This window comes from Streptomyces sp. NPDC046335, from assembly GCF_055587985.1.
The window spans coordinates 461374-517896 of sequence record NZ_JBVJFF010000003.1 but is presented as its reverse complement, the minus strand read 5'-3'; the positions used below and the strand labels follow the sequence as shown (position 1 = coordinate 517896).

At 72.2% G+C, this 56523-nt stretch carries 48 protein-coding genes and 1 riboswitch (1 of these 49 only partly in view); of the genes, 36 read left to right on the top strand and 12 right to left on the bottom strand.

Translation table 11 applies throughout. The features are described from left to right. Positions 1-152 precede the first annotated feature (152 nt). The 3 genes from ACZ6JY_RS08940 (at position 153) to ACZ6JY_RS08930 (ending at position 3799) form a co-directional block, all read left to right on the top strand. Positions 153-1391 carry a CobW family GTP-binding protein gene (locus tag ACZ6JY_RS08940; protein ID WP_469193722.1) on the top strand — a complete coding sequence of 413 codons (1239 nt, stop codon included), beginning with the start codon at positions 153-155 and terminating at the stop codon, positions 1389-1391. 176 nt (positions 1392-1567) lie between these two features. Then, the gene (locus tag ACZ6JY_RS08935) at positions 1568-2827 is read left to right on the top strand and encodes an NAD(P)/FAD-dependent oxidoreductase (protein WP_469193720.1); all 1260 of its coding nucleotides are present in this window, start codon (positions 1568-1570) and stop codon (positions 2825-2827) included. A 9-nt stretch (positions 2828-2836) separates the two neighbouring features. Continuing rightward, a complete protein-coding gene (locus ACZ6JY_RS08930; protein ID WP_469193718.1) occupies positions 2837-3799 on the top strand; it encodes a sigma-70 family RNA polymerase sigma factor in 963 nt (320 codons plus the stop codon). Positions 3800-3922: 123 nt separating this feature from the next. Here the strand turns inward: ACZ6JY_RS08930 and ACZ6JY_RS08925 are convergent, their stop codons facing one another. Then, the gene (locus tag ACZ6JY_RS08925; protein ID WP_469193716.1) at positions 3923-6376 is read right to left on the bottom strand and encodes a DNA gyrase/topoisomerase IV subunit A; all 2454 of its coding nucleotides are present in this window, start codon (positions 6374-6376) and stop codon (positions 3923-3925) included. Positions 6377-6590: 214 nt separating this feature from the next. Between ACZ6JY_RS08925 and ACZ6JY_RS08920 the strand changes: the two genes are divergently transcribed. The 4 genes from ACZ6JY_RS08920 to ACZ6JY_RS08905 all read left to right on the top strand — a co-directional run bounded on the left by ACZ6JY_RS08920 (position 6591) and on the right by ACZ6JY_RS08905 (position 11480). Then, a complete protein-coding gene (locus tag ACZ6JY_RS08920; protein ID WP_469193714.1) occupies positions 6591-7982 on the top strand; it encodes a M16 family metallopeptidase in 1392 nt (463 codons plus the stop codon). Continuing rightward, entirely contained in the window at positions 7979-9364 is a 1386-nt protein-coding gene (locus ACZ6JY_RS08915; RefSeq protein WP_469193712.1) for a M16 family metallopeptidase, read from the top strand. Before ACZ6JY_RS08920 ends, ACZ6JY_RS08915 begins: the two co-directional genes overlap by 4 nt. A 247-nt stretch (positions 9365-9611) precedes the next feature. Beyond that, positions 9612-9774: riboswitch (cyclic di-AMP (ydaO/yuaA leader) on the top strand. Positions 9775-9786: 12 nt separating this feature from the next. Beyond that, positions 9787-10590, top strand: coding sequence for a M23 family metallopeptidase (locus ACZ6JY_RS08910; RefSeq protein ID WP_469193710.1), 804 nt, complete (start codon positions 9787-9789; stop codon positions 10588-10590). 203 nt (positions 10591-10793) lie between these two features. After that, entirely contained in the window at positions 10794-11480 is a 687-nt protein-coding gene (locus ACZ6JY_RS08905) for a GntR family transcriptional regulator (RefSeq protein ID WP_469193708.1), read from the top strand. A gap of 216 nt (positions 11481-11696) precedes the next feature. Here ACZ6JY_RS08905 and ACZ6JY_RS08900 read toward each other — a convergent pair whose 3' ends face one another. Beyond that, a complete protein-coding gene (locus tag ACZ6JY_RS08900) occupies positions 11697-11978 on the bottom strand; it encodes an HPr family phosphocarrier protein (protein ID WP_062780101.1) in 282 nt (93 codons plus the stop codon). 181 nt (positions 11979-12159) lie between these two features. On the opposite strand from ACZ6JY_RS08900, the gene ACZ6JY_RS08895 reads away from it, so the two are divergent. The 9 genes from ACZ6JY_RS08895 to ACZ6JY_RS08855 all read left to right on the top strand — a co-directional run bounded on the left by ACZ6JY_RS08895 (position 12160) and on the right by ACZ6JY_RS08855 (position 23577). Next, complete coding sequence (locus ACZ6JY_RS08895; protein WP_469193705.1) at positions 12160-15015, top strand: bifunctional acetate--CoA ligase family protein/GNAT family N-acetyltransferase; 2856 nt, start codon at positions 12160-12162, stop codon at positions 15013-15015. A 69-nt stretch (positions 15016-15084) separates the two neighbouring features. Next, positions 15085-15672 carry a DUF5998 family protein gene (locus ACZ6JY_RS08890; protein WP_447040439.1) on the top strand — a complete coding sequence of 196 codons (588 nt, stop codon included), beginning with the start codon at positions 15085-15087 and terminating at the stop codon, positions 15670-15672. Then, positions 15672-16859 carry an alkaline phosphatase family protein gene (locus ACZ6JY_RS08885; protein ID WP_469193703.1) on the top strand — a complete coding sequence of 396 codons (1188 nt, stop codon included), beginning with the start codon at positions 15672-15674 and terminating at the stop codon, positions 16857-16859. Before ACZ6JY_RS08890 ends, ACZ6JY_RS08885 begins: the two co-directional genes overlap by 1 nt. Before the next feature lie 50 nt (positions 16860-16909). Beyond that, on the top strand, positions 16910-17560 hold the full coding sequence (locus ACZ6JY_RS08880) for a thymidine kinase (RefSeq protein WP_469193702.1): 651 nt from the start codon (positions 16910-16912) through the stop codon (positions 17558-17560). Between the two features lie 161 nt (positions 17561-17721). Then, positions 17722-18954, top strand: a complete 1233-nt coding sequence (locus ACZ6JY_RS08875; RefSeq protein WP_469193700.1) for a sensor histidine kinase — start codon at positions 17722-17724, stop codon at positions 18952-18954. Beyond that, on the top strand, positions 18954-19628 hold the full coding sequence (locus ACZ6JY_RS08870; RefSeq protein WP_469193698.1) for a response regulator: 675 nt from the start codon (positions 18954-18956) through the stop codon (positions 19626-19628). Before ACZ6JY_RS08875 ends, ACZ6JY_RS08870 begins: the two co-directional genes overlap by 1 nt. Positions 19629-19798: 170 nt before the next feature. Further along, positions 19799-20230 carry a hypothetical protein gene (locus ACZ6JY_RS08865; RefSeq protein WP_469193696.1) on the top strand — a complete coding sequence of 144 codons (432 nt, stop codon included), beginning with the start codon at positions 19799-19801 and terminating at the stop codon, positions 20228-20230. Between the two features lie 24 nt (positions 20231-20254). Next, a complete protein-coding gene (locus ACZ6JY_RS08860) occupies positions 20255-21043 on the top strand; it encodes an ABC transporter ATP-binding protein (RefSeq protein ID WP_469193695.1) in 789 nt (262 codons plus the stop codon). Beyond that, positions 21040-23577 carry an FtsX-like permease family protein gene (locus ACZ6JY_RS08855; RefSeq protein WP_469193693.1) on the top strand — a complete coding sequence of 846 codons (2538 nt, stop codon included), beginning with the start codon at positions 21040-21042 and terminating at the stop codon, positions 23575-23577. The genes ACZ6JY_RS08860 and ACZ6JY_RS08855 overlap by 4 nt, the downstream gene beginning before the upstream one ends. Positions 23578-23697: 120 nt before the next feature. On the opposite strand, the gene ACZ6JY_RS08850 is transcribed toward ACZ6JY_RS08855, so the two are convergent. After that, positions 23698-24510 carry a VOC family protein gene (locus ACZ6JY_RS08850; RefSeq protein ID WP_469193691.1) on the bottom strand — a complete coding sequence of 271 codons (813 nt, stop codon included), beginning with the start codon at positions 24508-24510 and terminating at the stop codon, positions 23698-23700. Between the two features lie 378 nt (positions 24511-24888). On the opposite strand from ACZ6JY_RS08850, the gene ACZ6JY_RS08845 reads away from it, so the two are divergent. Beyond that, a complete protein-coding gene (locus tag ACZ6JY_RS08845; protein WP_469193689.1) occupies positions 24889-25716 on the top strand; it encodes a sulfurtransferase in 828 nt (275 codons plus the stop codon). 71 nt (positions 25717-25787) lie between these two features. Here the strand turns inward: ACZ6JY_RS08845 and sepH are convergent, their stop codons facing one another. Then, the gene (sepH, locus tag ACZ6JY_RS08840) at positions 25788-26891 is read right to left on the bottom strand and encodes a septation protein SepH (protein ID WP_469193687.1); all 1104 of its coding nucleotides are present in this window, start codon (positions 26889-26891) and stop codon (positions 25788-25790) included. A 472-nt stretch (positions 26892-27363) separates the two neighbouring features. On the opposite strand from sepH, the gene ACZ6JY_RS08835 reads away from it, so the two are divergent. Beyond that, a complete protein-coding gene (locus ACZ6JY_RS08835) occupies positions 27364-28545 on the top strand; it encodes a hypothetical protein (RefSeq protein WP_469193685.1) in 1182 nt (393 codons plus the stop codon). 5 nt (positions 28546-28550) lie between these two features. Here the strand turns inward: ACZ6JY_RS08835 and ACZ6JY_RS08830 are convergent, their stop codons facing one another. Both ACZ6JY_RS08830 and ACZ6JY_RS08825 read right to left on the bottom strand, forming a co-directional pair. Continuing rightward, positions 28551-29870, bottom strand: coding sequence for a D-arabinono-1,4-lactone oxidase (locus ACZ6JY_RS08830; protein ID WP_469193683.1), 1320 nt, complete (start codon positions 29868-29870; stop codon positions 28551-28553). After that, positions 29830-31068 (bottom strand): MFS transporter, encoded by a 1239-nt coding sequence (locus tag ACZ6JY_RS08825; protein WP_469193681.1) that lies wholly within the window; start codon positions 31066-31068, stop codon positions 29830-29832. Before ACZ6JY_RS08825 ends, ACZ6JY_RS08830 begins: the two co-directional genes overlap by 41 nt. 223 nt (positions 31069-31291) lie before the next feature. On the opposite strand from ACZ6JY_RS08825, the gene ACZ6JY_RS08820 reads away from it, so the two are divergent. Together ACZ6JY_RS08820 and ACZ6JY_RS08815 are read left to right on the top strand one after the other, a co-directional pair. Continuing rightward, entirely contained in the window at positions 31292-32419 is a 1128-nt protein-coding gene (locus ACZ6JY_RS08820) for a ferrochelatase (RefSeq protein ID WP_469193679.1), read from the top strand. Between the two features lie 20 nt (positions 32420-32439). After that, on the top strand, positions 32440-33249 hold the full coding sequence (locus ACZ6JY_RS08815) for an inositol monophosphatase family protein (RefSeq protein WP_469193677.1): 810 nt from the start codon (positions 32440-32442) through the stop codon (positions 33247-33249). 75 nt (positions 33250-33324) lie between these two features. Here ACZ6JY_RS08815 and ACZ6JY_RS08810 read toward each other — a convergent pair whose 3' ends face one another. Then, the gene (locus ACZ6JY_RS08810) at positions 33325-33495 is read right to left on the bottom strand and encodes a hypothetical protein (RefSeq protein ID WP_469193676.1); all 171 of its coding nucleotides are present in this window, start codon (positions 33493-33495) and stop codon (positions 33325-33327) included. Positions 33496-33797: 302 nt separating this feature from the next. On the opposite strand from ACZ6JY_RS08810, the gene ACZ6JY_RS08805 reads away from it, so the two are divergent. The 4 genes from ACZ6JY_RS08805 (at position 33798) to ACZ6JY_RS08790 (ending at position 37325) form a co-directional block, all read left to right on the top strand. Further along, positions 33798-34451: a response regulator transcription factor gene (locus ACZ6JY_RS08805; RefSeq protein ID WP_030778701.1), complete on the top strand. Its 654-nt coding sequence runs from the start codon at positions 33798-33800 to the stop codon at positions 34449-34451. A 6-nt stretch (positions 34452-34457) separates the two neighbouring features. Next, positions 34458-35690, top strand: a complete 1233-nt coding sequence (locus ACZ6JY_RS08800; RefSeq protein WP_469193673.1) for a sensor histidine kinase — start codon at positions 34458-34460, stop codon at positions 35688-35690. A 394-nt stretch (positions 35691-36084) separates the two neighbouring features. Continuing rightward, a complete protein-coding gene (locus ACZ6JY_RS08795) occupies positions 36085-36381 on the top strand; it encodes a DUF4193 domain-containing protein (RefSeq protein ID WP_055544889.1) in 297 nt (98 codons plus the stop codon). Between the two features lie 14 nt (positions 36382-36395). After that, positions 36396-37325: a hypothetical protein gene (locus tag ACZ6JY_RS08790; protein WP_469193671.1), complete on the top strand. Its 930-nt coding sequence runs from the start codon at positions 36396-36398 to the stop codon at positions 37323-37325. Positions 37326-37331: 6 nt separating this feature from the next. Here the strand turns inward: ACZ6JY_RS08790 and ACZ6JY_RS08785 are convergent, their stop codons facing one another. Continuing rightward, positions 37332-37784, bottom strand: coding sequence for a DUF3093 domain-containing protein (locus ACZ6JY_RS08785; RefSeq protein WP_469193669.1), 453 nt, complete (start codon positions 37782-37784; stop codon positions 37332-37334). Between the two features lie 57 nt (positions 37785-37841). On the opposite strand from ACZ6JY_RS08785, the gene ACZ6JY_RS08780 reads away from it, so the two are divergent. From ACZ6JY_RS08780 to ACZ6JY_RS08730, 11 genes are all read left to right on the top strand, one after another. Then, entirely contained in the window at positions 37842-38426 is a 585-nt protein-coding gene (locus ACZ6JY_RS08780) for a PaaI family thioesterase (protein ID WP_469193667.1), read from the top strand. Further along, positions 38423-39007, top strand: coding sequence for a dUTP diphosphatase (gene dut, locus ACZ6JY_RS08775; protein ID WP_469193665.1), 585 nt, complete (start codon positions 38423-38425; stop codon positions 39005-39007). Before ACZ6JY_RS08780 ends, dut begins: the two co-directional genes overlap by 4 nt. A 1-nt stretch (position 39008) precedes the next feature. Further along, on the top strand, positions 39009-39770 hold the full coding sequence (locus ACZ6JY_RS08770) for a DUF3710 domain-containing protein (protein ID WP_469193663.1): 762 nt from the start codon (positions 39009-39011) through the stop codon (positions 39768-39770). Between the two features lie 187 nt (positions 39771-39957). Beyond that, entirely contained in the window at positions 39958-43251 is a 3294-nt protein-coding gene (locus ACZ6JY_RS08765; protein ID WP_469193661.1) for an ABC transporter permease, read from the top strand. A gap of 138 nt (positions 43252-43389) precedes the next feature. Then, positions 43390-46143, top strand: a complete 2754-nt coding sequence (locus ACZ6JY_RS08760; RefSeq protein ID WP_469193659.1) for a hypothetical protein — start codon at positions 43390-43392, stop codon at positions 46141-46143. After that, the gene (locus ACZ6JY_RS08755; RefSeq protein ID WP_469193657.1) at positions 46136-47074 is read left to right on the top strand and encodes an ABC transporter ATP-binding protein; all 939 of its coding nucleotides are present in this window, start codon (positions 46136-46138) and stop codon (positions 47072-47074) included. The genes ACZ6JY_RS08760 and ACZ6JY_RS08755 overlap by 8 nt, the downstream gene beginning before the upstream one ends. After that, positions 47074-47760 (top strand): ABC transporter ATP-binding protein, encoded by a 687-nt coding sequence (locus ACZ6JY_RS08750; protein ID WP_469193655.1) that lies wholly within the window; start codon positions 47074-47076, stop codon positions 47758-47760. Before ACZ6JY_RS08755 ends, ACZ6JY_RS08750 begins: the two co-directional genes overlap by 1 nt. Positions 47761-47913: 153 nt before the next feature. After that, positions 47914-50460 (top strand): ATP-binding protein, encoded by a 2547-nt coding sequence (locus tag ACZ6JY_RS08745; RefSeq protein WP_469193653.1) that lies wholly within the window; start codon positions 47914-47916, stop codon positions 50458-50460. A gap of 32 nt (positions 50461-50492) precedes the next feature. After that, a complete protein-coding gene (locus tag ACZ6JY_RS08740) occupies positions 50493-51176 on the top strand; it encodes a response regulator (RefSeq protein WP_447040467.1) in 684 nt (227 codons plus the stop codon). An 81-nt stretch (positions 51177-51257) separates the two neighbouring features. After that, complete coding sequence (locus ACZ6JY_RS08735; protein WP_076684150.1) at positions 51258-51656, top strand: OB-fold nucleic acid binding domain-containing protein; 399 nt, start codon at positions 51258-51260, stop codon at positions 51654-51656. A gap of 3 nt (positions 51657-51659) precedes the next feature. Beyond that, entirely contained in the window at positions 51660-52391 is a 732-nt protein-coding gene (locus ACZ6JY_RS08730; RefSeq protein ID WP_469193650.1) for a DUF3159 domain-containing protein, read from the top strand. 75 nt (positions 52392-52466) lie between these two features. Here ACZ6JY_RS08730 and ACZ6JY_RS08725 read toward each other — a convergent pair whose 3' ends face one another. The 4 genes from ACZ6JY_RS08725 to ACZ6JY_RS08710 all read right to left on the bottom strand — a co-directional run bounded on the left by ACZ6JY_RS08725 (position 52467) and on the right by ACZ6JY_RS08710 (position 54573). Beyond that, on the bottom strand, positions 52467-53144 hold the full coding sequence (locus ACZ6JY_RS08725; protein WP_362375804.1) for a potassium channel family protein: 678 nt from the start codon (positions 53142-53144) through the stop codon (positions 52467-52469). Next, positions 53144-53812, bottom strand: coding sequence for a potassium channel family protein (locus ACZ6JY_RS08720; RefSeq protein ID WP_447040471.1), 669 nt, complete (start codon positions 53810-53812; stop codon positions 53144-53146). Before ACZ6JY_RS08720 ends, ACZ6JY_RS08725 begins: the two co-directional genes overlap by 1 nt. Positions 53813-53947: 135 nt before the next feature. Then, positions 53948-54187: a hypothetical protein gene (locus tag ACZ6JY_RS08715; protein WP_447040472.1), complete on the bottom strand. Its 240-nt coding sequence runs from the start codon at positions 54185-54187 to the stop codon at positions 53948-53950. After that, positions 54187-54573, bottom strand: coding sequence for an ArsR/SmtB family transcription factor (locus tag ACZ6JY_RS08710; RefSeq protein WP_469193647.1), 387 nt, complete (start codon positions 54571-54573; stop codon positions 54187-54189). Before ACZ6JY_RS08710 ends, ACZ6JY_RS08715 begins: the two co-directional genes overlap by 1 nt. A 167-nt stretch (positions 54574-54740) precedes the next feature. Between ACZ6JY_RS08710 and ACZ6JY_RS08705 the strand changes: the two genes are divergently transcribed. Further along, positions 54741-56523: the 5' portion of an MMPL family transporter gene (locus ACZ6JY_RS08705; protein ID WP_469193645.1), read on the top strand. The gene runs 632 nt beyond the window's last position; the window shows 1783 of its 2415 coding nt (coding positions 1-1783); the start codon lies at positions 54741-54743; its stop codon lies off the right edge, out of view.

Genomic DNA, 56523 nt, shown 5'->3' with positions numbered 1-56523 from the left:
CGTTCACTTCGAGGCCCCTCCACGCGCACGTGGCGCCGCTTTTCCATGCGCATCCGTGTGGCTCCCGCACCGCGCATATCCTGGCCCAGTCTTATTCGTCGTACGGAATTCACCGACGCCCGTACGAGTGTCGGTGCGAGGGGCCCACGGTTGTGAACAAGCGGCAGATTCCCGTCGTCGTCCTCGCCGGGTTCCTCGGCTCCGGCAAGACCACCCTGCTCAACCATCTGCTGCACCGCAGCGGCGGCACCCGTATCGGGGCGATCGTCAACGACTTCGGGTCGATCGAGATCGACGCCATGTCGGTCGCCGGACAGCTCGGTGACTCCACGGTCTCGCTCGGCAACGGCTGCCTGTGCTGCGCCGTGGACGCCAGTGAGCTCGACGAGTACCTGGAGCGGCTCGCACGGCCCGCCGCCCGGATCGACGTCATCGTCATCGAGGCCAGCGGGCTCGCCGAGCCGCAGGAGCTCGTCAAGATGCTGCTCGCCAGTGAGAACCCGCACGTGGTGTACGGGGGTCTCGTCGAGGTCGTCGACGCCGCCGAGTTCGAAGCGACCCGCGAGCGGCATCCCGAGGTGAACCGGCATCTGGGCATCGCCGATCTCGTCGTCGTCAACAAGACCGACCGGGTGCCCGAGGCGGAGCGTGCGCGCGTACTCGACGTCGTCCGTGGTCTCGCCGGGCGCGCGGCCGTCGTCGCCGCCTCGTACGGGCGCGTCGACGTGGAGCTGTTCTTCGACCGGGCACCCGTGGGAGAGCGGGTCGGGCAGCTCTCCTTCGATGACCTGCGGGACGACGACGATGCGGCGGCCGTCCAGGACGGGGGCACCGAAGACGAGTGGTCCGCTGGGGGTGGCTGTTCCGCTGAAGGCGACTGTTCCGCTGAAGGGGACTGTCCTCACGACGCCCATGCCCACGCCCATGCCCATTGCCGCGCCCATGCCCATTCCTGCGCTCACGCTCATGGCCACGCCCGTCACCTGCACTCCGCCTACGAGAGCCTCTCCTTCACCTCGGAGGCGCCTCTCGGTCCGCGTCCCCTCATGGCTCTGCTCGACAGCAGGCCGGAAGGGCTCTACCGCATCAAGGGCTACGTGGATTTCGGCGCCTCCGATCCGCGGAACCGGTACGCCGTGCACGCGGTCGGCCGGTTCCTGCGGTTCTACCCGGAGCCCTGGGGCCCCGGCGAGCCGCGGCTGACGCAGCTCGTGCTCATCGGATCGGGCATCGACGTGGCAGGCCTGGAGAAGGGCCTCGACGCGTGTCGCGCGGACGCGCCACACGCCGCCGATGAGCAGGGCATGTGGGGCGTGCTGCGTTACGTGCAGGAGGCCGAGGAGGCCGAGGAGGCCGAGGGGGCGGCGGACGCCGATCCTGGGCGCGCATAGGTGCGAGTAGGCCCGGTGGGGTAGTCGCCCTCTTGCCGTGCTGATGCCCTGCTTTGCCCTGTCGGCCTGTTGCCGCGTTTGCCCTGTGGTCCACGTCACATGCGGTTCCTGTCAGCAATCGGGGCGCTGTTTCGCTCAATCCACCGAGGGAGCAAGCGAACAGACAGGAGCGGCACATGAAGCACCGCATCGTAGTCCTCGGAGCCGGCTATGCCGGGGCCCACACGGCCGGGAACCTGGCCCGCCGGCTGTCCCCGGCGGACACCGAGATCACCGTGGTCAACGCTGAGCCCGACTTCGTCCAGCGGCTGCGGCTGCACCAGCTCGCGGCCGGCCAGGAGATCGAGACCCCGAGGCTCGCCGATGTCTTCGCGGGCACGGGGATACGGCTGCGCCTGGCCCGTGTCACCGCCGTCGACCCCGAGCGCCGGGTCGTCACCGTGGCCGACGCCGAGGGCGGCGGCGAGCTCGGCTACGACACGCTGGTCTACGCGCTCGGCAGTCGCGTCGCCGACGGCGGCGTCACCGGGGTGGCCGAGCACGCCTCGGACGTCACCGGCCGACGCTCGGCGCTGCGTCTGCGTGACCGCCTGGACAGCCTCGACGAGCGGGGCGAAGGCGGGAACGTGGTGGTCGTCGGCGAAGGGCTGACCGGCATCGAGACCGCCACGGAGCTCGCCGAATCCCGGCCCGGTCTGTCGGTGACACTGGTGGCCCGTGGAGAGCTCGGCGCTCCGCTCTCCGCCGGAGCCGGCAGCCACCTGCGCCAGGCCTGCGACCGGCTGGGCATCACGGTCCTTGAGCACACTCGCGTCTCTTCCGTCGAAGCGACGCGGGTGCTGTGTGCCGACGGCACCGCTCTGGCGTCCGACGCGACCGTGTGGACGGCCGGGTTCGCGGTCAGTCCCATCGCCGCCGCCGGGGGCCTTGAAGTCACCGAGAACGGCCGGATCGTCGTCGATCGCACCATGCGGTCGGTGTCGCACCCGAACGTCTACGCCGTCGGCGACAGCGTTCACGCCATCGGTGACAACGGCAGGCCGCTGCCGATGTCCTGCGCTTCGGCCGGTTACACCAGCATGCAGGCGGTCGTTGCGATCGTGGCACGCCTGACCGGCCGCAAGGTCCCCCACACCAAGCTGGAGTACGTGGGCAACCACATCAGCCTCGGGCGGCGGGACGGAATTCTTCAGATGGTCGACGACGAAGCGCGGGCCAAGCCGAAGTACATGGGCGGCCGGAAGGCGGCGAGGGTCAAGGCGGGCATTCTCAGGACCTCGCTGTGGGCCACCTCGCATCCGACCTTCGGCCTGCCCAAGCGCAAGCGCCGCCTGGCCGCCGCCGCACCGGATGCGTCCGCGAACACGACTGCGAGTACGTCCACGACGACTGCGAGTACGTCCACGAGTACATCCGCCAAGAAGGCGGCCGCCTAGCCGCCTAGGATGCCGCGCGTGGACAGCACCACCACTGACCGCTTCGACACCAGTCGATTCGAGGCCGGCCGGAACCGGCTGGCCTCCCTGGCGTACCGGCTGCTTGGCTCCGCGGCCGACGCCGAAGACGCCGTACAGGACGCGTTCCTGCACTGGCAGGCCGCCGACCGACAGTTGATCAAGGTGCCGGAGGCGTGGCTGACCAAGGTCGTCACCAACCTGTGCCTGGACCGGCTCCGCTCGGCACAGGCCCGGCGCGAGCGCGCCGTCGGTGCCTGGCTGCCCGAACCGCTCCTCGACGGCGATCCGATGCTCGGCCCGGCCGACACGTTCGAGCAGCGTGAATCGGTCTCCCTGGCCGTGCTGACGGTCATGGAGCGCCTGTCGCCCGTCGAGCGGGCCGTCTACATCCTGCGCGAGGCGTTCTCGCACAGCCACGCCGAGATCGCCGAGATCCTCGACATCACCGAGTCCGCGAGCCAGCAGCACCTCCACCGGGCCCGGCGCCGCGTCACCGCCGCACGCCGCGGCAGCGGCGAAGTCGACCCGGTGGCCGCCCGCAGGATCGTCGAGGAATTCCTCGCCGCCGCTTCCTCGGGCCGCACCGAGCGACTGGTGGCGCTGCTCACCGACGACGCGACCGCGGTCTCCGACGGCGCCGGGCTGACCGAGAAACTGCTGCGGTACGACGCTCCGCAGCGCATCGCCGCCGTCGCACGGGCCGGCTTCAAACCCACCCCCGCGAAACGGCGATTCGCCGGCGGCACGCCCGCCATCCACTACGCGCTCGTCAACGGTGCCCCCGCCATCCTCTTCGTGGTCGATGACCACGTCATCGGCGCCGTGACCTTCGACATCGCCGACGGAAGGATCGCGACCGTGCGCGGCATCGCCGCCCCTGCCCGCCTCGCCCGCCTCATCGAAGTCTGGCGGCAGCACGAACCGGACCCGCCGCTCGTCGCCCAGTGGTGACGCGCCCGCGCACGCCACCGGTGAGCGGCGTTCGTGGAGCAGGAGTGCGACCCGCCAGGGAACCCCGCAGGACCGTGTCCGACTCGTTCACGGTCTCCGCGGGGCCCCCGGCACCTCAGCTGCTCACACCGGCCCCGCCACCGCCGCCACCGGCTTTGCCAGGGAGACGCCCGAGCCATCGCGGCGGGGGTCGATGTCGGGGAGCGTGGCCGGCGTGCCGTTGCGTTGCGCCGCGTGCGGGGGTGTCGGGCCGGCCCAGGCGAAGCTCAGGCAGTCCTCGCCCTTGAGGAACCGCTGGACGCGCACGCCGCCCGTGGCGCGGCCCTTGCGCGGATACTGGTCGAACGGTGTCAGCTTGGCCGTGGTCTGAACGGAGTCGTCGAGCGTGCCGCGCGAGCCCGCCACCGTGAAGACGACCGCGTCCACCGCCGGGTCGATCGCCGTGAAGGAGATGACCTTCGCCCCGGCAGCCAGCTTCACGCCCGTCATGCCGCCCGCGGGACGCCCCTGGGGGCGGACATGGGAGGCCTGGAAGCGCAGGAGCTGGGCGTCGTCCGTGACGAAGACCAGGTCCTCCTCGCCCGTGCGCAGCTCGGCCGCGCCGACGATCCGGTCACCCTCCTTGAGGGTGATGACCTCCAGCTCCTCCTTGTTCGAGGGATAGTCGGGCACCAACCGCTTGACCACGCCCTGCTCGGTGCCCAGGGCCAGGCCCGGCGAGGACTCGTCGAGGGTCATCAGGCAGATGAGCTTCTCGTCCTTCTCCAGGGGGAGCAGCTCCGAGACGGGCGCGCCTCCGGAGAGGTTGGGCGCGCCCATCGTCTCCGGGAGCTGCGGCAGGTCCACCACGGAGAGGCGCAGGAGCCGGCCCTCGGACGTGACGGCGCCGACCTCGCCGCGCGCTGTGGCGGGCACCGCGGAGACGATCACGTCGTGCTTGACGCGTTTGTTGCTGTCCTCGCTGAAGGGATCGCCGTTGGCCGTGCGGGCCAGCAGGCCCGTGGACGACAGGAGCACGCGGCAGGGGTCGTCGGCGACCTGGAGCGAGACCGTGGCGGCGGGGGAGCCCGCCGACTCCAGGAGCACCGTGCGCCGGTCCGTGCCGAACTTCTTGGCGACAGAGGCCAGTTCGGCGGAGACCAGCTTGCGCAGCTCCGCGTCCGAATCCAGGATTCCGGTCAGCTCGTCGATCTCGCCGTTGAGCTTGTCGCGCTCGGACTCCAGCTCGATGCGGTCGAACTTCGTCAGGCGGCGCAGGGGGGTGTCCAGGATGTACTGCGTCTGGATCTCGCTCAGCGAGAAGCGTCCGATCAGGCGCTCCTTGGCCTGCGCGGAGTTGTCGCTGGAACGGATGAGGCGGATGACCTCGTCGATGTCCAGGAGCGCGACGAGGAGGCCCTCGACCAGGTGCAGGCGGTCGCGCTTCTTGCCGCGGCGGAACTCGCTGCGCCGGCGCACCACGTTGAAGCGGTGGTCGAGGTAGACCTCGAGGAGTTCCTTGAGGCCGAGCGTGAGGGGCTGGCCGTCGACCAGCGCCACGTTGTTGATGCCGAAGGACTCCTCCATCGGCGTCAGTTTGTAGAGCTGCTCCAGGACGGCTTCCGGGACGAAGCCGTTCTTGATCTCGATGACCAGGCGCAGACCGTGCGCGCGGTCGGTGAGGTCCTTGACGTCGGCGATGCCCTGGAGCTTCTTCGAGCCGACCAGGTCCTTGATCTTGGCAATGACCTTCTCGGGCCCCACGGAGAAGGGCAGTTCGGTGACGACGAGGCCCTTGCGGCGCGCCGTCACGTTCTCCACGGCGACCGTGGCGCGGATCTTGAAGCTGCCGCGGCCCGCTTCGTACGCGTCCCTGATGCCGGTCAGGCCGACGATCTTGCCGCCCGTGGGCAGGTCGGGTCCAGGCACGTACTTCATCAGCGTCTCGAGGTCGGCCCCCGGGTGCTTGATCAGGTGGCGTGCCGCGGCGATGACCTCGCCGAGGTTGTGCGGCGGCATGTTCGTCGCCATGCCGACTGCGATGCCCGACGCGCCGTTGACCAGGAGGTTCGGGTACGCCGCGGGGAGGGCGGACGGCTCCCTCTCCTGGCCGTCGTAGTTCGGCTCGAAGTCGACCGTGTCCTCGTCGATCGACTCCGTCATCAGGGACGTGGCGTCGGCCATCCGGCACTCGGTGTACCGCATCGCGGCCGGCGGGTCGTCGTTCCCCAGCGAGCCGAAGTTCCCGTGGCCGTCCACCAGGGGCAGGCGCATCGAGAAGGGCTGGGCCATGCGCACCAGGGCGTCATAGATCGACGCGTCGCCATGGGGGTGCAACTTACCCATGACCTCGCCGACGACACGGGCACACTTCACATAGCCGCGGTCGGGGCGCAGGCCCATCTCGTTCATCTGATAGACGATCCTGCGGTGCACCGGCTTCATGCCGTCGCGGGCGTCCGGCAGGGCGCGGGAGTAGATGACCGAATACGCGTACTCGAGGAAGGAGCCCTGCATCTCGTCGACGACGTCGATGTCGAGGATCCTCTCCTCGAACGACTCGTCGGGCGGCGGGGTCTTCGTGCTGCGGCGGGCCATCGCTGCTGCGGCTCCTTCACCAAGCAAGTGCGGGTTCTGACGCCGACCATTGTGGACTGTCCCACTGACAACGCCGACCACGACCCGTGCACCGGGCGTCGTCGGCCGGGACTACGCCGTGAGCGGACCGGGAACTTCGTGAGGTGTCGGCACGCTGCATACAGTGGCGGGACTCGCAGTAATTCTGCAGATTTCAGCGATCGAAGGGACGTACATGCCCATGGGTCACACGGCCACAGCCGAGGCCGGCTCCGGCGGCCTGACAGCGACCGAGCACCGGCTGGCCAATGGCCTGCGCGTGGTGCTCTCCGAGGACCACCTGACCCCGGTCGCCGCGGTGTGCCTCTGGTACGACGTCGGCTCACGCCACGAGGTCAAGGGGCGAACCGGCCTCGCTCACCTTTTCGAGCACCTCATGTTCCAGGGTTCGAAGCAGGTTTCGAACAACGGACACTTCGAGCTGGTCCAGGGCGCCGGCGGCTCGCTCAACGGCACGACGAGCTTCGAGCGCACGAACTACTTCGAGACGATGCCCGCCCACCAGCTGGAGCTGGCCCTGTGGCTCGAGGCCGACCGGATGGGCTCGCTGCTCTCCGCGCTCGACGAGGAGTCGATGGAGAACCAGCGGGACGTCGTCAAGAACGAGCGCCGCCAGCGCTACGACAACGTTCCCTACGGCACCGCCTTCGAGAAGCTGACCGCCCTCTCGTACCCGGAGGGCCACCCGTACCACCACACGCCGATCGGCTCCATGGCCGACCTGGACGCGGCCACCCTGGAGGACGCGCGCCAGTTCTTCCGTACGTACTACGCGCCGAACAACGCGGTGCTCTCGGTCGTCGGCGACATCGACCCGGAGCGGACGCTCGCCTGGGTCGAGAAGTACTTCGGGTCCATCCCCTCGCACGACGGCAAGCAGCCGCCGCGCGACGGCTCCCTCCCCGAGCGCATCGGCAAGGAGCTCCGCGAGGTCGTCGAGGAGGACGTACCGGCCCGCGCCCTGATGGCCGCCTACCGGCTGCCGGAGGACGGCACACGCGCGTGCGACGCGGCCGACCTGGCGCTGACCGTCCTGGGCAGCGGTGAGTCCTCGCGGCTCTACAACCGGCTCGTGCGCCGGGACCGCAGCGCCGTCGCCGCCGGGTTCGGTCTGCTGCGGCTCGCCGGCGCGCCCTCGCTCGGCTGGCTCGACGTGAAGACGTCCGGTGACGTCGAGGTCCCGGTCATCGAGGCCGCCGTCGACGAGGAGCTCGCCCGCTTCGCCGCGGAGGGCCCCACCCCGGAGGAGATGGAACGCGCTCAGGCCCAGTTGGAGCGCGAGTGGCTCGACCGGCTCGGCACGGTCGCGGGACGCGCGGACGAACTGTGCAGGTACGCCGTCCTCTTCGGTGACCCGCAGCTCGCCCTCACCGCCGTCGGGCGTGTCCTCGACGTCACCGCCGAGGAGGTCCAGGAGGTCGCCAAGGCCCGCCTGCGGCCCGACAACCGCGCGGTGCTCGTGTACGAGCCCGTGGCCGCCGCCGAAGGGGCCGAGGAGACGGCCGCCGACGGGACCGAAGAGACCGCCGCCGGCCAGACCGAACAGGAAGAGGAGGCGGCGAAGTGACGGAGGCCGCGACCATGCAGTTCCACCCGCAGCCACAGCCCGGCACGGCCAAGCCGTGGGCCTTCCCCGCGCCCGAGCGCGGCGCCCTGCCCAACGGCCTGACGGTGCTGCGCTGCAACCGCCCCGGCCAGCAGGTCGTCGCGGTGGAGGTCCACCTGGAGGCCCCGCTGGAGGCCGAGCCGAAGGACCTCGACGGCGTCGCCACGATCATGGCGAGGGCCTTCAACGAGGGCACGGACAAGCACTCCGCGGAGGAGTTCGCCGCCGAGCTCGACCGCTGCGGCGCCACCATGGACGCGCACGCCGACCACCCCGGCGTCCGCGTCTCCCTCGAAGTGCCCGTCTCCCGCCTCCCGAAGGCGCTCGGGCTGCTCTCCGACGCCCTGCGCGCGCCCGCCTTCGCGGACAGCGAGATCGAGCGCCTCGTACGCAACCGGCTCGACGAGATCCCGCACGAGGCGGCCAACCCGGCGCGCCGCGCCGCCAAGGAGCTCTCCAAGCAGCTCTTCCCGGCCGGCTCGCGCATGTCGCGGCCGCGCCAGGGCACCGAGGAGACGGTCACCGCCATCGACTCGGCGGCGGTGCGCGCCTTCTACGAGAAGCACGTCCGTCCGGCGGCGGCCACCCTGGTGATCGTCGGCGACCTGGAGGGCACCGACCTGGACGCGATCCTCGCGGACACCGTCGGCACCTGGACGGGCAGCACGGCCGAGCCGCGCCCCGTACCGGCCGTGACCGCCGACGACACCGGCCGCGTGGTCATCGTCGACCGTCCCGGAGCGGTCCAGACGCAGCTCCTGATCGGCCGCATCGGCCCGGACCGGCACGACCGCGTCTGGCCTGCCCAGGTCCTCGGCACGTACTGCCTCGGCGGCACCCTCACCTCCCGCCTGGACCGCGTCCTGCGGGAGGAGAAGGGCTACACCTACGGAGTGCGCGCCTTCGGCCAGGTCCTGCGCTCCGCCCCGGACGGCACGGGCGCCGCGATGCTCGCCATCAGCGGATCGGTCGACACGGAGTCCACGGGCCCCGCGCTCGACGACCTCTGGAAGGTGCTGCGCACGCTCGCCGCGGAGGGCCTGACCGACGCCGAGCGCGACGTGGCGGTGCAGAACCTGGTGGGCGTCGCCCCGCTCAAGTACGAGATGGCGTCCTCCGTGGCGGCCACGCTCGCCGACCAGGTCGAGCAGAACCTCCCGGACGACTTCCAGGCGCGGCTCTACCGGCAGTTGGCCGCCACCGGCACCGTGGAGGCCACCGCGGCCGTCGTCAGCGCCTTCCCGGAGGACCATCTGGTGACGATCCTCGTGGGCGACGCCGCGCGCATCGAGGAGCCCGTCAGGGCCCTCGGCATCGGCGACGTGAGCGTCGTACCCGGCTGAGCGGCGTCCCCGGCTGAGCGACGGGCAGCGACGCGGCCAGCCAGCAGCCAGCAGCAAGTCAGGACATGTCAGGACCCCGGTGGCCGTTTGGGCTGCCGGGTTCCTCATATGTCCGAATTACTATGGAGGTTGCCTGTCTGCCGTGTGGCGTGCGCTACAAAAGAGGCGTTCTGTTTGTCGTTCGAAAGACGTCACGTTTAGCGTCGGTCCGGCTGTTCGTCACGCAGTACGCCGCAGCCGCGGCACCGGACAGTCATCGCCGAGTCCCCGTACGGCGCGAGCCAGGGGAGCCGGGGACCCACATGTCCCCTGGGGTGAATCGGGAACCTTGCCGCGAGGTGAGGGGCCCGTAGGAGACCTTCCTGCTCCGAACCCGTCAGCTAACCCGGTAGGCGAGAGGGAAGGAAAGGACCAGCCGCTTCATGGCGTTCACCCGTGCCACCGGGAAGCACCGTCGTCCGAGCCGCCTCACGCGCACCACGGCGAATGCCGCGGGCGTCGCCGCGCTCACCACCACCGGTGTCATCGGAGGCCTGGCAGCTCCCGCGCTCGCCGCCGCCGATGACGCGGCCATCGAGCACACCGGACTCACCCAGGCGATCTCCGTCGGCGACACGCTCGCCGAGAGCATCGACGCGCAGGCCGCCGCCCAGCACCAGGCCGCCGAGGAAGCCGCCGCCGCCAAGAAGGCCGAAGAGGCCGCCAAGAAGAAGGCCGCGGAGGAGAAGCGCAAGGCCGAGGCCGAGGCCAAGGCGAAGGCCAAGAAGGAGCGCGAGGAGAAGGAGCGCGCCGCCCGCGAGGCCGAGCGCAAGCGCCTGAACACCTACGTCTCCCCGATCTCCGGTTCCTACGTCTCCACGGGCTACCAGACCGGCGGGGCCATGTGGTCCTCCGGCAGCCACACCGGCGTCGACTTCCACGCCGCCTCCGGAACCCCGGTCCACGCGGTCGGCTCCGGCACCGTGGTCGAGGCCGGCTGGGGCGGTGCCTACGGCAACAACGTGGTCATCAAGATGAACGACGGCACGTACACCCAGTACGGCCACATGTCCTCCCTCGGCGTCACCGTCGGCCAGGCGGTCACCCCCGGACAGCAGATAGGCCTCTCCGGCTCCACGGGCAACTCCAGCGGCCCGCACCTGCACTTCGAGGCCCGCTCCGGCGAGGAGTACGGCTCGGACATCGACCCCGTCGCCTACCTCCGCGCGCACGGCGTCAACGTCTGACCGGCGTCGTCCACGTCGTACCCGACCGGCGCCCCGACGCCGTACCGAAAGCCCCGGCTCACGAAGAGCCGGGGCTTTCGGCGTCTGGCCAAAAGATATCCATGAATTCCGTCCCCCGTCGGAAAACGCGTCGTCCTGCAATAGAGTCACGGAAAGAGCGTCAATCGACCGCGTCGCGCGGGGATCAAGGCGGAGGTCCGGTCATGCGCATTCCCGCGCACTCTGTATGCACGGCGATACGGGACGACATCATTTCCGGCGTCCATGAAAGAGGCGGCCGGCTCACCGAAGACCTCCTCGCGCGCCGCTACGGCGTCTCCCGCGTCCCCGTGCGCGAGGCCCTGCGCACCCTGGAGGCCGAGGGGTTCGTCGTGACGCGCAGGCACGCGGGCGCGTGTGTCGCCGAGCCCACGGAGCAGGAGGCCGCCGACCTCCTGGAGCTTCGCCTGCTGCTCGAACCGCTGGCCGCGGCACGCGCGGCCCGGCGCCGCACCGACGCCCACCTCAAGGTCCTGCGCGGCCTCGTCAGGGTGGGCCAGGAGCGCCGCAGGAAGGGCCAGGGGGAGGATCTGGGCTCGCTGGGCGGCTGGTTCCACGAGACGCTCGCCCAGGCGTCCGGCAACCCGGGGCTGATCGCGCTGCTCACCCAGCTCCGGCAGAAGACCGCCTGGATGTACGTCGTCGAGCCCTCCGCCGCGCCGGACGAGGCCTGGGCCGAGCACGCGGCGATCGTCGACGCGGTCTCCCGCGGGGACGCGGAACGGGCCAGGGCGCTCACCGCGGCGCACGTGGAGCGCGCGACGTCCGCGCACAGGCCGCGGCCCGCCGGGCGCGCCCAGCGCGTGAGGGATCCGCAACGTGCCGTAAACACGGCGAGCCTTTTGAATTAACGCGGACGCCGTATACAGAAGTGGACGCGTATACAGAAGTCGTGCGCTTTGCCGAGCGCGCGCATTTCGCATCGCCCAGGGAATTCTGTACCCGGAACCGCGACTGCGAATCCCGGCACCCCGGATACGGCGGGACAAGCGAACGCCCGCCGTATCCGCATACGCCGAAGGGCCCACCCCGCATCAGGGTGGACCCTCCGGTCGGTGCTGCTCGGTTCAGACCGTCTCCGGGAGCTCCTCAAGGCCCTCGGCGACGAGCTTGGCCAGACGGTCGAGGGCGGCGTCCGCACCCTCGGCGTCGGAGGCGAGGGTGATCTCCTCGCCGCCCTGGGCGCCCAGGCCGAGCACCGCGAGCATGGAGCCGGCGTTCACCGGGTTGCCGTCGGCCTTGGCGATCGTCACGGGGACGCCGGCGGCCGTGGCCGCGCGGACGAAGATGGAGGCGGGTCGGGCGTGGAGGCCCTCGGCCCAGCCGACGTTGACGCGGCGCTCAGCCATGTGTTGCTGCCCTTCCAGGTGTTTCACACTTGTCTAGACCAGTGTCTCATGTCGACACGGGTGCTCTGCCGACCGTACGCCCTGGTCATCCGGCCGTGCGTCACCGGCCGCGCGTCACCGGTCGCCCGGGGCCCCCGCTCCGCCACGGTCCATACGGCCCCGCGCCCCGTACCCTGGCCCCATGCAGACCCCGTCGGATCAGCAGGAGCGGCACGACTACCCCGCGCACTGGGAAGCCGATGTGGTGCTGCGCGACGGAGGCACCGCCCGGATCAGGCCCATCACGGCCGAGGACGCGGACCGCCTGGTCAGCTTCTACGAGCAGGTCTCCGACCAGTCGAAGTACTACCGGTTCTTCGCGCCCTACCCCCGCCTCTCCGCCAAGGACGTGCACCGCTTCACCCACCACGACCAGGTGGACCGCGTGGGGCTCGCGGCGACGGTGGGCGGCGAGTTCATCGCCACCGTGCGCTACGACCGCATCGACGAGCGCGGCATGGCCGCCCGCGCGCCCGCCGACGAGGCCGAGGTCGCCTTCCTCGTGCAGGACGCCCACCAGGGCAGGGGAGTGGCCTCCACGCTCCTCGAACACATCGCGGCGGTCGCCAGGGAGCGCGGCATCAGGCGCTTCGCGGCCGAGGTGCTGCCCGACAACACTAAGATGATCAAGGTGTTCACGGACGCGGGCTACCAGCAGAAGCGCAGTTTCGAGGACGGCGTCGTGCGCCTGGAGTTCGACCTGGAGCCGACCGACCGCTCGCTCGCCGTGCAGCGCGCCCGTGAGCAGCGCGCCGAGGGCCGGTCCGTGCAGCGTCTGCTGACGCCGGGCTCGGTCGCGGTCATCGGCGTGGGCCGGGCCCCCGGCGGGGTCGGCCGCAGCGTCCTGAGCAACCTCCGCGACGCCGGGTTCGCCGGGCGCCTGTACGCGGTGAACAGCGCCTTCGAAGAGGGCACGCGGATCGAGGGCGTGCCCGCACACCCCTCCGTGACGTCCGTGGCCGAGCCCGTCGACCTCGCCGTGGTCACCGTGCCCGCCGACCGCGTGCCGCAGGTCGTCGCCGAGTGCGGCGAGCACGGCGTGCGCGGGCTCGTGGTGCTCTCCGCCGGGTACGCGGAGAGCGGCGCCGAAGGGCGCGAGCGGCAGCGCGAACTGGTGCGCCAGGCGCGCTCGTACGGAATGCGCATCGTCGGCCCGAACGCCTTCGGCGTCATCAACACGTCCCCCCAGGCGCGGCTCAACGCCTCGCTCGCCCCGCAGTCACCCGCGCGCGGGCGCATCGGCCTGTTCACGCAGTCCGGGGCCATCGGCATCGCGCTGCTCTCCGGGCTGCACCGCAGGGGCGCGGGCCTGTCCACGTTCATCGGCTCCGGCAACCGGGCCGACGTCTCAGGCAACGACGTCCTCCAGTACTGGTACGAGGACCCGGACACCGACGTCGCGCTGATGTACCTGGAGACCATCGGCAACCCGCGCAAGTTCACCCGCCTCGCCCGCAGGGCGGCGACCGCCAAGCCGCTCGTCGTGGTCCAGGGCGCCCGGCACAGCGGCATCGCGCCCACCGGGCACGCCGTGCAGGCCACGCGGCTGCCGTACGCCACGGTGTCGGCGCTGCTGCGTCAGGCGGGCGTCATCCGCGTGGACACCGTCACGGAGATGGTCGACGCCGGGCTGCTGCTCGCCGGGCAGCCGCTGCCGTCAGGGCCGCGGGTGGGCATCCTCGGCAACTCCGAGTCGCTCGGGCTCCTCACGTACGACGCCTGCATCGCCGAAGGGCTGCGACCGCTGCCGCCGCGCGACCTGACCACGGGGGCCACCCCTGCCGACTTCCGGGCCGCGCTCGCCGAGGCGCTGTCGGACGACGGGTGCGACGCGGTGATCGTCAACGCGATCCCCTGGGTACGGGAGGACAAGGTCGCCACCGACCCACAGACGCTGGCCGACGAGTTGAGCGCCGCCGCCGCGGGGTGCCCGGCGAAGCCCGTGGCCGTGGTCCACGTGGAGCTCGGCGGCCTCGCCGAAGCCCTGGCCGCCGCGGCCAGGACCCGGCCCGACGCCCCCGCTCCGGCCCCCGGCGGACAGACCGGCCGCCCCGCGCCCGCAGGCCACGCGCCCACGGAGACCCCCGCGGGCCCCGCCCCCGAAGCCGGCCCCGCCCCGGAGCACCCGCACCGCATCCCCGCCTACCCCGCCGCCGAGCGCGCCGTCCGTGCCCTCGCCGAAGCCGTCAAGTACGCCCAGTGGCGGCGCGAGGCGGCCGAGCCCGGCAGGGTGCACGAGTACGACGACATCGACGAGAGCGGGACCGCCGACCGCATCGCGGAGCTGCTCGCGGGAGAGGACGGCCACCGTGGCCTGACCCTCGCCACGGCCGACGCCGACGAACTGCTCGGGCGGTACGGCATCCCCGTACGCGAGGCACTGCCCGCGCCGGGCCCCGACGAGGCCGTGAAGGCCGCGCGCAAGCTCGGCTACCCCGTGGCCCTCAAGACCACCGCCCCGCATCTGCGGCACCGCGCCGACCTCGGCGGAGTACGGCTCGACCTTGCCGACGAGGAGCAACTGCGACGGGCCTATCAAGAGTTGATCGACCTGTTCGGAAAGCCGGCCGAGCTGCGGCCCGTCGTACAGGGCATGGTGCCGAGAGGCGTCGACACCGTCGTGCGCGCCGTCATCGACCCGGCGGCCGGAGCGGTGCTCTCCTTCGGCCTCGCGGGCGCCCCCTCCAAGCTGCTCGGCGACACCGCGCACCGCCTGATCCCGGTCACCGACCGTGAGGCGGCCTCTCTGGTCAGGTCCATCAGGACCGCCCCGCTCCTTTTCGGCTGGCGCGGCTCGGCCCCCGTCGACACCCCGGCGCTCCAGGAGCTGCTCCAGCGGGTCTCCCGGCTCGTCGACGACCATCCGGAAGTGGCCGGCGTCTCCCTCGAACCCGTGGTCGTGGCCCCGCGCGGCCTCTCCGTGCTCGGCGCTTCGGTCCGGCTCGCACCCCCGCCCGCCCGCGACGACCTGGGCCCGCGGACGCTCCCCGGCTACTGAGAACGCTTCCGGGCGCGGAGCCGCCCACGGGGGGCCGTGGGCCCCGCGCCGGGCCGTAGGATGGACGGCATGGCAAAGACCGGTACGACGACCCAGGGGCTGCGCGCGGCGATCGAGCGCAGTGGCTACTACCCGGCCCTCGTGGCCGAGGCCGTGGAGGCCGCCATCGGCGGCGAGGCCATCGGGTCGTACCTGGTCCACCAAGAGACGACGTTCGACGCCAACGAAGTGCGCAGGCACGTCACGGTCCTCGTGCTGACCGGCACCCGCTTCATCGTCAGCCACACCGACGAGCAGGCGGCGGACGGCACCTCTCCGACGCCGTACGCGACGACCTCCACGGAGTCGGTCAAGATCGGCCGGATCTCCTCGGTCGTCCTCAGCCGCGTCGTCGCCAACCCGGAGAAGTACGTCCCCGGCACACCGCCCCGCGAGGTCGTCCTGACCATCGGCTGGGGCGCGGTCTCCCGCATCGACCTGGAGCCCGCGGCCTGCGGCGACCCCAACTGCGAGGCCGACCACGGGTACACCGGCAGCTCCACCGCCGACGACCTCAGCCTGCGCGTCAGCGAGGCCGGTGACGGCCCCGACGCCGTGCGGCAGACGCTCACCTTCGCCCAGGCGCTGTCCGAGGCCACCGCGGAGACCGCACGCTGATGTCGCTGCCCGCCTGGGACGACGTGGAGCCGCTCGCCCTCGACACCGCCCCCGTGCCCGCGTACGGCTCGGGATCGCTCGCCGACCTGCTGCCCACGCTCGTCGCCCACCAGGGCGTGCCCGGCCACACGCCGGCCATCGCCGAGCTCGCCCCGGCCGACCGCAACTGCGTCTTCCTGATCGACGGCCTCGGCTGGGAGCAGCTCAAGGCGCACGCCGCCGAGGCGCCCTTCCTGAGCTCGCTGATGCCGGGTTCGCGGGGCGGTACGGGAGAGCCGATCACCGCCGGTTTCCCCGCCACCACGGCGACGTCGCTCGCCTCGGTCGGCACGGGCCTGCCGCCCGGCGTGCACGGCCTGCCGGGCTACACCGTGCGCGACCCCGCCACCGGCGAGCTGATGAACCAGCTCCGCTGGAACCCGTGGACCGACCCGCGCGCGTGGCAGCCGTACCCCACCGTCTTCCAGCAGGCCCACGAGGCGGGGGTGCACACCGCTCAGGTCTCCGCGCCGGCCTTCGAGAACACCCCGTTGACCAAGATCGCGCTCAGTGGCGGCACCTTCCGCGGCAAGCTCTCCGGCGAGGACCGCATGGACCTCGCCGCCGAGCAACTGGCCGCGGGCGACCGGTCGCTGATCTACACGTACTACGCGGAGGTCGACGGCAAGGGCCACCGCTTCGGCGTGGACTCCGACGCCTGGCGCGGCCAGCTCATGTACGTCGACCGGCTCGCCCAGCGCCTCGCCGAGCAGCTGCCGCCGCGCAGCGCCCTGTACGTCACCGCCGACCACGGCATGCTCGACATCCCCTTCGACGAGCGGTCCCGCATCGACTTCGACGAGGACTGGGAGCTGCGGGCCGGCGTCGCCCACCTCGGCGGCGAGGGCCGCGCCCGCCATGTCTACGCGGTGCCCGGCGCGCAGAGCGACGTCCTGACGGTCTGGCGCGAGGTGCTCGGCGAGCAGTTCTGGGTCGCCTCCCGCGACGAGGCGATCGCCGCGGGCTGGTTCGGTCCACACATTGATCAACGTGTGTACGAGCGCATCGGCGATGTCGTCGCCGCCGCGTACGACGATGCCGCGATCATCGCCACGCGACGTGAGCCCAACGAATCCGCACTGGTCGGCATGCACGGCTCCATGACCCCCGTCGAGCAGCTCGTCCCCCTCCTCGAAGTACGGTCGTAGCCGCACCTCCCGGCCCCACCCCGCAAGCCCCGAAAGGTCTTCAACCTCCCATGCCCGAGCTCGTGTTCTTCTCCGGAACGATGGACTGCGGAAAGAGCACTCTGGCTCTCCAGATCGGGCACAACCGGTCGGCTCGGGGGCTCCAGGGTGTGATCTTCACCCGGGACGACCGCGCGGGTGAGGGCAAGCTGTCCTCACGGCTGGGACTGGTGACGGAGGCCGTCGAGGCGAACGAGGGAATGGACCTGTACGCGTACCTGGTCGCTCAGCTGACCAAGGGCGGCAGGGTCGACTACGTGATCGTGGACGAGGCGCAGTTCCTGTCCCCGGACCAGATCGATCAGCTGGCCCACGTCGTGGACGACCTGGAGATGGACGTCTTCGCCTTCGGCATCACGACGGACTTCCGCACCAGGCTGTTTCCCGGTTCGCAGCGGCTGGTCGAGCTGGCGGACCGGATCGAGCAGCTCCAGGTCGAGGCTCTCTGCTGGTGCGGAGCCCGTGCCACGCACAACGCGCGGACCATGGACGGCGAGATGGTCGTCGAGGGGGCCCAGGTCGTGGTCGGTGACGTGAACCGGCCGATGGGGGAGACCGGTTACGAGGTTCTCTGCCGCCGTCACCACCGGCGCCGTATGACGGCCGCGTCCGCTCGCGTGGGCGCGCTGTCCCCGGACGTTCTGCCGGTGTCGTCCGCCTGACGCCGCGGCGGCCGTGGCCGCCACGGCCGCCCGCCGGTCCCGCACTGAGGCAGTATGGGCGCGTGAGGGCATCGCCCTGATCGCGAAGTCCTCGCGGCCCGACGGCACTTGTGCCGCGGGCCACGCGGCCGCGCTGCCGCCGGACGAGAAAGGCACGACGGTTGACTGAGGAGAGGACGGTCCCGGTCCCGTCGTCCTGGATGACGCTGTCCGGCGGGCTCGGACGCGCCGTCGCCCGGGCGTGCGACATCGGACTCGCGCTGGTGGTCCTGGTGGCGGCGGGGTACTACGACGCCGACTACGACATGCTCCTGGGCACGCTGATGGCGCTGTGCCTGCTGGCCCGCAGACGGTTCCCCGGCACGGTCATGGCGGCCGTCCTGGCGCTGAGCGTCGTCCAGTTCGTCCTGCACGGGCCGTCCGACTCTCCGTCGGCGTCGGCGCCCGCCTCGTACAACGTGGCCGTGCTGTTCGCCATGATGTCGGTCATCCACCACTCCCGGACCACCTGGATGCCGTATCTCGCGGGCGCCGTGGTGCTGCTGGCCACGGGGATCGGCATGGTGGGGGTGCCGGCTCTCGGCATCGAACCGTTCTCCGATCCCCAGACGCTCCTGACCTTCTGGGGACTGACGCTGACCGTCTGGCTGACGGCCTTCGCCCTGCACACGCGGCGCCTCTACGCCGAGAGCCAGGCGGCCCGCTCCCGGGCCGTCGAGCGGGAACAGGAGCAGCGGGTCCGGCTCGCCGCGGCCCGGGAGCGGGCCGAGATCGCCCGTGAACTGCACGATGTGGTGGCACACAGTCTGGCCGTGATGATCCTCCAGGCCGACGGCGCCGAGTGCGTGCTGCGGAAGTCGCCGGACATGGCGGAGTCCGCGCTGAAGGCGATCTCCGCCACGGGCCGGGACGCGATCGACGACATGCACCGCATCGTCCGGGTGCTGCGCGAGGGGAACCCGGACTCCGCCGACAGCAGCCCGCCACGGCGGCTGGTCAGCCTCGACGAGATCAAGGTCGTCGCCGAACGCGCACGGGCCGCAGGGCTGACCGTGGACGTGTCGGTCGAGGTCGGCGAAGGACGCCTGTCGTCGGCGGAGGAGATGACGGCCTTCCGCATCGTCCAGGAGTGCCTCACTAACGTGCTCCGCCACGCCGGATCAGGGGCCGGGGTCGACATCCGGCTCCATGAGGAGCAGGGCACACTGCTGATCAGCGTGGTCGACGACGGGGCGGGCACCCTCGCGGGCCGCGGCATCGGCGGACACTCCGGAGGGAACGGACTCGTGGGGATGCGGGAGCGGGTGGAGCTCGCCGGCGGAACCTTCGAGGCCGGCCCCCGGCTCGGCAGCGGATGGCACGTACGTGCCTCGATTCCGACAAGGACGAAGTGATGACGCAGGCAGACAGGCCGATACGGGTGGCCGTGGTGGACGACCAGCCGCTGATCCGGGCCGGCTTCTCCATGGTGCTTGCCGGTCAGGACGACATCGAGGTCGTCGGTGAGGCGGAGAACGGGGCGGACGCCCTCGAACTGCTGCGAAAGATCGAGGCGGACGTCGTCATCATGGACATCCGCATGCCCGTCATGGACGGCATCCAGGCCACGGAGCAGCTGATGCGCCTGGACGATCCGCCCGGCGTGCTGGTGCTGACCACCTTCGACAACGACGAGGACGCGTTCGCGGCGCTGCGCGCCGGAGCCGGCGGCTTCCTGCTGAAGAACGCCCCCGCCACGGAGGTCGTGAACGCCATCCGCGTCCTGGCCGCCGGGGAGTCGGTGGTGGCGCCGCGCATCACCCGGCTGCTCCTCGACCGGGTCTCGGACCGGCTGGCACCGGCGAACGGACAGGCCGAACGGCTGGACGGTCTCACCGCGCGAGAGCGGGACGTGCTCGCCCTGGTCGCCCGGGGACTGTCCAACGCCGAGATCGCGGCGGAGCTGTATGTCGCGGGGGCCACGGTGAAGACGCACCTGGGCAACCTCATGGCGAAACTGCACCTGCGCGACCGCGCCCAGGCCGTGGCGTTCGCCTATGAGTCCGGGCTGGTCCGTCCCTCCCCCTGAGGGTGCAGAAGCGCCCCCGGGTTCTGCACCTGGGGGTGCAGGAACCACCCCGACCGACGTGCCAGATCCGCCGCCCCCGATCTCGGATTCGTGGCCGATGCCCGGCGGGCCGCCGAACTCCAGACTTCTCACTGTCGCCGAACGCGGCCAAGAAGACACTGGAGAACTTGATGAACACCACGGCCACCCCGCAGACCCGCAAGCGGAACCGCCTCGTCATCGGCACGGCCACGGCCGTGATCGCCGCGGCCCTGGTCGCAGGGGCGGGCTACTGGTGGCAGGACCGCGATGAGCTCAGCCAGTCGTCCGCCGAGGACTGCCGACTGGCGCAGAGCATCATCACCGAGGCCGAGGAGATTTCCACCGGCCCCGCGCCGGAGGCGGAGAAGTGGTGGAAGGAGACCGGCGACGAGCGCCGCGCGAAGATGAAGGACGGCTACCTCGGGGCCAAGATCTCCCAGTACGAGGGCTGGGCGCTCGCGACCGCCGAGAAGTCCCCCGAGGCGCCGTCCGCGAAGGACGTGAAGAACCTCCAGGGCGAGGCGCGGGGACACTGCTCGGATTCCGGCGTCACCTTGTCCATGCCGCCGCTCGGCTCCTGACCCGGAATGCGAGAGCCGTCACCCATGGCTGTCCACACCGCCGCCCGCGGCCACACACCGGACGACGTCATCACCGCCACCGACCTGGTGAAGACCTACCGTCAGGGCACCGCCGAGGTGCGGGCCCTCGACGAGGTCTCCGTCGGTGTCCAGAGGGCACGGCTCACCGCCGTCGTCGGCCCCTCCGGGTCGGGGAAGTCGACACTGATGCACTGCGCCGCCGGACTCGACACCGTCACCTCCGGCAGCGTCGTCCTGGACGGAACGGAGCTCGCAGGGCTCTCCGACCGGCAGCTGACCCGGGTGCGCCGGGAGCGGATCGGGTTCGTCTTCCAGTCGTTCAACCTGCTGCCGCAGCTGACGGCGTACGAGAACATCGTGCTGCCCGTCACGATGTCCGGCGGGCGCCCCGACCGCGAACTGGCGGACCACCTCTGCGAAGTCCTTGGCATCGCCCACCGGGTGTCGCACCGCCCCGCCGAGCTGTCCGGGGGCCAGCAGCAGCGGGTCGCCGTGGCCCGGGCGCTGGTGGCCCGGCCGGCCGTGGTCTTCGCCGACGAACCCACCGGCAACCTCGACTCCCGGGCCGGGGCCGAAGTCCTCGCCATCCTGCGCCAGTCGGTCGACGACCTCGGCCAGTCGGTCGTGATGGTCACCCACGACCCGACGGCCGCGCGGTACGCGGACCGGGTGCTGACCCTCGCGGACGGCCGCGTCGTGAACGACGAGCACACCGACGGCCGCGTCGTGAACGACGAGCACACCGCACCGGCCGCCGCGCCGGTGACCGACGTCATGGGGAGGCGGCCGTGAGAACCCCGTGGCGCGCGACCGTCCTCGGCTCCCAGGTGGCGGAACTCCTGCGGCGGCCCGGACGGTTCACGGCCACCGGACTGTCGCTGCTGATCGCGGCATTCGTCGTCTTCGGGGCCGTCATGGCCCAGCAGATCATCACCGCGACCGTCGTCGAGAAGTTCCGCGGAACCCCCGAAGCGGTGTCGCTGGTGGTCACGCCCGGCGACGGGGAGGACATCGGCGAGGCCCGCCTCCGCGAGGTCCGCAAGACGCCCGGGGTCACCGAGGCCGTCGGCAGGATCACCGGCGGCAGCCCGCTGGACGGCAGCGCCGTCGAACGCTACCTCGATCTGTCCGCGGACCCGGGCACCGGCGCCCTGGCGGAAGTCCGGCTGCTCAACGGCACGTACCCCTCCGGCCCCGGCCGGCTCGCCGTCAACACGCGGGCCGCGCGGGATTACGGTCTCGCTCCGGGATCGTCGCTCACCCTGCTGCGGCCCGAACCCGACGGCGAAGGCAGCCGGCGGGTGACGGTCGAGGTCACCGGCATCGTCCGCGGCACCGCCACGAACGAGGCGGGGCCGACGGGCTACGCCCCCGGCCCCCAGCTCGCAAAGATGCTCGGCGTGTCGGGCTACTCCCGCATCGACGTCCGCACCGACACGGCGCATCCGGCGGAGCGGATCCGGCAGGCGATGCCCGGAGCGCGGGTGCGGTCCGGGGACGAGGTGCGGGACGAGGAAGCCCGCGAGGCGGTGGTGAAGGCGAAGGACGTCCTGGAGCTGGTCACCGTCTTCCTCGCCGTCGCCGTCGGCGCGGCCGTCCTCGTCGCGACCTCCACCTTCCGCATCGTCTTCGCACGGCGCGTACGCCAACTGGCGCTGCTGCGCGCCATCGGGGCGACTCGGCGAAGGCTCGCGACCGCGCTCGTCGTCGAAGGGGCGGTGGTCGGCCTGCTGGCCGGCGCGACCGGTGTGCTGGCGGCCTGGGGCTGCGGGCGACTCACCCCTCCGATCGCCCGGCGGTTCGGGCACGACCTGTTCGCCCCCTCCCAGGTCCCGCTGACGGAGGCCGCTCTCACCGTTCTCGGCGTCGGCCTCCTGGCGGTCCTCGCGGTCCTGGCCCCGTCGCTGACCGCCTCACGGATCTCCCCGATGCAGGCTCTGCGGAGCGCGGCCACCGGGGAGGGCGCGGCGAGCGGCATCGGACGGACGCTGCTGGGGCTGGTGTGCGCGGCGGGCGCCGCGCTTCTCGCCTGGCAGCAGTACGACGGGCTGCCCCAGCCGGGCGACACGGAGTACGACCGGTTCACGGCGCTGACCGTCGTGGTGGTCTCGGGCGCGCTGGCCTTCCTGGCCCTGATCGCCCTCGGCCCCCGTCTGGTCCGGCCGGTGCTCGCGGCCGTCGCCGTGCCCCTGCGCCGCACCGGTGCGGCCGGCCGGCTCGCGGTCGCGGGCGTCGGGGGCGCGCCGGGCAGGGCGGCCTCGGTCTCGGTCGTCGTGGCCCTCGGCGTCTGCCTGGTCGGCTCGACTCTGACCTGCCTCGCCTCCCTGCAAGCCTACGATCGGCACCAGCAGGCGGTGGAGGCACCGGCCGACTTCCACCTGCACGCCAGAGACAGCGACTCGCTGGACCGGTCGCTCGCCGCCGATCTGACCTCTCGCCCCGAACTGGCCGACGTGACCGCGTTCCGCACGGCGGAGGTCATCGAGAGCACCCGCAGCGCGACGGTCTCCGACCTCGACCTCGGCACCGTCCGCTCCGGCGTGGGCCTGACCGCCCGTACGGGCTCCCTCGACGACCTCGAACCCTCCGAGGTCGTCGTGGACGCCGAGAATGCCCACCGGCTCGGCGTCGCAGCGGGCGACCGCGTGACGCTGAAGGTCAAGGGCCGCACCGTCCGCCTCACCGTGGCGGGGACGCTGCCCGGAGAAGGCCCGTACGGAGGGAACTTCTTCGTCCCCGCCGAGGCTCTCACCCGTATGGGAGCGGGCGCGGCGCCCACCACGGTCACCGCCAACGCCTCGGAGGGCGGCGCTCAGGGGCGGAGGGACGCGCAGCGGGCCATCACCGACACGTTGACCGGCCCTCAGCGCGGCGACGGCCGCGTCATCGCCGAGGACTCGGCCGGACAGACCGGTTCGGACGACCTGCGGACGATGGCCACGACAGTGATCATGGTCCTGGGGCTGACCGTCCTGGTGGCGGTCGTCGGAGTCGCGACCACGGCGAGCCTCACCGTCGTCGAACGCAAGCGCGAGTTCGGGCTGTTGCGGGCCCTGGGGCTCAGCCGGGCGGCCGTGCACCGCATGGTCACCGCGGAATGCGCGCTCTACGGCGTACTGGGAGCGGTCCTCGGTCTTGCCCTCGGCCTGCCCTACTCCTGGCTGGTGGTCCGTGTCGCCCAGACGAACGCCCCGTTCAGCGTGCCGGCCGGGGAGCTGGCGGCGGTCTTCACCGCCCTCGTCCTGGTGACCGCCGCCGCGGGAATGGTGCCCGCCCTCAGCGCCTCGCGGACCTCGCCGACAGTCGCTGTGGCCCAGGCCGAGTAGGCCCAGTCGGCAGAGTAGGCCGAGCAGCCGGAAAGCGGGCGGGCATGCCCACCAGAGGGCCTGGTGGTGGGCATGCCGCGTCGTCGGTATACCGCAGCCGTCCGCGCCAGGGAGCGTGCGTCAGCTCTCGCGGTCGGAGCGTACGACGGTGAAGACCGCGCCCTCCGGGTCGGCGACGACCGCCATCCGTCCGTAGACGTCGTCCCACGCGGGCCGGACCACATGGCCGCCGAGCTCGACGACCCGGCTCGCCGCCTCATCGGCGTCGGCGACCTCGAAGTACGTCATCCAGTGCGGGCCCCGGTCGCGCGGCAGCGCGTCGCCGACGCCGTGCATGGACGCCACAGGGCGCCCGTCGACGCACAGCCTCACGTAGTCGAAGTCGGCCGAAACCACAGCTTCTTCGGTGAAGCCGAAGACGTTCCGGTAGAACGGGAAGACGCCGGAGGTCTCCCGGGTCAGCAGCTCGTACCAGGCGGGCGCGCCCGGCTCGCCGACCACCGCCGAGCCGAGGTGACGGGCGGCCTGCCAGAGCCCGAACACCGCGCCCGTGGGATCCAGCGCCACGGCCATGCGCCCGGCCCGGCCCGCCGTGATGGGCCCGACGCCCACCGTGCCACCGCAGTGCCGTACCGCCTCGGCCGTCGCGTCCGCGTCGTCCGTCGCCAGATACGGCGTCCAGGCGATGGGGAGCTGACGGCCGGGCGGGAGCTGGCCGATGCCGGCCACCTCGTGGCCGTCCAGCAGCGCCCGCACATAGGGGCCGAGCTGTTCGGGTCCCGGACGGAATTCCCAGCCGAAGAGCGCTCCGTAGAACTCCTGGGTCGCTTCCAGGCCGTGCGCCATCAGGCTCACCCAGCAGGGTGTGCCGGGTGTGCTCGGACCGGCTCCCGCGCCGTCACGCCGTCCGGCGGACGCCCGTGCCTCGGTCATCGTCACCTTCTCCTCGGCCTTCGTGTGGGCCGCTTCGTCTTCTCCGTCGCGCGGGTGTGCCTTCGACGCACGCCCGCTGTCGCGCGGTGTGCCCTCGACGCACGCCCGCGCACCGTGCAGATGCTCGCACCACCCGTCGCGCCGCGCGTTCCGGCCGCGCCGCGTCGGCGGCTTCCCGCCTCCCGCGGAGGATGCCCGTTTCGCGGTCATCAATCCGCTGACCGCGGCCATCGATCCGCCGACGCGATCTGCCCGGTCACTGTCCGCTTCCTGTACGGCGAGTGCCGGAACCCGTACACCCTGTGTCCGGGCGAGGTCCGGCCGAGCAGGCTAGCCCGACCTCGGCCGCGCGGCCACCCCATGCGCAAGGATGGGCCCATGAACGCCATCATCTCCGTGACCGAACTCGCGAGCGACCTGACGGGCGAGAATCCGCCGGTCCTCCTCGACGTCCGCTGGCAGCACCAGGGTTCGATGCGATCCGCGTACGAGGAGGGGCACATCCCCTCGGCCGTCTTCGTCGACCTGGACGCCGACCTGGCGGGACCTCCCGGACCGGAGGGCCGGCATCCGCTGCCCGACGTGGACCGTTTCGGGGCGGTGATGCGGGCGGCGGGGGTCTCGGCCGACCGGGACGTGGTGGTGTACGACGGTGGCCAGAACTGGGCGGCGGCGCGCCTGTGGTGGATGCTGCGCTGGACGGGGCACACGTCCGTCCGTGTCCTCGACGGCGGCATCGCCCTGTGGACGGGCCCTCTGGAGCAGGGCGCGGGGCAGACGCCGGCCGAAGGCTCCTTCGAGCCCGCCCCGAACAGCGCGGACTACCTGGACGCGGATTCCGCGGCGGCTCTCGCCCGTTCGGGCCTGCTCCTGGACGCCCGTGCGGCCGAGCGCTACCGCGGCGAGGTCGAGCCGATCGACAAGGTGGCGGGCCACATCCCGGGCGCGGTCTCGGCGCCCACCACGGAGAACGTCGAGGAGGACGGCCGCTTCAAGCCGGCCGCCGAACTGGCCGACCGCTTCGCGTCGCTCGGCGCGGACGGCGGCACGGAGGTCGGCGTCTACTGCGGCTCGGGCGTCTCGGGCGCCCATGAGGTGCTCGCCCTCGCGGTGGCGGGCATCCCGGCCGCGCTGTATGTCGGCTCGTGGTCGGAGTGGTCGGCGGACGGATCACGTCCGGTCGCCACGGGCGCGGACCCGAAGTAGCGACCGGGCACACGCGCGGCGGCCCCGCACCTCGAAGGTGCGGGGCCGCCGCGCGTACGACGTGACTCCGACTACTCCTGCTTCTTGCGGCGCGTGCCGAAGACGATCTCGTCCCAGCTCGGCACCGCCGCGCGGCGCCCCGGGCGCACGCCGTCGGCCTCGGCCTGACGGTCCGTGGAGCCGACGAGGCGGTCGCGGTGGCTGGCCACCGCGCGCGGCATGAGCACGTCCGCGTAGGCCGCACCGGCACCGGCCGAAGCCGCGGGAGGCTCCTCGGCGTCGGCCTCCTCCTCGGGCTCGTCCTGCCCGGGCACGGGCGGCAGTTCCGTGGTGGACGCGACCGAGGGGCGCTCGGGCACGACCATGTCACCGCGGAAGCTGGGCACGGCCTCCAGGAGGCTGGTCAGCGAGTCGCGCTCCTGTTCGGCCACCGCGGAGCCCGCGCCGACACCCTCCTCCGGCGGCTCGACGGGAGCCGGAGGGATGCTCGGGCGGTCCATCTGCCGGTCGAGGGCACGGTCGAGCGGCCGGTCGAGAGGCCGGTCCCTGGGCAGCCGGGCGATGCGCGGCACGAACGGGAAGCTGGGCTCGGGCGCCGCGATGTCGTCGGTCTCACCGATCAGCGAGCGCGCCTCGTCGTCCACGGCCTGGACGAGCCGCCGGGGCGGGTCGTACGTCCAGCTCGCGGAGTGCGGCTCGGTCGCGACGCGGTAGACGAGCAGGACCTCCCAGGTGCCGTCGTCGCGGCGCCAGGAGTCCCACTGGACGGTTTCCTTGTCGGCGCCGCGAAGGAGCAGCCGCTCCTGGACGGCCTCGCCGAGCTGGGGCCCCGTGTTCTCGCCGGGACGGCGGACGGGGGTCTTCCGTGCGCGCTCGGCCATGAAGGCGCGCTCCGCGAGGACGGGTCCCTCGAAGCGGCGGACGCGGTCGACGGGGATGCCGGCGAACTGGGCCACTTCTTCCGCACTGGCACCGGCACGTATCCGCGCCTGGATGTCACGGGGGCGGAGGTGGCTCTCCACCTCGATCTCGATCTGGCCGAGTCGGGGCCGGTCACCGCGGACGGCCGCGCGCAACCGCTCGTCGATCGGAAGCGTGTACTCCGTGCTGTCCGCAGCTTTCAGCACCAGCCGTGTGCCGTCGTTGCTGACGGCCACGACACGCAGTTCGGGCATGGGGACCTCCCGGGTGGTGCCTGCCGACGTCACGTGCGTCGCTGCTTCCGCTAGTCGAGTGTGGCCTGCCCGGGTGCAGCCTGCCACAACCTTGCCGAGTTGCCCGGCGTGTCGGGCATGGGCCCTGCAGCGCCGTTATGGCACGGTTACCCTTTCGCAACCCTAAGTGACGAACTTCGCCACCCTGTGCAGCGAGCCCCCCACCCGGCGGTCCTTGGAGGCCCCGGGCATCCTGGCGGGAGACCGGACCCAGGGCTCGCAACAGTACTCCATTCGGGCCACGCGGGTGGACCGCCGCGCCGCCGAACTTCTCGTAGGGGAACGGAGTTGAACGCCTTCCCCGTTCCCGTGTTCGCACACATGCGTGGCGCACTTCACGGAATCACCCGAAACGGAACTAATCACTTCGCCCATACGTCCCTTTCTCGTGCAGTCAGTCGAGAAAGGCGAGAAAGGCAGGCAAGGGGCGGAGATGCGAGAAAAGCCGGATTACGGCAAGGAGTCGAAGGACCAGGAGGAGCCGAAGGAGAAACGGCGCCTCGATCTCAGCGTGCCGCAGGTGGCGGGCAGCGCCATCGCCGCGGTCGTGGCGGCGAAGCTCGCCTCGAACCTCGGTGTCTACGGGACGATCCTCGGCGCCGGCGTCGTGAGCGGTGTGGCGACCTGCGGCGGCACCATATTCCAGCACTTCTTCAGGCGTACGGGTGAACAGATACGCGTCGTGGCCGTCCAGGCCAAGCCGAAGGCGCAGCAGGTTCCCGTGGCCCGGGCCTCGTCGGTGCCCGACACTTTCAAGCCACCGGAGGCGTCCAAGATCTCCGGGACGTCCGGGGCGTCCGGGGCGGCTGGGACCTCCGCGACGCCTGTGACGTTCCAGACGGCCGCGCGCGCCGGGGCCACTGCCGCCGGGCCCGTGACCACGACGTGGGGCAGACCCCGGACCGCCGAAGCCGAAGCCGAAGCGGATGCCGACGAGACGACGGTGCTGCCCGCCGCCGGGGACGCGGACGCGGACCCCACCACGGTGCTGCCCTCGCTCGCCGCGGCCGACGCCACGCGCGTGCTGCGCCTCCCGGCCGAGGAGCCGGCCGAGGAGTTCACCGAGGGGACGACGCACCGCGCGCGCATCCGCAGCTGGAAGCGGCCGTTGATCGCGGCGGCCGTGGTGTTCGGCGTCTCCATGGGCGGCATCACCACGTACGAGCTGGTGGCGGGCAAGGACTTCAGCGGCGGCGACGGCACCACCATCAGCAACCTCACGGGTAACAGGCACACCTCTCCGAAGGAGCCGTCCACGCCCGCCGACGAACCGACGGGGCAGCCCTCGGACAACGGCACCTCGGGCACGGACGAGGGCACCCGAAAGGATGACGGCGACGCCACTCAGGACCCGGAGGGGACCGGCGGCCAGACCCCCGGCACGGGCGACGGCACCGACTCGGGCTCCGGCTCCGGTTCCAAGGACGCCGACGGGAACTCCGGCGGCGACACCGACAAGGACACGGGCTCCGACTCCGGGAACGACGACTCCCGTACGGACCCGACGCCGACGACGCCCCCGACGCCCACCCCGTCCAGCGGCAACGGCAACGGCACCGGCACCGGCACGGACACCGACGGAGGCGCACAGCAGGGCGAGACCGCCGCCCCGTAGGCGGGTCAGGCGCCGAGGACCCGCCGCAGGTAGTCATTGCCGAACATGCGGTCGGGGTCGAGGCGGTCGCGCAGGGCCGTGAACTCGCCGAAGCGCGGGTACACCCCGGCGAAGTACTCCGCGTCACGCGTGTGCAGCTTGCCCCAGTGCGGCCGCCCCTCATGGGCGGTGAAGATCCGCTCGGCGGCCGTGAAGTAGGCCTGGTACGGCGTGCCCTTGTACATGTGGACGGCGATGTACGCGCTCTCCCGGCCCGAGGCCGTGGAGAGCGCGATGTCGTCCGCGGGCGCCGTGCGGACCTCCACGGGGAAGCTGATCCGCAGCCGTGAGCGCTCCACCATGGCCTTCAGTTCGCGCAGGGTCTCCACCAGGGCCTCGCGCGGGACGGCGTACTCCATCTCCGTGAAGCGCACCCGGCGCGGACTCGTGAAGACCTTGTACGGGATGTCCGTGTACGAACGCGCGGAGAGGGCCTTGCTGGAGATCTTGGCGATGCCCGGGATGGTCGCGGGCGCGGCCCTGCCGATGATGTTGACCACCTGGAAGAGGCCGTTGGAGAGGAGTTCGTCCTCCACGAAGGCGCTGATCCGGCCGGGCGGGGCGGCGGGGCCATGGCCGCGGTTGTTGCGCTTGGTGGTGCAGTTGCCGGTGTGCGGGAACCAGTAGAACTCGAAGTGCTCGTTCTCCGTGTAGAGCGCGTCGAAGTCGGCGGTGACCTTGTCGAAGGTCATCGGTTCCTCGCGGGCGGTGAGGTAGAAGACCGGCTCGATGGCGAAGGTGATCGCGGTGATGACGCCGAGGGCGCCGAGCCCGACGCGGGCGGCGGCGAAGACGTCGGGGTTCTCCTTCGCGGAGCAGGTGAGGACCGTGCCGTCGGCGGTGACCAGTTCGAGCGCGGTGATCTGGGCCGCGATCGACGCCGAGTCCCGGCCCGTGCCGTGCGTACCGGTGCTGACGGCCCCGGAGACCGTCTGCTCCATGATGTCGCCCATGTTCGTGAGGGACATGCCCTCGCGCGCGAGGGCCGTGTTCAGCCGCTTCAGCGGGGTGCCGGCCTCCACGGTGACCGTGCCGGCCTCGCGGTCGATCCGGCGGATGCCGGTGAGCAGGTCCGGGCGTATGAGGAGGCCGTCGGTCGCCGCGGCCGCGGTGAAGGAGTGTCCCGAGCCCACGGCCTTCGCCCTGAGGCCGTCCTCCTTCGCCCCGCGCAGCGCCTCGGCCAGCTCGTCCACCGAGGCGGGCGTGGCCACCCTGGCGGGCCGCGCGGTGACGTTGCCAGCCCAGTTACGCCACGTCGCTGTGCTCCTCGCGCTGCCCGTGCTCATGGGTCCCCCTCCGTTGCGGAACCGGCCGCTTCAGCCGGCGATACCCCAAGAACCCGACGACGGCCGCGGCGGCTCCGGAGACGCCCGGGACCGCGTACCCGGCGTCCGGGCCCGCGGCGTCGATCACCCAGCCGGCCGCGGAGGAGCCGAGCGCGACGCCGACCGCGAGCCCGGTGCTCACCCAGGTCATGCCCTCGGTCAGTTTCGCGCGTGGTACGTGCTGCTCGACGAGGGCCATCGTCGTGATCATCGTCGGCGCGATGAAGAGCCCCGCCACGAACAGCGCCACGGCCAGGAACAGCAGGTTCCCGACCACTTGCAGCGGGATCATACTCACGGCCATCGCACAGACGCCCAGCAGCCACCTGGCGGCCGGCGCACCCTTGAAGTGCAGCAGGCCGTAGGCCGCACCGGCGAGGCAGGAGCCGAGCGCGTAGACGGCGAGCACCAGGCTCGCCATGGACTTGTGCCCCTGGTCCTCGGCGTAGGCCACGGTGACCACGTCGATCGCGCCGAAGATCGCGCCGGTCGCCACGAAGGTGGCGACGAGCACCTGGAGGCCGCCGGAGCGCAACGCCGAGCCGCTGGTGTGGTGTTCGCGCGGGTGGGGGACGGGCTCGGTCTCCCGCTGGGCCGTCAGCCAGAAGACGCCCACGGCGAGGAAGGCCCCGGCGAGCAGCGGCCCCGCCTCGGGGAACCACACCGTGGAGAGCCCGATCGAGATGATCGGCCCGAAGATGAAGCAGACCTCGTCCACCACCGACTCGAAGGAGTACGCGGTGTGCAGCTGCGGGGTGTCGCGGTAGAGCACCGCCCAGCGCGCCCTGATCATCGAGCCGACGCTCGGCACGCAGCCGACCAGCGCGGCGAAGAGGAACAGCGTCCAGTCGGGCGCCTCGAACTTGGCGCAGAGCAGCAGCCCGGAGACCGCGGCCAGGGAGACCAGCGTCGCGGGCCGGAGCACCCGGCGCTGGCCGTGCCGGTCCACCAGGCGCGAGATCTGCGGCCCGATCGCGGCGGCGGACAGCGCGACGGTCGCCGAGAGCGCGCCCGCGAGGCCGTACCGCCCGGTCAGCTGGGACACCATGGTCACGATGCCGATGCCCATCATCGACAGCGGCATACGGCCGAGGAACCCGGCGGTGGAGAAGGCCTTCGTGCCGGGGGCGGCGAAGATGGCGCGGTAGGGGCTGGGCACGTGGACTCCACGGGAGCGCGGAGCGGCTCCTGGGGGGAGCGGCTCCGGTAAGGCGTAAAGGTGGCCCATACAGCTTACGGTTCCCGAGAGGAGTGCCGCACCGGGATTTCCGGGCCGGGACGCACGGGTTCCGGCCGGACGCGGAGTGCGCGGAGGCCTTGGTCCGGCGTACCCGGCGAGCCCCTTTCCACGGCTGTCAGTGGCGGGTGGCAGGATCGGTTTCATGTCCGATGCGCTCGACCCCACTCCCTACGACGCCCTGCTGCTGCTCTCGTTCGGCGGTCCAGAAGGCCCTGATGACGTCGTCCCGTTCCTGGAGAACGTGACGCGTGGACGCGGCATCCCCAAGGAGCGGCTCAAGGAGGTGGGGCAGCACTACTTCCTGTTCGGCGGGGTCAGCCCGATCAACGAACAGAACCGCGCCCTGCTCGACGCCCTGCGCAAGGACTTCACGGAGCACGGCCTCGACCTGCCGGTGTACTGGGGCAACCGCAACTGGGCGCCCTACCTCACCGACACCCTGCGCGAGATGGCCGGCGACGGCCGCCGCCGCATCCTGGTCCTGGCCACGAGTGCCTACGCCTCGTACTCGGGCTGCCGGCAGTACCGCGAGAATCTCGCGGACGCCCTGGCGACCCTGGAGGCAGAGGGCCTCGAGCTGCCGCGCGTCGACAAGCTGCGGCACTACTTCAACCACCCGGGGTTCGTGCGCCCCATGATCGACGGTGTCCTGAAGTCCCTCTCCGAGCTCCCCGATGACGTGCGGGACGGCGCGCACCTGGCCTTCACGACCCACTCCATCCCGGACTCCGCGGCCGACACCTCGGGCCCGGTCGAGCAGCACGGCGACGGCGGGGCGTACGTCAAGGAGCACCTGGACGTGGCCCGGCTGATCGCCGACGCGGTCCGCGAGGAGACCGGCACCGAGCACCCCTGGCAGCTCGTCTACCAGTCGCGCAGCGGCGCCCCGCACATCCCGTGGCTGGAGCCCGACATCTGCGACCACCTGGAGGAGCGGCACGGCGCCGGGGCCCCCGCGGTGGTCATGGTCCCCATCGGTTTCGTCTCGGACCACATGGAGGTCCTGTACGACCTCGACACCGAGGCCGAGGCCAAGGCGGCGGAGCTCGGCCTTCCGGTGCGCCGTTCGGCGACGGTCGGCGCCGACCCGCGGTTCGCCGCGGCGATCAGGGAGCTGGTCCTGGAGCGCGCCGCGCGCGAGAGCGGCACCGCGGTCGCCCCCTGCGCCCTGGGAGCCCTCGGCGCGAGCCACGACCTGTGCCCGGTGGGCTGCTGCCCGGCCCGTGCGCCCAGGCCGGCGGCCGCCGGCGCCGACAGCCCGTACGCGTGAACCGGAGCACGAGGAGCACCATGACGGACCCCCTGAAGGCGCTGAAGGCCGAACTGCTCGACGTCGCCCTGGAGGCAGCGCACCGGGCCGGGGCCTTCCTGCGCGACGGCCGCCCCGCCGACCTCGGCGTGGCCGCCACCAAGACCAGCGCCGTCGACGTCGTCACCGAGATGGACATCGCCTCCGAGAAGCTGATCACCGGCTTCCTCGGCGAGCGCAGGCCCGACGACGGCGTGCTCGGCGAGGAGGGCGCGAGCTCCGAGGGCAGCAGCGGCGTGCAGTGGGTCATCGACCCGATCGACGGCACGGTGAACTACCTTTACGGCCGCCCCGACTGGTCGGTGTCCATCGCCGCCCGCAAGGACGGCGAGACCCTCGTCGGCGTGGTGCACGCCCCGGTGCGCGGGGAGACCTGCCGCGCGGTCCTCGGCGAGGGCGCCTTCCTCAATGACGAGCCCACGCGCGTGCGCCCCGCGCCGCCGTTCGAGCAGGCCCTGGTCGGCACCGGCTTCGGGTACGTCGCCGAGCGCCGCGCCCAGCAGGCCGAGGTGGCCAGGCAGCTCATCCCGCGGGTGCGGGACATCAGGCGCGGCGGTTCGGCCGCGATCGACCTGTGCGACGTCGCGGCCGGCCGCCTCGACGCGTACTACGAGCGGGGACTCAACCCCTGGGACTTCGCCGCGGGCGACCTCATCGCCAGGGAAGCGGGCGCGCTGACCGGTGGCCGCCCCGGAGAGCGCCTCTCGGGCGAGCTGGCCGTCGCGGCACCGCCCGGCCTCTTCGAGGCGCTCCAGGGCCGCCTGGAGGATCTCGGCGCCTGGCACGACTGACCCCGCCCGGCCTCACGGCGGACACGCGAAAGCCCCGGCACCTGGTCCACAGGTACCGGGGCTTCGCGCGACGGATCAGGCGTGAGCGTTCACCTCGACGCCGTGCTCGGCGGCGAGGCGGTGGAGATCTTCCAGCTCCGCCTGCTCGACCTCGGCAAGGAAGTCGTCTCCCGTCTCACGGGCCATCGTGAGGTCGGACTCCGTGGCCTTTATGCGCTGCAGAAGCCCTGCGGTGAATGCGTCCATGGTTGCGCCCCCTCGGCTGGGTCGTGGGTCGATGGCACGGGGGTGTGCCCTCAAGAAGGGGCGATCACGTCTCGCGCCGCCCTGGAGTAAGCGGGTTCGTGGCACGCCACTGACAAAGCGTGATCGCGGGTGTAAGCCCGTCCTCCCCCCGCTCGGTCCCGCAGAAACCTGAACCCTCCGAGAAAGTCCGGCATTCCCGGGGGCCGAGACCGCCTTACAGCCGGTTTACGGCCGAAAGGGGCAGGATGGAGCCTTACCCCCAGACAGACCTGCCCGCAGGGGCACAGAGGAAGGACAGCGACGTGCGCGTACTCGTCGTCGAGGACGAGCAACTGCTCGCCGATGCGGTGGCAACCGGACTGCGCCGGGAGGCCATGGCCGTCGACGTCGTGTACGACGGGGCGGCCGCCCTGGAGCGCATCGGCGTCAACGACTACGACGTCGTGGTGCTCGACCGGGATCTCCCGCTCGTGCACGGCGACGACGTCTGCCGCAAGATCGTCGAGCTCGGCATGCCGACCCGCGTCCTGATGCTCACCGCGTCGGGCGACGTCAGCGACCGCGTCGAGGGCCTGGAGATCGGCGCCGACGACTATCTGCCCAAGCCCTTCGCGTTCAGCGAGCTGACGGCACGCGTGCGTGCCCTCGGCCGGCGTACGAGCGTGCCGCTCCCGCCGGTCCTGGAGCGCGCGGGGATCAAGCTCGACCCCAATCGCCGCGAGGTCTTCCGCGACGGCAGGGAGATCCAGCTCGCCCCCAAGGAGTTCGCCGTCCTGGAGGTGCTGCTGCGCAGCGAGGGAGCGGTCGTCTCCGCGGAGCAGCTCCTGGAGAAGGCGTGGGACGAGAACACCGACCCGTTCACGAATGTCGTCCGGGTGACCGTCATGACCCTGCGCCGCAAGCTCGGTGAGCCCGCCGTCATCGTGACGGTCCCGGGCTCGGGCTACCGGATCTGACCCCCGGTGGCCTCGACCCCGGCGCCACCGACAGCGCCACCGAAGCCGACGTGGGACCCGAGGAAGGTCGAACCGCCCTTCCCGTGGCTGCGGCCCACGATCCGTATACGCCTCACCCTGCTGTACGGCGGCATGTTCCTGATCGCGGGCATCCTGCTGCTCTCGATCATCTACCTGCTCGCCGCGCAGGCGCTGAACGTGGGCAGCGAGCTGCCGTTCAAGATCGTCGAGGGCCGGGTGGCCAGCACGGTCTGCAACCTGCCGCCCAAGCCGTCGGCCGACGACCTCAACCAGGCCCTGGGCGCCTGCGTCAACGAACAGCGCCAGCACGCCCTCGACAACCTCCTGAGCCGTTCGCTGCTCGCGCTCCTCGGCCTCGCCGTGATCGCCTTCGCCTTCGGGTACGCGATGGCGGGCCGGGTGCTCTCGCCGCTCGGCCGCATCACCCGTACCGCCCGCAGGGTGGCCGGCACGGACCTGTCCCGGCGCATCGAGCTGGACGGCCCCGACGACGAGCTGAAGGAGCTCTCGGACACCTTCGACGAGATGCTGGACCGTCTTGAGCGGGCCTTCACCGCCCAGCAGCGGTTCGTCGGCAACGCCTCGCACGAGCTGCGCACGCCCCTGGCGATCAACCGCACGCTCCTGGAGGTGCACCTGTCCGACCCCGGGGCGCCGCCCGAGCTCCACCAGCTCGGCAAGACGCTGCTCGCCACCAACGAGCGCAGTGAGCAGCTCGTGGAGGGCCTGCTGCTGCTCGCCCGCAGCGACAACCAGATCGTCGAGCGCAAGCCGGTCGACCTCGCCGAGGTCGCCGACCGCGCCGTCGACCAGGTGCTGGCCGAGGCCGACGCCAAGGGCGTGGAGATACGCGGTGAGCGCGGTGTGGCCGTCGTCCAGGGCAACGGCGTCCTCCTGGAGCGCATCGCCCTGAACCTCGTACAGAACGCCGTCAGGTACAACGTGCCGGAGGCCGGCTGGGTCGAGGTCACCACGGAGGCCCAGCACGGCCAGGCGGTCCTGGTGGTCTCCAACACGGGGCCCGTCGTGCCCGCGTACGAGATCGACAACCTCTTCGAGCCCTTCCGGAGGCTGCGGACCGAGCGCACGGGCAGTGACAAGGGCGTCGGGCTCGGCCTGTCGATCGCCCGGTCGGTCGCGCGGGCCCACGGTGGCCGTATCATCGCGGAGCCGCGCGAAGGGGGAGGGCTCGTGATGCGTGTCACCCTGCCCATCTGAGGAGGTGGCGCGGACGCGAGCGTCTGTTCGCTTTACGCGGAATTTCCGGGACCCGCTCCCGGGGAATCCATGTGCGATCGATCACAGATACGATTTTTTTACCATCTACTCTCCGTGATCATAAAAGTCGCCGGAAAGCCGGGAAAATCCGGGTTTTCAGGGGTCTTGATCACGGGAAGTACACGGGGTGGCGCCCGTGAAGCGCGACATTCGGACCGTGTACGGTCCCCATCGCCATCCAACCCATCGCCTCTTCCGGGGTGCGGTTGGGTGTCGATTGAGTAACAGACCTTGATGTGAGGCAAAATCTCCGCCTCGGGTCGGGCACAAGTCCGGCTCCTCACGCGTTACGTGCGCTGAGACACCGCAGACACCCAGAGGGGGAGAGCGACACATGGCAACGGACTACGACACCCCACGCAAGACCGACGATGATGTCAACGAGGACAGCATCGAGGAACTGAAGGCGCGGCGGAACGACAAGTCGACCTCGGCAGTGGACGTCGACGAATTCGAGGCCGCCGAAGGCCTCGAACTGCCCGGCGCGGACCTTTCCAACGAGGAGCTCGCCGTCCGCGTGCTCCCGAAGCAGCAGGACGAGTTCACCTGCATGAGCTGCTTCCTGGTCCACCACCGCAGCCAGCTGGCCCGCGAGAAGAACGGCCAGCCGATCTGCCGCGACTGCGACTGAGGCGGGGTCGGCCAATGACTGGCTCGACCCCGTCCCGGAAGCGCCGCTTCCGCAGGCGTGGAGCGGACGAAGCCGGCGCCACGGGCGACGGCGTGCGTGACGACGGGCGAGGCTCTTCCCCCACAGGATCAGCCTCGCTCGGACCGGCGGGCGCCCTCACCCCGGTGCCGGACGAGACGGCGGACGACAAGGAATCCGAGGTTGCCCGGAGAGCCGGGGCCAAGGGCCGTGTTGCCGCCGTCACGGGCGGGATGAGAGAAGGCGTGCGCAAGGGCGGGCGGGGCGCCAAGGCCGCCATCGGCCTGCTCGCCGACCGGATCATCGACATCGCCCCACGGGTCCCGGTCCGCGACCTGGCGACCCTCCGCAAGCAGTTCCCGGGCCTCGGTCCCGAGCAGCTCGCGGACAAACTGATCGCCGGAGCGGCCAACGCCTCGTCCACCGTGGGCGCGGGAGTGGGCGCCGCGGCGATGCTTCCGGTGCCGCCCGCGATGCCCGCCGAACTCGCGGCGGAGATCACCGGCGTCGCCGCCATCGAACTGAAACTGATCGCCGAGCTGCACGAGGTCTACGGACGACGGCCCGAGGGCACCCTCGCCCAGCGCAGCACGGCCTATCTGACCGCGTGGACGGAGGAGCGCGGCGTCGACGTGGGCAAGCCGTCGACGCTCAACGCGGCACTCGGCGGGCAGGTCAAGCGGGAGCTGCGCCAGCAGATCATGAAGCGCATGGTCCGGAACCTGCCGAACCTCATGCCCTTCATGGTGGGCGCCGCCGTCGGGGCGGTCATGAACCGCCGTGACACCAAGAAGCTGGCCTCGCGGGTCCGTGACGACCTGCGGAAGGCCCAGGTGCCGTGGGACTCCCTCCGGGAGCTGCCCTCTCTCGAAGCCCCTGCGAACGCGCTGCCGCCCGGGGAGTTCCCCAAGGAGCTCGGGTCCTGAGGGCCCTCACGAGGCGCTGTCCCGTACCGACTTCAGAGCCTCCGCCAGCGCCTCCGGGTGCCTCGTGGAGATGTAGGCGTACGGAGTCGGGTCCTGCGGGTCGGTGATGTTCACGCGCAGAGCCGTCGGGATGTAGGCGCGCAGCAGCATGAAGGCGCGCGGATCGGCCTTGTAGGTGCGCCACGCGCGCGTCTCCTCGCCCGTCAGGACCTCCGCGTCACCCAGCGCCGACACCGGGATCTTCGCGTCTCCCGCGACCAGCGAGCCCGCCACCACGCGGATTCGCACCGAGCCGTACGCACTGGTGACGACCGCCGCCACGGCCGTCCCGCCGACCAGGCCGCCGAGGAGCGGCAGCGTGCCGAACGGCAGCAGGACCAGAGCCATCGCGACACCCGCCAGGAGCGAGGCGAGCCACCAGGAGCGGGGTGCGGTCAGGCGTTCTTCGTAAGGCTGCATGCGACCAAGCTTGGCACGGTGCGCCGACCGGCTGACGCGGAGGTAAGGTCTGCGCCTGTGAGTGGTACATCTTCAGCTCTGACGCCCCCGGCCGAGGCCATAGCGCCCGTACGCCATCCCGACGCGCCCGCTCCCGGCGAGCTCATCGGTGCCCACTACGAACACTGTTTCGGCTGTGGGGGAGGGCAGGCGCACGGACTGCACCTGGCGGCGCGCGCCGGGGAGGGCGTGGCGATCACCGCCGAGTTCACCGTGCGCGAGGCGCACCAGGGCGCCCCGGGCCTCGCCCACGGCGGCGTCCTCGCCACCGCGCTCGACGAGACGCTCGGCTCGCTGAACTGGCTGCTGCGGGTGATCGCCGTGACCGGCCGCCTGGAGACCGACTTCGTACGGCCCGTGCCGCTGGGCACCGTGCTGTTCCTGGAGGCCGAGGTCACCGCGGTCGCCGGACGGAAGATCTACTCGACCGCCACCGGCCGGATCGGCGGCCCCGAGGGCCCCGTGGCGGTCCGCGCCGACGCCCTCTTCATAGAGGTGAAGGTCGACCACTTCATCGACAACGGCCGCCAGGAGGAGATCCGGGCGGCCATGAACGACCCGGACCAGGTCCGGCGCTCCCGCGCCTTCGAGGTGAACCCGTGACGTCCCTTGCCCCCGACGACGGCCCGACCGAGCTGAACGTGCTCATCAGGCGCGTCGACCCCGACGTCCCGCTGCCCGCGTACGCGCGGCCCGGTGACGCGGGTGCCGATCTGCGGACGACCGAGGCCCGCGAACTCGCGCCCGGCGAGCGCGCCGTCCTGCCCACCGGCGTGTCCATCGCGCTCCCCGAGGGGTACGCGGCCTTCGTGCACCCCCGTTCCGGGCTCGCCGCCCGCTGCGGTGTCGCTCTGGTGAACGCCCCGGGGACGGTGGATGCCGGGTACCGTGGAGAGATCAAGGTGATCGTGGTAAATCTCGATCCGCGCGACAGCGTGCGGTTCGAGCGCTTCGACCGGATTGCCCAACTGGTGGTCCAGCGGGTCGAGAAGGTGCGCTTCCAGGAGGTGGCGGAGCTTCCCGTATCGGCACGGGCCGAGGGGGGCTTCGGGTCCACCGGCGGCCATGCCGCCGTGGGCGCCGGCCCGGGCGAGCGCACGGGCGTGGACCCGAGCGCGAGCGCGGGCGAACAAACGGGTGGGAATCGATACGCATCGGTCGTATCCGATCGGGAAGGACAGTGACGTGTTCGGACGTCGCAAGAAGGACAGTGCCGCCGAGGACGCGGCGGGCGCGGACGAGCAGGTCGTCGACAGCGTGGCCGACGACTCGGCCGACGGCGCGCGCACGCGTGTGAGGCTTGAGCCGGAGCCCCGTCCCGACGGACCCTGGGACATCTCCGAGGTCCGCGAGCCCGGCGAGGGCCGGGTGGACCTCGGCGGGCTCTTCGTGCCGGGGGTCGAGGGCATGGAGCTGCGGGTGGAGGTCGCGGGCGACGCGATCGTCGCGGCCACCGTCGTCCTCCAGGACAGCGCCATCCAGCTCCAGGGCTTCGCCGCCCCGAAGAAGGAGGGCATCTGGGGCGAGGTCCGCGAGGAGATCGCCACCGGCATCACCCAGCAGGGCGGTGTCATCGACGAGGTCGAGGGTTCCCTCGGCTGGGAGCTGCGCGCCCAGGTCCCGGTGCAGCTGCCGGACGGCACGGGCGGTGTGCAGGTCGTGCGCTTCATCGGCGTCGACGGCCCGCGCTGGTTCCTGCGCGGTGTGATCTCCGGGCAGGGCGCGGTGCAGCCGCAGGCCGCAGGGCTCCTCGAACAGATCTTCCGGGACACCGTCGTCGTGCGCGGCGAGGGCCCGATGGCGCCGCGCGACCCGATCGTCCTGAAGCTGCCCGAGGACGCCCAGATGGTCGCCGAGGGCGTCAAGGAGGAGCAGCAGGAGGGCTCGCGCTTCTCCGGCGGCATGGGCCAGCTCCAGCGGGGCCCCGAGATCACCGAGGTGCGCTGACCTCCCTGCCCCCTGCCCCGTGCCCGCGCGGCACGGAGGCCGAAAGACACCTCGTACCTGCGTGGCGTGAGGACTGACGGCCGATCAACTCCCCTGTGGCCCGCGGCGGTTCCGGTGTGTCCGGAGCGTTGCGGGCCACAGACATGTCCGCCCATACTGTGCCGGTCACCGGGGGGAGACCGTGACGGTGAGGGGACGAGGCGTACCCGCCGCGGTGCGGGGGAGCCGGCGTCACGGGCTTGTCCTGGGGGCCGCCGGGCTCGCGGTGCTGCTCGCGGCCACCGTGCTGGCCGCCCTCGCGGCCCTCTCCGAGAAGTCCGTCGAAGGCGCGGTGCAGCGGCGGCTCGCCGCGGACCGGGACGCCGTCGTGGAGATCGCAGGACCCTACGCGGCGGACGGCGTACGGGAGCTGGACCGTGCCGCACGCGCCGCCCTCGCCCGCACCTACGGCGACGCGCCCCAGCACACCTGGTCGGCCCTGCGGGCCCCCGCCGCCCGCAACGACGAGCTCACCGTCACCGAGGCCGCCGGCCACCCGCGCAGGGACGCCACACTCTCCGTCGTCGCCCCGCAGGGCGTACGGCGGCACGCCTCACTCGTGGCGGGGCGGTGGCCGCGCTCCCGCGCCGGGGCGGTCGAGACCGCGCTGACCGGGACGGCCGCCGCCGAGCTGGCCGTACGGCCCGGAGCCCCGCTCGTCGTGCGGGGAGCGGGCGAGCGGCTCGTACGGCTGAGGGTCGTCGGACTGTACGCGGCCAAGGAGCGGGCGCCCGCCGTATGGGCCTCGCTGAGCAGTACGTTCGGGGTGCCCGACACGGTCGCGGTGGTGCCGCGCCGGGCGTTCGCCGCGCGGCCGGGCCTCGCGGGGGACGCGGCGGCGCTGTGGCTGGGCGTGCCCGACGTGGACGGGCTGCGGCTCGGGGACATCGAGGAGCTGCGCGAGCGGGCCGGACGGTTCGCGGGCAGTGACGCCGCGCTCTCGGTGCTCGCCGGGCGGGCCGTGGGCGACGGGGCGGACCGGGTCGACGGCAAGGACCTCACCGTGTCCGCGGGGCTGCGCGGGGCGCTCGGCCGGCTCACCGCACCGATCGCCGTGGCCCGCGCGGGGCTCTACGTGCCCGCGACGCTCCTGGCCGCGCTCGCCGTGGCCGTGCTCGTCCTCACCGCGCGGCAGCTCGCCGAACACCGGCGCCCGGAGCTCGCGCTGCTCGCCGCGCGCGGGGCGGGCGCCCGGCGGCTCGTCCTCGCCACGGCCGCGCTGTGGGCCTGCGCGGCCGTGCCCGCCGCGGTGGCCGCGCCGTTCCTCGCGGGGCCGCTCCTGCGCGGGCTCGCGGCGGCCGGACTCGTCGAGGGCGGGATACCGGGATCGGCGGCCACCGGCCTCGGGTGGGCGGCGGCGTCGGCCGCCCTCCTCGTGCACGGCGCCGCGGTGCTGCTGCCGACGGCCCGGGCGGTGCGCGACCGGCGGGCGGTGGCGCGGCTGCGGCTGCGGGTCGCGCGGTTCGCGGGGGCGCAGCGGTGGGGGGCCGATCTGGCGCTCGCCGCGGTCGCCGTCCTGGGCTGGCTCCAGCTGCGGCAGTACCGGTCGCCGGTGACCGGCGGCAACGGAGTCGACCCCGTCCTGGTGCTCGCCCCCGTCGTGATGACCGTGGCCGCGGCGCTGCTCGCCCTGCGGTTCCTGCCGCTCCTCGCCCGTGTCGTCGATCCCCTCGCGCGGCGGAGCAGGGGCCTCGCGCTGCCGCTCGGCGGCTGGCAGATCGCGCGGCGCGCGGCCCGGCACGCGGGGCCCGCGCTCGTGGTGACGCTCGCCCTCGCCGTCGCGGCGCTCAGCAGCACGGCGCTGGCGATCCTCGACCGGGGCGACCGGGACCAGGCCGCGTTCCAGGTCGGCGCCGACCTGCGGGTCGAGCCGGGCGAGGGGATACCGGCCGGGGAGCGCCGAACGCGGTACGAGGCGCTGCCGGGGGCCGAGGCCGTCACGCCCGTGATCACCTCCGAGGGGTACGTGGGGCAGGACGCGGTGGCCGTCACGGCCGTCAACACGGAGCGGGGCCCTGCGCCGGAGCTCCGCGGTGATCTCGCGGACGTACCCGTGAGCGAGCTGGTGGGGCGGCTCGGGCGGGGGGTTCCGGAGCATGGGCTTCCGGTGCGGTTACCGGTGCCGTCACGGGACGGCGGTGCCGAGCGGGAGGTGCCGTTGCGCGTGCGGATGACCGCCACCGGCCAGGGTGACGCGGTGCCCGTACGGCTCACCGTCTTCTACGAGGACGCGGACGGGCTCGGGCGGTCCGGCTCCGTGGTGATCGAGGAGGGCGGGGCCAGGGTCGTGCCGTTGCGGGTCGCGGCGCGCGGGACGTCCGTGCGGGTGCTTCAGATCGAGCTGAGCATGGTCGGTGAGCGCGTGCGGCGGACCTACCGGGTCACCGTCGACCAGGTGCCGGGGCTGCGGACGCCCGCGCGGTGGCGGGACCTGCGGGCCGACGCCCCTGACCGGGGCGTGGCCGGGTGTCCGGGGGTCGAGCGCAGGCCTCGGGGAGAGCGGGCCACCGAGGGCGACGCGCCCGGGCCCGTGCTCTGCCGGGACAGGGCCGCGGCCGGCACGCTCATCGATGCCGTGCTCCGGGGGCCCGACGGGCGGCTGGAATACCCGCCGTGGGCGGTGCGGCTCGGCACCGACCGGGCCGAGGGACGGCCCGCCGCGCCCGTCCTCGCGGATGACGTCCTGCTGCGCTCCGGGAGTGTGCGGGTCGGGGACACCGTGACCTTGTGGCGCAGTACGGGCGGGAGCGCGCGGGTCCGGGTCGTCGGGCGGATCGCCGGGGTGCCGGGGGTGCCGCGTGACCGGCCGCGGTTGCTCGCGGACTCCCGGTGGATGGCGGCGCAGTGGGCGTTCGGCGGGTCGTTGCCCGGGGCCGACGAGGCCTGGTGGGTCGGGGTCCGAGGCGACGACGCGCGTCCGGCGCTCGCGGCCGTGCGGGCGCAGCCGAGGCTCGGGCGAGCCGTTGACGTGCCGCAGGCGCGGGACGCCCTGGCGGCTGATCCGCTGCGGCGGGGGGCCCGGGGGGCGTTGACGCTGTGCCTCGTACTCGCGCCCGCCTTCGCGGTCATCGCGTTTGCCCTGCATACGGCGGTCTCGGCGCGCGACAGGGAACGGGAGTTCGCTCTGCTGCGGGCGCTGGGGGCGCGGCGGCGGGAGCCGGCCATCTGCCTCTGGGTGGAGCAGATCGGGCTCGCGGGCGTCGCGGCGGTGCTCGGCACCGTGCTCGGGGCGGGGCTCGCGGCCCTGGTCATGCCGGTGGTGACGGTGGACGCCGAGGGGCGAGCGGTCTTCCCTTCGCTGGTGGTGCGGGTGCCGTGGGAACGGGTGGCGGTCACGGGGGTGGTCACCGCGGCGGTGATCTGCGGGGTGGTGGCCGTGGCCGGGCGGGTCCTGGGCCGAGTGGACCTGGCTCGGGTGCTGCGGGCGGGTGACGGGAGGTGAGGGGGCCGGCGGCGTCCTGGGCCGTGGGGGTGCGGCGGGGCTTCTGGTGGCGCGGGAGCCACTGCGGCACGTCCCCTCGCGCCGGCTCGCGACCGTGGGGTGCCGTCATGCGTAGCTCGCGACGGGGGAGCGCCCGTCATGCGTGACTCGCGACGGTGGAGCGCCGTCATGCGTCAGTGGATGCGGGACGTGCCGCTCGCCCTGGGCTTTGCCGTGCTGGTCGCTGTGCTGGTGGCGGTCGGGGCCGGCGGGGGCGGGGCTCTGGAGCGGCTCGGGGGAGAGGCTCTGCGGGAGCGGCTGGCGCAGGTCCAGCGAGCCGCCCCCGGGGTGGTGCACAGCGCGCGCTTCGATCCGGAGGACCCCCGCTTCGGGGACACAGGGGACGACTTCGGGGAGGTCCTCGGCCGGTACGCGTCGGTCATCGAGAACGCCTCGCCCAAGGCTCTGGCGGGTGGGCTCGCGCATGACTCCACGCGGGTCGTCCTGCCCACCGTACGGGCGGACTTCGGTTCCGCCGGGGAGGCCGGTCTCTCCCTCGTGTACGCCTCCGATGCTCCGGGGCCCGCTCGTTACGTGGCCGGGCGGGCGCCTCGGGGGCGGGGGGACTGGGTCGAGCTCGCCGTGTCCACGCGTACGCGTGACGCGCTGGGGCTGCGGGTCGGGCAGCGGGTCCGGCTCGCGGGCGAGGCCCTGGAGAACATCGACTCCGTGGCGCGTATCGTGGGGGTCTTCCGGGCCGACGGCGAGCGGCGGCTGTGGTCCGAACAGCCCCTGGTCATGCGCCCGTTGCGTGCGGCGGGTGACGCGGACGCCGGGGCGCTGATCGCTCCCCGCGGTGTCGAGGTCCTTCAGCGGCAGGCGGGTGTCGAGCTGACCGTCGACTGGAACATGCGACTGGCGCTCGGGAGCGAGGCCGCCGGCCGGTTCGTGGGCGCGGGCGGGGAGCGGGAGTTCCAGCGGATCATGGCCCGCTATCCGCCCTCCGCGCGCGGGGCGTTCTGCCGTGTCGAAGGGGCGTACGGGGGCAAGCTGTGCGTTCTCGGGAACCATCGCGCCACGGAGTTGGAGACCGCCACGGAGCTGCCGGACGCCATGGCGGAGTTCTCCCGGCGGTGGATGCAGGCCCGTGTCGTGATCTCGTTCGCCTGGGCCTCGCTGCTCGGGGTGGGGCTCGCCGCCCTCGTCGTGACGTCCTTGCTGGTGGTGCGGCGGGCGCTCGCCGGGGACCGGTTGCGGCGGGCGCGCGGGGCCTCGGCCGCTGGGATCGCCCTGGGACGTGCCGTGTGGAGCACGCCCGCCGTCCTGGCCGGGTTCGGTGGTGGCTGCGCCCTCGCCGGGGCGGTGACGGGGAGTCAGCCTTCGTACGGAGGCGGGCTGGTCGTCGCCCTGCTGTGTTCGGTGCCGCTGCCCGTACTCACGTGGGGTGCCTTGCGGGATGCGGCCCTGACGCGTGGGCGCGCCGGGCACCGGGGCGGGCGGCGGCTGGTCGGTGAGGCCGTCGTGCTGGTGCTCGCCGTGGGCGGAGTGCTCGCGTTGCGGGCGCGTGGGACCGAGGGCAGCGCGGGGCCGGATCCGCTGGTCGCCGTCGTGCCCGTGCTGCTCGGAGTCGCCACCGTGGTCCTGCTGGTGCGGTGCTACCCCTGGCCGGTGCGGGCCGTGGCGCGGTGGTCGGCCGGGCGGCGGGGCGTCGTACCGCTCGTCGCGCTGTCCCGTGCGGCCAAGGAGGCTCCCGCGCGTGGGCTCGCGCTGCTCGTTCTCGTGGTGACGCTCGCCGGAGCCGTCTTCGGCGGGCTCGTCTCCGGGACGTTGGTGGAGGGGCGGCGGTCGGCCGCCGCCTGGCAGGCCGGTGCCGACGCGTCGTTCCTGGGGGCGGGGGACGAGCCCGCCATGGCGGAGCGGCTCGCACGCGCGCGTGGGGTGCGGGAAACGGTCGCGGTGCGGCAGTTGCGGGTCGATCCCCTGAGCGGGGCCGACGGGGGGCGGTACGGGATCTCCAGCCTGGTCGGGGTGGACACGAGCGCGTTGCGCGACGCGGACGCGGGTTCCGCCGCCGCCCGTGCGCTTCACGACGCCGGACTCGACGGGGGCGCCGAGGGCGGGGACATCCGGGTGCTGGCCTCCGAGGGGCGGGCCGGGGAGCTGCTGACCTTCACCCGGCACGGGAAGGAGATGCGGATACGCGTCGTGGGGGCGCTGCCCGACGGCGTGGCGCGTGACCCCGCCCTCGGTCCCGTACGCGGTGCCACCGAGGCCCGGCAGCATCTGCTGCTCGCCGACTCCAGCGACCTGGAGGGGTTCGCCGCCTCCGAGTCCGAGGAGAGCGTGCTGCTGCTCTACGGGGAGCGGCTCGACACCGCCGCGCTGCGTTCGCTCGTGCCACGCGCGGTGCCCGGAGCCGCCGGCGGTGAGCTGCGGGTCCTCGCGGAGGAGCGGGCCGAGGCGGCGGACGACGGGCTTGTCGCCGCCGTGGCCGCCGCCTACACCGGCTGTACCGCCCTCGCCGTCGTTCTCGCGCTGCTCGCCCTGGTCATCGATCTGTCGCTGTCGGCCCGGTCACGTGGGCGCGTCGCCTCGTATCTGCGGACGCTCGGGCTCGGCGGCCGTGCCGCCTCCGCGTTGCACCTGTTGCAGCTGCTGCCGATGGTGTGCGCGGCCGTCGTGGGCGGTGTCGCGCTCGGGCTCGGCCTGCCCTCGCTGCTCGGGCCCGTGGTCGACCTGCGGGAGTTCACCGGTGGGCCCGTCGTGCCGGAGCGGCACGTCGATGTGTTCTTCGTCGCCGCCCTCGGCGCGGGGCTCTGTGTTCTGGGCGCCGCGGCCGTCGCCGTGGAGAGCCGGATCGGGCGCCGGCGGCGGCTGGGCGCTGTCCTGCGGCTCGGGAGAAGTGATGACTGACGATGCTGTGAACGGTCTCGCGGACCTTGAGGCGCGGGCCCGCGCCAGGAGCTTGCCCGTGGCTGACGACGGGCTCGTCGTCTGCGACAACCTCGTGCGGATCTACCGGACCGACGAGGTCGAGGTGCAGGCGCTGCAAGGGCTCGACCTCGTCGTCGCGGACGGTGAGTGCGTCGCCCTGGTCGGCGCCTCGGGGTCGGGGAAGTCCACGCTCCTGTCGATCCTGTCCGGGCTCGACCTGCCCACCGCGGGCCGCGTACGGGTGGCCGGGCACGATCTGCTCGCCATGGGGCGCGGCGAGCGCCTGGAGTACCGGAGGCGGACCGTCGGCTTCGTGTGGCAGCAGACCGGGCGGAATCTCCTTCCCCATCTGACCGCGCTGGAGAACGTGGCGCTGCCGATGCGGTACGCGCGCGTGCCGCGCCGTCAGCGGGGCGAGAGGGCCTCCGAGCTGCTCGGTGTGCTCGGCGTCGCCCACTGCCGTGACCGGCGGCCCGGCGAGCTGTCCGGCGGCGAGCAGCAGCGCGTCGCCGTCGCGGTGGCCACCGCCAACTCCCCGCGCGTGCTGCTCGCCGACGAGCCGACCGGTGAGCTGGACACGGCCGGCGGCGAGGACGTCTTCGCGGCCCTGCGCCGCGCGAACGAGGAGCTCGGCGCGACCGTGCTCGTCGTCACCCATGACCCGCTCGTCTCCGGGCAGGTGCGGCGCACCGTGCGCATCCGCGACGGGCGCACCTCCGCCGAGACGCTGCGCGAGGAGGGCGGTGCGGGCGAGGAGTTCGCGGTCCTGGACCGGACGGGACGCCTGCAACTGCCGGGCGAACTGGTGGAGCGGTACGGGTTGCGGGGGCGGGTGCGGCTCACCGCGGAGACCGGCCATGTGGGGATATGGCCCGATACGCCATATCCCGATACGCAAGATGGGGTGTGATGCGGATGGCAGGGGCCATGGTCGTCGTCGAGGATCTCCACCGGACCTACGGCAGCGGCGCCGCCGCCGTGCACGCGCTGCGCGGCGTCTCCTTCGCGGTGCCCCGCGGCGAACTCGTGGCCCTCAAGGGGCGCTCGGGGTCCGGCAAGACGACGCTGCTCAATCTGGTCGGCGGGCTCGACACCCCGGACCGGGGGAGGGTCACCGTCGACGGCGTGGAGCTCACGGGGCTGGGGGAGAGGGGCCTGCTCGAACTGCGTCGTGACCGTCTGGGGTTCGTCTTCCAGTCCTTCGGCCTCATCCCCGTACTCACCGCCGCCGAGAACGCCGGCGTCCCCCTGCGGCTGCGCAGGACCGATCCACGCGCGCGTGAGGAACGCGTCGCCCTGCTGCTCGCCCTCGTCGGCCTCACCGACCACGCCGCCCAGCGGCCGGGCGAACTCTCCGGAGGCCAGCAGCAGCGCGTGGCGATCGCCCGCGCCCTCGCCAACGAACCCGCCCTGCTGATCGCCGACGAACCCACCGGCCAGCTCGACGCGGAGACCGGGCACGCCGTGATGGAGCTGCTGCGCGCGGTCGTGCGCAGCCAGGGCGTCACCGCCCTCGTCGCCACGCACGACGCGGCCCTGCTGGACCTGGCCGACCGGGTCCTGGAACTGCGCGACGGCGAGATCACCGGGCAGTGACCTGCCCCGCCGCGCCCCCGGACGCCGCGGGGGCGAGACGTATCAGGGTTGTGTCAAGGGTGGCCTTCCGGCGACCCTCCGTCCGTATTGCCGGGTTTGCTGGCCGTAAGGTCGGCCCTGCGTACACAGCGGTTCCAGGAAGACAATGAGGCCATGGCACGCGGCAAGCTTCGGATATACCTCGGTGCGGCACCGGGCGTCGGCAAGACGTACGCGATGCTCTCCGAGGCACACCGCCGTGTGGAGCGGGGCACCGACTGCGTGGTCGGCTTCGTGGAGCACCATGACCGGCCGCGCACCGAGGTGATGCTGCACGGCCTGGAGGAGGTGCCCCGCGCCACCCTGGAGTACCGCGGCACCGTCTTCACCGAGATGGACGTCGACGCCGTCCTGGAGCGTGCTCCCGCCGTCGCCCTGGTCGACGAGCTCGCCCACACCAACGTCCCGGGGTCTCGCAACGCCAAGCGCTGGCAGGACGTGGAGGAGCTGCTCGCCGCCGGCGTCGATGTCGTCTCCACCGTCAACATCCAGCATCTGGAGTCCCTCGGCGACGTCGTCGAGTCGATCACCGGTGTGCGCCAGCGCGAGACCGTGCCGGACGAGGTGGTGCGCCGCGCCGACCAGATCGAGCTGGTCGACATGTCGCCCCAGGCGCTGCGCCGCCGCATGGCGCACGGCAACATCTACAAGCCCGACCGGATCGACGCCTCACTCTCGAACTACTTCCGGCCCGGCAACCTGACGGCGCTGCGCGAGCTCGCGCTGCTCTGGGTCGCCGACCGCGTCGACGAGTACCTCCAGCAGTACCGGGGCGAGCACAACATCCGCTCCACCTGGCAGGCCCGCGAGCGCATCGTCGTCGGACTGACCGGCGGCCCCGAAGGCCGCACGCTGATCAGACGGGCGTCCCGGATGGCCGCCAAGGGCTCCGGCAGCGAGATCCTCGCCGTCTACATCGCCCGCAGCGACGGCCTGACGGCCGCGTCGCCCAAGGAGCTCGCCGTCCAGCGCACCCTGGTCGAGGACCTGGGCGGCACCTTCCACCACGTCATCGGGGACGACATACCGTCCGCGCTGCTCGACTTCGCGCGCGGCGTCAACGCCACCCAGATCGTTCTCGGCTCCTCGCGCCGCAAGACCTGGCAGTACGTCTTCGGGCCCGGCGTCGGCACGACCGTCGCGCGCGACTCGGGGCCCGACCTCGACGTGCACATCGTCACGCACGGCGAGGTCGCCAAGGGCCGCGGCCTGCCCGTCGCCCGCGGCGCGCGCCTCGGCAGGGCCCGGATCATCTCGGGCTGGCTGGTGGGCGTCGCGGGGCCGGTGCTCCTGACACTGCTGCTCACCCATGTCGACGCCGACCTCGGCCTCGCCAACGACATGCTGCTCTTCCTGACGCTGACGGTGGCCGCCGCGCTCCTCGGCGGGCTGTTCCCCGCGCTCGCGGCGGCGGCGGTCGGCTCGCTGCTCCTGAACTACTACTTCACGCAGCCGCTGCACCTGTGGACGGTCTCCGACAACAAGAACATCGTCGCCATCGCCGTCTTCGTGGGCGTCGCCGTGTCGGTCGCCTCCGTCGTGGACCTGGCGGCCCGGCGCACCCACCAGGCGGCCCGGCTGCGCGCCGAGTCGGAGATACTCTCCTTCCTCGCGGGCAGCGTCCTGCGCGGCGAGACCAGCCTGGACGCCCTCCTGGAGCGGGTCCGCGAGACCTTCGCCATGGACTCCGTCGCACTCCTGGAGCGGGCGGGCGACACCGATCCCTGGACCTGCGCGGGCAGCGCGGGCGACGGCCGCCCCTCCGCGCGCCCCGAGGACGCCGACGTGGACGTGCCGGTCGGCGACCACATGGCGCTCGCCCTGACCGGCCGGGTCCTGCCGGCGGCAGACCGCCGCGTCCTCGCCGCGTTCGCCGCGCAGGCGGCCGTCGTCCTGGACCGCCAGCGCCTCCAGTCCGAGGCCGACCGGGCCCACGCCCTCGCCGAGGGCAACCGCATCCGCACCGCGCTGCTCGCCGCCGTCAGCCATGACCTGCGTACGCCTCTCGCGGGCATCAAGGCGGCGGTGTCCTCGCTCCGCTCCGACGACGTCGAGTGGTCCGAGGAGGACGAGGCCGAGCTCCTGGCGGGCATCGAGGACGGCGCCGACCGCCTGGAGCACCTCGTGGGCAACCTGCTCGACATGTCGCGCCTCCAGACCGGCACCGTGACCCCGCTGATCAGGGAGATCGACCTGGACGAGGTCGTCCCGATGGCGCTCGGCGGCGTCCCCGCAGGCAGCGCGGAGCTGGACGTACCCGAGACGCTGCCGATGGTGGCCGTCGACAAGGGCCTGCTTGAGCGGGCGGTGGCGAACATCGTCGAGAACGCCGTCAAGTACGCCCCCGAGGGCAGGCCCGTCAAGGTCTCCGCCAGCGCCCTCGGCGAGCGGGTGGAGGTCCGCGTGGTGGACCGCGGCCCCGGGGTCCCCGACATCGCCAAGGACCGCATCTTCGCCCCCTTCCAGCGTTACGGTGACGCCCCCCGCGGCGCGGGCGTGGGCCTCGGCCTGGCCGTCGCCCGCGGCTTCGCCGAGGCCATGGGCGGCACCCTCACCGCCGAGGACACCCCCGGCGGCGGCCTCACCATGGTCCTCACCCTGCGGGCGGCGGCCGGCCGGCCACCCGCCCGCCCCGATCTCTCCGCGCAGGTCACCTCGTGACCCCGAACCGTCAGTACGAAAGGCAGGCCGGCATGACCCGGGTGCTCGTGGTCGACGACGAGCCGCAGATCGTCCGCGCGCTCGTGATCAACCTGAAGGCGCGCAAGTACGAGGTGGACTCGGCCCCCGACGGCGCCACGGCCCTCCAGGTGGCCGCCGCCCGCCACCCCGACGTCGTCGTGCTCGACCTCGGTCTGCCGGACATGGACGGCGTCGAGGTCATCAGGGGCCTGCGCGGCTGGACCCGGGTGCCGATCCTGGTCCTCTCCGCACGGCACAGCTCCGACGAGAAGGTCGAGGCGCTGGACGCGGGCGCCGACGACTACGTGACCAAGCCGTTCGGCATGGACGAGCTGCTCGCCCGGCTCCGCGCCGCCGTCCGCAGGGCCGAGCCCACCGGGCCCGGCGAGGACGACGTCCTCGTGGACACCGCGGACTTCTCCGTCGACCTGGCAGCCAAGAAGGTCAACAGGAACGGCCGCGACGTCCGCCTGACCCCCACGGAGTGGCACCTCCTGGAGGTCCTGGTGCGCAACACGGGCCGCCTGGTCAGCCAGAAGCAGCTCCTCCAGGAGGTGTGGGGCCCCTCCTACGGAACGGAGACCAACTATCTCCGCGTCTACATGGCGCAGCTCCGCCGCAAGCTGGAGGCCGACCCGGCGCACCCGCGCCACTTCATCACCGAGCCGGGGATGGGATATCGGTTCGAGAAGTGACCCGCCGGGTATTGAGCGGAGACAACCACAGATGAGCGCACCGCTTCATCCGGTGTCGGCGGCCCCCGGTACGCTTTCTGTATGAGTGCTGCCCCTGGTTCCGAAAAGCCGGCAGGCCGTTTCCGGCGCATGCTCGACCGGCTGTCCTCCTCCCAGGAGGATCTGGAGTCGGAGGAGCTGCGGGAGGACGCCGAGACCGCGGGCTGCGTCCGCATCGGCGACTGCCACGACCGCCAGATAGTCACCGTTACTGGTACCTTGCGCACGGTCACCCTGCGGCCGCGCGCCGGAGTCCCCGCGCTGGAGGCCGAGCTGTTCGACGGCTCGGCGGCGCTGGACGTGGTGTGGCTCGGCAGGCGCTCCATCGTGGGAATAGAGCCGGGGCGCAAGCTGATCGCGTCCGGCCGGATCTCGATGAGCCGGGGCCGCCGGGTGCTGTTCAACCCCAAGTACGAACTCAGACCGCTCGGACGGGAGTAGCCGGTGACGTCCCTCGACGACAAGCCGAAGGACCATGGGAACGACGACCGGGACGCGGATTCCAGGTCCGTGACCGAAGCAGCGCTCTTCGAGGCCTTCGGCGGCGTGCGGGGCATGGTGGAGACGGTCGTCCCCGGCCTGCTCTTCGTGACCATCTTCACGATCAACAAGGACCTGCACATGTCGGCCATCGCGGCCCTCGCGGTGTCCCTGGTGCTGGTCGTGGTCCGCCTGGTCATGAAGGACACCGTCAAGCACGCCTTCAGCGGCGTCTTCGGGGTCGCCTTCGGTGTGGTCTTCGCGATGATGACCGGCAACGCCAAGGACTTCTACCTGCCGGGCATGCTCTACACCCTCGGCCTCGCCCTGGCCTACATCATCACGACCATCGCGGGCGTGCCCCTGATCGGCCTCATCCTCGGCCCGGTCTTCAAGGAGAACCTCTCCTGGCGCACCCGCAACCCCGGCCGCAAGAAGGCGTACGCGAAGGCCAGCTATGCCTGGGGCCTCATCCTGCTCGCCAAGTGCGCGGTCCTCTTCCCGCTGTACTGGTGGGGCGACACCACGCAGTTCGGCTGGGTCCTCGTCACCCTGAAGATCCCGCCGTTCCTGCTCGCCGTCTACCTCACCTGGGTCTTCCTGGCGAAGGCCCCGCCGCCGATCGACGTCTTCGCCGAGATGGAGGCCGCCGAGAAGGCGGAGGAGGAGCGCAAGCGGGAGCACCGCGAGGCCTGAGGTTCCTTGCCCGTACGAGATGGGGGGCGCCCGGTATCCACCGGGCGCCCCCCAGCCACGTACAAGCCGGAGCGGCTAGCCCACCGCGTCCTCGCGGCGCACGGAGAGCAGGTCCTCGAGCTGCTCCTCGCGGGCCTGGGCCGCGACGAAGAGGAGCTCGTCGCCCGCCTCCAGGGAGTCGTCCGCGGTCGGCGCGAGGACGCGCGTACCGCGGATGATCGTCACGAGCGAGGTGTCCTCGGGCCACTGCACGTCGCCGACCTGCGTGCCCGCGAGGGCCGACTCGGGCGGCAGCGTCAGCTCGACGAGGTTCGCGTCGCCGTGGCTGAAGCGGAGCAGCCGGACGAGGTCGCCGACGCTCACCGCCTCCTCCACGAGCGCGGACATCAGACGCGGCGTGGAGACCGCGACGTCGACGCCCCAGGACTCGTTGAAGAGCCACTCGTTCTTGGGGTTGTTCACGCGGGCCACGACCCGCGGGACGCCGTACTCGGTCTTGGCGAGCAGCGAGACGACGAGGTTGACCTTGTCGTCGCCGGTCGCGGCGATCACCACGTTGCAGCGCTGGAGCGCGGCCTCGTCGAGGGAGGTGATCTCGCAGGCGTCGGCGAGCAGCCACTCGGCCTGCGGGACGCGCTCGACCGAGATGGCGGTCGGCGCCTTGTCGATGAGCAGAATCTCGTGCCCGTTCTCCAGGAGCTCACCGGCGATGGAACGGCCCACCGCGCCGGCTCCGGCAATGGCGACCCTCATCAGTGACCGCCCTCCTCGGGGCCTTCGGCGAACGCCGCTTCGACCTTGTCGACCTGGTCGGTACGCATCATCACGTGCACCAGGTCGCCTTCTTGCAGGACCGTCTGCGAGGTCGGCAGGACCGCCTCGCCCAGCCGGGTGAGGAAGGCCACGCGTACGCCGGTGTCCTCCTGGAGCCGGCTGATCTTGTGCCCGATCCAGGCGGGGGACGTGTGCACCTCGGCGAGCTGCACACCGCCGGTGGGGTCGCGCCAGAGCGGCTCGGCCCCGGAGGGGAGCAGCCGGCGCAGCATCTGGTCGGCGGTCCAGCGGACCGTGGCGACCGTGGGGATGCCGAGGCGCTGGTAGACCTCGGCGCGGCGCGGGTCGTAGATGCGGGCCGCGACGTTCTCGATGCCGAACATCTCGCGGGCGACGCGCGCGGCGATGATGTTCGAGTTGTCGCCGCTGCTGACGGCGGCGAAGGCGCCCGCCTCCTCGATGCCGGCCTCGCGCAGGGTGTCCTGGTCGAAGCCGACGCCGGTGACGCGGCGACCGCCGAAGCCGGAGCCCAGGCGGCGGAAGGCCGTGGGGTCCTGGTCGACGACTGCGACCGTATGCCCCTGTTGTTCCAGGGTCTGCGCGAGAGCTGAACCGACTCTCCCGCAGCCCATGATGACGATGTGCACGACCGTCCTTCCGGCTGTGTCAATACTCTGTGCTCGGGCTGAACGGTAAAAGCGTCTCAGACCGGAGCCCAAGCTACACACGCGCGGTCCGCGGACGGCACCCCCGTGCACATGCCGGACGGGTCGGCCCCGGCCTCAGTCCACGCTGCGCAGCAGTCCCTCGACGGTCCGCAGCCGGTGGCCGATCTCCACGAGCTGGAGACGGGTCGCCTCCTGCTCGGACCTGGCGCGTTCGACGACCGTGCGGTACTCGTGCATGGCATCGGCGTACTGCCGGTCGCGCTCGCGGTTGCGCTGCGTCTGGAAGTAGGCGACGGCGACGATCGCGCCGGCGAGTATCAGGAAGAATGCGACCGGGATGATCACGTCGTCCACTAGGGCGTCCCCTTTTCTGAGTGCTGTTCGTCGTCGCCGGTCCGGTCGGTCCGGTCCGTCGGATCCGTCGGGTCCGTCCCGTCAGGCTGGGCTTTCTGGGCCTGCCGGGCGGCAGCGGTGATCGTGTCCACGTTCAGACGCACGTCGAACGGCGCGAGTTCGAAGTACTTGAGCGCCTTGCCGTCGTCGGAGAGTTCCAGGCGGCCGACGACGATGCCCGCCTTCTCCATGCGTTCGAGGTGCATGTAGAGCAGGGGGCGGGATACCCCGAGCCGCCGGGCCAGTTCGCTGACGTAGAGCTGGCCGGACGAGAGCTCGTTGATGATCCGGATGCGCTGGGCGTGGCCGACCGCCGCGAGAAAAGCCAGCAGCTCCTCGCTGTCCATGGTCCGCCTTCGCGCTGGTCCCGAAACCTGTCAGCCAAGGCTTACGCATGACGGGAACGGCTGTCAAACCCACTCGTAGCACTACCTCTGACGGTTGACGGCTCGAACCTTCACCTGTCAGTGTCCTCTTACACATGAAGGCGTGAAGGACGAAGGGGCGGACGGGCATGGCAAGGGGCGGGATGAGCGGGAGCGGGACGAGCAGGGGCGGGCCACCGGTCACGGTGCGCGCCGCACGATGGAGTGCGCTGCACCCATGGCGGGCGATCATCGGCTGGCTGGTCTTCGTGGTGCTGTGCCTCGGCGGCGGCATCGCCGCCGGCATGAACAGCGCCACCACGGAGGACTACCGCGTCGGCGAGGCGGGCCGGGCCGAAACCCTGGCGGCCGAGGGCGGTGTCCAACTGCGGCCCACCGAGCAGGTGCTGATCCGCGCGGAGTCGGGGCGGCTCGACGAGGCGGCGGCCGGCGCGGCGGTGAAGGACGTCACCGCGCGGATGAAGGCGCTGCCCGAGGTCGCGTCGGTGGCGCCGCCGGTGCGCTCCGCCGACGGACGGGTCCTGCGCGTCCAGGTGGAGCTGCACGGACCCGAACAGGACGCCAAGAAGAACGTCATCCCGTTGCAGGACGAGACCGAGAAGATCAAGAAGGCCCACCCGGACCTGGTGATCGAGGAGACCGGCTCGGGCTCGGTGAGCAGGGGCGTCAACGACCAGCGCGGCAAGGACCTCGCCTTCTCCGAGACGATCACCCTGCCCATCACGCTCATCACGCTGGCCGTGGTCTTCGGCTCGGTGGTCATGGTCGGCGTACCGCTGCTGCTCGCCGTCACCTCGATCATGGCGACGATGGGCCTGGCGATGGCGGCCTCGCACCTGCTGCCCGACACCGGCGTGGGGATGAACATGATCCTGCTCATCGGCATGGCCGTGGGCGTCGACTACACGCTCTTCTACCTCAAGCGGGAACGCGAGGAACGGGCCCGCGCGGGTGGCCGCCTGACCTCCGAGGCGCTCGTCGAGGCCGCCGCCGCGACGGCGGGCCGCGCGATCGTGGTCTCGGGCCTCGCCGTGGTCGTCTCCACCGCCGCGCTCTACCTGGCCGGTGACGTCATCTTCGACTCGCTCGCCACCGGCACCATCCTGGTCGTCGCCGTCGCCGTGGTCAGCTCCGTGACGGTGCTGCCCGCGCTGCTCGTCAAGCTCGGCAAGCGCACGGAACGCCGTGCGGCCAAGCGCCTGGCACGGGGCAAGCCGGTACGCCCGTACGCGGAGGAGAAGCCCGGACGGATCTGGAACGCGCTGCTGACGCCCGCGCGCAAGCGGCCCGCGCTCACGCTCGGCCTGTCGGTCCTCGTCCTGCTCGGTCTGGCGCTGCCCGCCCTTGACATGAAGCTCAAGGACCCCGCCCGCGACAGCTTCTCGCGCGGGATCCCGGCGATGCAGGGGTACGACCGGCTGCTCGCCGCCTTCCCCGAGCAGCGCATAAGCCACCAGGTCGTGGTGCGTGCCGAGGCCTCGCGGGCCGACGAGGTCGAGGCGGCCCTCCGCCGGCTCGACCGCTTGGCGCAGGCCGATCCGCTCTTCTCGGACCACTCGACGGGCCGTGGCACGGGTGGTGACTCCTCGGGTGGTGACTCCTCGGGCGGTGACTCCTCAGGTGGTCCGCTCCTCCGCTCCTCAGAGGACCTGAGGACCACGACACTCGAACTCAACGCGCCGCACCCCACGTACTCCGACAAGGCCGTAACCTCCCTGGCCCACCTCCGCGACGACTACCTGCCCGCGACCGTCGGCAAGCTGTCCGGCGACGTCGAGAGCGCCGTCACCGGCGAGGTGCCGCGCGGCACCGACTACATCGAGCACCAGAACCAGAAGCTGCCGCTGGTCCTCGGCTTCCTGCTCCTGATGACGTTCGCGATGACGGTGTACGCGTTCCGCTCGGTCGTCC

What these genes read in the sequence shown, in the direction of transcription:
- ACZ6JY_RS08935 (WP_469193720.1), top strand. Translation starts at nt 1,568, where the DNA reads ATGAAGCACCGCATCGTAGTCCTCGGAGCCGGCTATGCCGGGGCCCAC.
- ACZ6JY_RS08930 (WP_469193718.1), top strand. Translation starts at nt 2,837, where the DNA reads ATGCCGCGCGTGGACAGCACCACCACTGACCGCTTCGACACCAGTCGA.
- ACZ6JY_RS08925 (WP_469193716.1), bottom strand. Translation starts at nt 6,376, where the DNA reads ATGGCCCGCCGCAGCACGAAGACCCCGCCGCCCGACGAGTCGTTCGAG.
- ACZ6JY_RS08920 (WP_469193714.1), top strand. Translation starts at nt 6,591, where the DNA reads ATGCCCATGGGTCACACGGCCACAGCCGAGGCCGGCTCCGGCGGCCTG.
- ACZ6JY_RS08910 (WP_469193710.1), top strand. Translation starts at nt 9,787, where the DNA reads ATGGCGTTCACCCGTGCCACCGGGAAGCACCGTCGTCCGAGCCGCCTC.
- ACZ6JY_RS08905 (WP_469193708.1), top strand. Translation starts at nt 10,794, where the DNA reads ATGCGCATTCCCGCGCACTCTGTATGCACGGCGATACGGGACGACATC.
- ACZ6JY_RS08900 (WP_062780101.1), bottom strand. Translation starts at nt 11,978, where the DNA reads ATGGCTGAGCGCCGCGTCAACGTCGGCTGGGCCGAGGGCCTCCACGCC.
- ACZ6JY_RS08895 (WP_469193705.1), top strand. Translation starts at nt 12,160, where the DNA reads ATGCAGACCCCGTCGGATCAGCAGGAGCGGCACGACTACCCCGCGCAC.
- ACZ6JY_RS08890 (WP_447040439.1), top strand. Translation starts at nt 15,085, where the DNA reads ATGGCAAAGACCGGTACGACGACCCAGGGGCTGCGCGCGGCGATCGAG.
- ACZ6JY_RS08885 (WP_469193703.1), top strand. Translation starts at nt 15,672, where the DNA reads ATGTCGCTGCCCGCCTGGGACGACGTGGAGCCGCTCGCCCTCGACACC.
- ACZ6JY_RS08880 (WP_469193702.1), top strand. Translation starts at nt 16,910, where the DNA reads ATGCCCGAGCTCGTGTTCTTCTCCGGAACGATGGACTGCGGAAAGAGC.
- ACZ6JY_RS08870 (WP_469193698.1), top strand. Translation starts at nt 18,954, where the DNA reads ATGACGCAGGCAGACAGGCCGATACGGGTGGCCGTGGTGGACGACCAG.
- ACZ6JY_RS08865 (WP_469193696.1), top strand. Translation starts at nt 19,799, where the DNA reads ATGAACACCACGGCCACCCCGCAGACCCGCAAGCGGAACCGCCTCGTC.
- ACZ6JY_RS08860 (WP_469193695.1), top strand. Translation starts at nt 20,255, where the DNA reads ATGGCTGTCCACACCGCCGCCCGCGGCCACACACCGGACGACGTCATC.
- ACZ6JY_RS08850 (WP_469193691.1), bottom strand. Translation starts at nt 24,510, where the DNA reads ATGACCGAGGCACGGGCGTCCGCCGGACGGCGTGACGGCGCGGGAGCC.
- ACZ6JY_RS08845 (WP_469193689.1), top strand. Translation starts at nt 24,889, where the DNA reads ATGAACGCCATCATCTCCGTGACCGAACTCGCGAGCGACCTGACGGGC.
- sepH (WP_469193687.1), bottom strand. Translation starts at nt 26,891, where the DNA reads ATGCCCGAACTGCGTGTCGTGGCCGTCAGCAACGACGGCACACGGCTG.
- ACZ6JY_RS08835 (WP_469193685.1), top strand. Translation starts at nt 27,364, where the DNA reads ATGCGAGAAAAGCCGGATTACGGCAAGGAGTCGAAGGACCAGGAGGAG.
- ACZ6JY_RS08830 (WP_469193683.1), bottom strand. Translation starts at nt 29,870, where the DNA reads ATGAGCACGGGCAGCGCGAGGAGCACAGCGACGTGGCGTAACTGGGCT.
- ACZ6JY_RS08820 (WP_469193679.1), top strand. Translation starts at nt 31,292, where the DNA reads ATGTCCGATGCGCTCGACCCCACTCCCTACGACGCCCTGCTGCTGCTC.
- ACZ6JY_RS08815 (WP_469193677.1), top strand. Translation starts at nt 32,440, where the DNA reads ATGACGGACCCCCTGAAGGCGCTGAAGGCCGAACTGCTCGACGTCGCC.
- ACZ6JY_RS08810 (WP_469193676.1), bottom strand. Translation starts at nt 33,495, where the DNA reads ATGGACGCATTCACCGCAGGGCTTCTGCAGCGCATAAAGGCCACGGAG.
- ACZ6JY_RS08795 (WP_055544889.1), top strand. Translation starts at nt 36,085, where the DNA reads ATGGCAACGGACTACGACACCCCACGCAAGACCGACGATGATGTCAAC.
- ACZ6JY_RS08790 (WP_469193671.1), top strand. Translation starts at nt 36,396, where the DNA reads ATGACTGGCTCGACCCCGTCCCGGAAGCGCCGCTTCCGCAGGCGTGGA.
- ACZ6JY_RS08785 (WP_469193669.1), bottom strand. Translation starts at nt 37,784, where the DNA reads ATGCAGCCTTACGAAGAACGCCTGACCGCACCCCGCTCCTGGTGGCTC.
- ACZ6JY_RS08760 (WP_469193659.1), top strand. Translation starts at nt 43,390, where the DNA reads ATGCGTGACTCGCGACGGTGGAGCGCCGTCATGCGTCAGTGGATGCGG.
- ACZ6JY_RS08755 (WP_469193657.1), top strand. Translation starts at nt 46,136, where the DNA reads ATGACTGACGATGCTGTGAACGGTCTCGCGGACCTTGAGGCGCGGGCC.
- ACZ6JY_RS08750 (WP_469193655.1), top strand. Translation starts at nt 47,074, where the DNA reads ATGCGGATGGCAGGGGCCATGGTCGTCGTCGAGGATCTCCACCGGACC.
- ACZ6JY_RS08745 (WP_469193653.1), top strand. Translation starts at nt 47,914, where the DNA reads ATGGCACGCGGCAAGCTTCGGATATACCTCGGTGCGGCACCGGGCGTC.
- ACZ6JY_RS08740 (WP_447040467.1), top strand. Translation starts at nt 50,493, where the DNA reads ATGACCCGGGTGCTCGTGGTCGACGACGAGCCGCAGATCGTCCGCGCG.
- ACZ6JY_RS08735 (WP_076684150.1), top strand. Translation starts at nt 51,258, where the DNA reads ATGAGTGCTGCCCCTGGTTCCGAAAAGCCGGCAGGCCGTTTCCGGCGC.
- ACZ6JY_RS08725 (WP_362375804.1), bottom strand. Translation starts at nt 53,144, where the DNA reads ATGAGGGTCGCCATTGCCGGAGCCGGCGCGGTGGGCCGTTCCATCGCC.
- ACZ6JY_RS08710 (WP_469193647.1), bottom strand. Translation starts at nt 54,573, where the DNA reads ATGGACAGCGAGGAGCTGCTGGCTTTTCTCGCGGCGGTCGGCCACGCC.